The sequence below is a fragment of the Brachybacterium nesterenkovii genome, assembly GCF_900163655.1.
GTDB lineage: Bacteria > Actinomycetota > Actinomycetes > Actinomycetales > Dermabacteraceae > Brachybacterium > Brachybacterium nesterenkovii.
Window position 1 is genome coordinate 1 of the sequence record NZ_FWFG01000010.1, and the last position, 48549, is coordinate 48549.

Sequence of the window (48549 nt, forward strand, 5' to 3'; positions counted from 1 at the left end):
CAGCACCAACCCTGCCAGCCAGCCCCGGGCCGGCCACCACGAACACTTACAGGCGGATTCAGTCGAGGGGCCGGTAGGCGATCCCGAGGGCGTCGAGCCGATCCAGATGCGCCTCGAGGCGCTCTCGGAACTCGTCGAAGGACTGCTCGGGGCTGCCCCAGGCGCGCTCGGCGAGAGCGCACAGCCGCGGGAAGGCCATGTACTGCAGGTGGGCGGCGTCGGCGATGTGCTCGGTCCACAGCTGGGCCTGGAACCCGAGCACGAGGGCGCGCTGCTCCTCGGTGAGGGAGGCGGGCAGCAGGTCGGCGGTGTAGACGTCCTCGAGGCTGCTGACGTGGTCGGTGATCGCGAGGGGCTCGTCCGCGGACGACGACTGCGGGTGGTCGAAGTACAGGACGTCCGAGGTCGCCACGACGGTGCGGAAGCCGCGGGAGGTGGCCTCCGCGATGCCGGCGGGGCCGCGCCAGTTCATGACCACGGTGGTGTCGGGCAGGTGGGTCTCGAGGACCTCGTCCCAGGCCACGGGCGTCTTGCCCTTGTCGCTCAGCACTTCCGCGGCGTGCTCGATGAAGCGTCCCTGGATCTCGGAGACCCGCGTGAAGCCCCACTCGTTCATCCGCTCCCGGGCGGCGGGCGAGCGCTCCCACTCGGTGCGCGGGCACTCGTCGCCGCCGATGTGCAGGAACGGGGCGGGGAAGATGTCGGCGACCTGGGAGAGGACGTCCCGCAGGAACGTGAAGACCTCGTCGGAGACGCCGAGCACGTGGTCGGAGACGCCCCAGACCTCGCGGACGCCGATCTCGGCGCCGGCGACGTTGCCGAGCTCGGGGTAGGAGGCGATCGCGGCCTGCATGTGCCCGGGCAGGTCGATCTCGGGGACGATCATGACGCCGCGGCGGCTCGCGTAGTCCACGAGGCCGCGCAGCTGGTCCTGGGTGTAGAAGCCGCCGTGGCGCTCGCCGTCGTAGACGCGATCGGCCCCATCCTCGGTGTAGCGGCCCACGAGGGTGCGGTCGCGGAACGCCCCGACCTCGGTCAGACGCGGGTAGCCCTTGATCTCGACGCGCCAGCCCTGATCATCGGTCAGGTGCAGGTGCAGGATGTTCAGGCGGTGCAGCGCCATCGCGTCGATCATCGTCTCGAGGTCGGAGACGGGGAAGAAATGACGGGCGACGTCGATGTGCAGGCCGCGCCAGGCGTACTTCGGGGAGTCGGAGATCGTGACGCACGGGATCGGCCCGTCGGTCCCGGCGATGATCTGCGCGAACGTGTTGCGGCCGTCCGCGAGCGCCGCCTCGCTGCCCGCGGTGAGGGAGGCGCCCGCCGGGGAGATCGACAGCGCGTACTCGGTGCGCGACAGGTCCGAGCTGATGCCGACCGACAGCTCGCTCCACGGATCCGGGCTCTCCCAGGTCCCGCTGGACCAGACGACGGACCGGGGGAGGGGGACGAGGCTGATGGGGTCGGACATGATGCTCCTCGGTGTCGGTGCGGTGACCCGTCCGTGCACGTCCGGCCCGGAGGGTGCTCGGCGATCAGTGTTCCACACGGGTACGACGGACGGAGCGAGCACGGCGGCTCGGGCCGGGCATGACGGAGCCCGGTCGGCGGGCCGACCGGGCTCCGGGCGTCGCCCTGTCCCTTCCCTGTGACGGCGGTGACGTCGGACAGGCCGGCGCGTCCTGCGGGGCGCGTCCTGCGGGGCGCGACTCAGCGGTACGTCACGAAGACGTGCGGTGCGCTCCAGATCGTGCGGGAGGTGACGACGCCGCGGGATCCCGAGGCGTCGATGATGCGGTTGCCGCCGGCGTAGATGCCGATGTGCCCGTAGTCCTCGTCGGTGAATGCGACGAGGTCGCCGGGCCGGGCCTCGGACTGCGGGATGACCCGTCCGCCGAGCGCCTGGGCCTTCGCGGTGCGCGGCAGCGTGATGCCGAGCGAGCTGTACACGTACCGGGTGAGCCCGGAGCAGTCGAAGCCGGTGCTCGGGGAGCTCTTGCCCCAGGCGTACGGCGCTCCGACCTGCGCCGCAGCGGCCGCGACGGCGGAGTCCCCGTCGATCGAGCGCCCGGTGGCCGCAGAGCCGCGGGACGTGCCCGAGCCGCCCTGCGCAGCGGTCGTCTCCGAGGCGGTGGGGACCGCGCTGCCCTGCGAGCCGTTCAGGGCCCGCCAGGTGCGAGCGCCGACGACGCCGTCCGCACGGAGGCCGACGGAGCTCTGGAACGCACGGACCGCTCGGTCGGTGCGGTTGCCGAACACGCCGTCGGCCGTCATCGTCGCCCCGTGCTCGCGGAGCTTCTTCTGCAGGGTGCGGACGTCGTCGCCGCGTGCGCCGGAGCGCAGCACGGGGGTCCCGGTCGAGGAGCTGGGGGCCTCCCGGGCCGCGGGCGCGGTGACGAGCGCGCTCCACGTGCGCCGACCGGCCACGCCGTCGACGGCGAGACCGGAGGACGCCTGGAAGTCGCGGACGGCCTGGAGCGTGGCGGGGCCGTAGACGCCGTCGACGCGCAGGGACGCGCCGCGGTCGTTCAGAGCGCGCTGGAGGGTCCTGACGGAGTCGCCGCGCGCGCCGGAGCGCAGCGTGACGACGCTCGGCGCGGTGCGGAGGACGGGTGCTGTGCGGGTCGCCGGGGAGACGCTGCGGGTGGCGGGGGAGACCCCGACCACGGGCAGGGCGGCGGTGATCGTCGCGGGGCGGTGCGACGGAGCCGTGGGGGCCTGGGCGTGTGCGGCGCCGAGGCCCGAGATGGCCACGCCGGCGGTCACGGCGCCGATGGCGACGCCGGAGACCGAGCGTCCGACCGGGGCGACGAGGCCGCGGTAGTCGATGACGGCGGGACCGGGTGCCCGGTGCGTGCCGCGGGGAGGGGTGGGGACCATAGGGGTGACGCTCCTTCGCGCCGCCGCGTGCTCCGCTCGACGGCCGGGCCGTGTCGCGATGCCGCCCGTCGAGGAGAGAGGAAGCGCTCCGCGGGGACGGGGACGGCGGCCCGCGGATGCGATGCCCCGATCTGGCGGCACGGGCACACAGTACGGCCGTGCTCGCGGCCGCGACGAGGAGGCTTGAGGTGATCGTGGGGTCGTCTTTGTCGCGATTTTGCCGAAACCTCCACGGAAAGGCGTGTCGACATGCGTGAGCGGTGGCCGGGTGTGGTAATCACACCGCTGTCATGTGGCGGGCGGCGATTCCTCCACATCTCGTGGTTCTCCACAGGGCCGTCGCGAGGGCTGACGGCGACGGCGGGGACGGGAAGGCTGTCCCCAGGCCGCAGGAGCGGTGAGGGAGAGCGGCGCGGATGCCGACGCGGAGACGAGGCGATGACATGACGGACCACGGGTTCCACGGAGCCGACACGGCGGCGATGGCCGACCTGTCGGGACTGATCGACAACGGTGCCCAGGCGCTGGACGCGGTGCTCGATACCGTCGACGGCGTGCTGCGCCGCATCGAGGGCGGGTGCTGGATCGGACCCGACGCCGACGCGTTCACGGCCTCGGCGCAGCAGGCTGGGGCGGTGCTCGCGCACGTGCGGCACGAGGTCGCCGCGCGGGGCGAGGAGGTGGCCGAGCACGGCCGCGAGCAGGAGGAGGCGTCGGCGCCGGATGCGGATGGGGGCGGAGCCGGGGTCGTGAGGGCCTCGAGCGCTGCAGGCGCCTCATCGGGCGTACTGGCGGCCTCCAGCGCGGCGGGCTCCGCCGGTGTGCAGGGCGCGACAGGATCTCAGGGCGCGACGGGCTCACCAGGTGCGCCGAGCGCTGCAGACGCGCACGCTGGGGCCGGCTCGGCGGGGAGGTCGGGCTCTCCGGCCGACTCGGGGGCACCGCAGATGATGGTGATGGATGACGGGACGAGGCGTCGCCTCAACGATCTCCTGCGGGGCGCGGGTCTGCCGCAGATGCCGACGTCGCCGACGCCGTCGAGCCGCGAGGAGCGTCTCCGGGAGGCCGTGCGGCTCTGACGTGCTGACGCGCGCCTCGGAGACGACGTGAGGGCCGCTCGATGAGCGGCCCTCACGTGCAGTCCAGCATGGTCGGGGTGACAGGATTTGAACCTGCGACCTCTTCGTCCCGAACGAAGCGCGCTACCAAGCTGCGCCACACCCCGATGATGACTGCGGATCCGATGGCCGATCAGTGCGCGTGGCCGTCTGCTCTGCGCGGACAGCTCGGTGCGACTGCTGGTCACCGACAGGACACGATACCAAGCCCGCGCGGGTGCTCGCGACCGCTCAGACCGGGCGGGGGAGCAACGTGAGCAACGTCGCCTCGGGAGGGTTGGCCAGGCGCATGTCGGAGAACGGGCTCGCGCCCAGTCCGCCGCTCACGTGCAGGGGCACCCCGCGCCAGGCGGAGAGGCCCTTGGCCTGGGAGCGGGGGAGGTCGCAGTTGGTGACGAGGGCCCCGATGCCCGGGAGGCACAGCTGTCCGCCGTGCGTGTGACCGGCGAGGATCAGGTCGCAGCCGTCGTCCACGAGGGCGTCGAGGACGCGGCGATACGGCGCATGCGCCACCCCGATCCGCAGGGCGGGCCGCGCCTGCTGTGCCTGGGCCGTCGACTCCGCCGCGCCCTCGGCCCTCAGTTCCGCCGCGGCCCCGGCCCCCGACTCCTCTGCGGCCGCGCGAGTCCCGTCCGGGGCGGGCATGCGGTCCCGCTCCAGGTGCGGATCATCGACCCCCACCCACTCGATCACGAGGTCGCCCGCTCGGGAGGCGTCGCGGCGATTGGTCAGATCGCGCCAGCCGTGCTCCGCGAGCCGCGTCCGCAGCTCCTGAACGGGCATGTCCACGGGGCGGTCGGGGGCGGAGAATCCCGCGGTGCGGGCATCCGGCAGGAGGTAGCGCGCGGGATTCTTGCGGACGGGAGCGAACAGGTCGTTGCTGCCCATCACGAAGGCGCCGGGGATGCGGAGCAGCGGTCCGATCGCCTCGATGAGAGGCCCCACCGACTGCGGCGAGGAGATGTTGTCGCCGGTGTCGACTACGACGTCCGCCTCGAGCTCGGCCAGGCTCCGCAGGAAGGCGAGCTTGCGATCGTTCTCGGGCATCAGGTGGATGTCGGAGATGTGCAGCAGGCGCACCGGTGCACTGCCCGCCGGGAGCACGGGCACGGTCGCGCGGCGCAGGGTGTAGCGGTGGATCTCGATGTGGCGAGCCCAGATGTGCGCGCCCGCCGCGACCGCGAACGCCGCCGCCCCGAGGCAGCCGAGCGCCAGGGCGCGGCGACCGCGGGGCACGGAGATCACGAGCCGGCCGAGCGGACGATCGTGACCGGGCCGCCCGGCGCGAGCGTGGTGCCCGCCTCGGGCTCGGTGCCGATGACCTGGCCCTCGGGGACGTCGGTGGACGTGCCGTCGCGGACGCTGACGACGTAGCCGGCCTTCTCCAGCGTCTTCTGCGCCTCCTCGACGGACTTCCCCGCGACGTCGGGCACCTTGTCGCCGCCGTCGGCCACGGTCGAGCCGTTGCCCACGAGGGAGCCATGCGGCGGCTGGCCCGGGAAGGGGATGTTGGGCATGTCCTTCGAGACCTCGGTCATGTACTCCTGCCACGTGGGCAGGGAGACCGTGTTGCCGTAGACGTCGCCGGTCAGGCGCTGGCCGTCGACCACGGTGCCCTGCGGGCGCTTGTTGCCCTGGGGGCTCCCGTACCAGACGGCCGTCGACAGCTGCTTGGTGAAGCCGACGTACCAGGTGTGGAACATGCGGCTCGACGTGCCGGTCTTGCCGCCCGCGTCATGGCCGGGGATCACGCGTCCCTTGCCGGTCGCGGCCGGGTCCGAGAGGTCCTGCTGGAGCACCCAGGTGACGGCGTCGGCCACCTTCTGGTCGAGGACCTGGCTGCACTGGGAGCCGGAGGTGGGCAACGCGTTCCCGTCGCGGCCCGTGACCGACTCGATCGGGTTGGGCACGCAGTACACGCCGCCGGCGGGGAAGGTCGCGTAGGCCGCGGCCATGTCGAGCGCGGAGATGTTCTGCTCGCCGAGCACGAGGGCGGCGGGGGCCAGGGCCGAGCCGTAGATGTCCTCGATCGGTGTCGTGGCCGCATCGTCCGAGAGCTTGTTGTAGCTGGCAGGCACGGCGCCCATGGACCGTGCGCGGGAGCCGATGTCGCACAGGTCGATGCGCTGGGCGATATGCGCGTACGAGGTGTTGACCGAGAACTTGGTCGCATCGAGCACGGTCTGGTTCGCCGGGAGGGCGATGCCCACGGCGTTGTCGGGGTCCCAGCCCGACTTCTCGTACCAGCGCCCCCTGTTCAGGCAGCGGGCCGTGAAGGTGGTCATGACCCCACGGGCCGTGGGGACCGTGTCGTAGATCGAGTGCCCGGTCTCGAGGTACTGCGTGAGCACGAACGGCTTGTACGTCGAGCCGACCGGGAAGCCGTTGCCGCCGCCGTACTGCTTGGGCACGTTGTAGTTCAGCGCCGTCTCCCCGGGGCCCGCGTCCTCGAAGGGGTTGAAGGTGCGGTTCTGCGCCATCACCAGGATCTTGCCGGTGCCCGGCTCCACCGTGACGATCGAGTGCCCGAAGCCGCTCTTGGCGTCCGGCTTCACCTTGCGGTTGAGGATGTCCTCGGCGGCCTTCTGCTTGGCCGGGTCGAGGGTCGTGCGGATGGTGAGGCCGCCGCCGTACAGCAGCTGGCGCCGCTCCTTGGCGGTCGCGCCGAACTTGGGGTCGCTCACCAGCACGCGCGAGACGTAGTCGCAGAAGAACCCGCTGCCGCCGGCGTCGGCGCAGCCCGCGCGCACGTTCTGCACGTGGAGCATGTCGCCGACGGGCTGCTGGGAGTACTGGTCGAACTCGGCCTGGGTGATGTAGCCCTCGGCGAGCATGCGCGACAGCACCGTGTTGCGCCGGTCCTGGGCTCGCTCCGGGTGCTTGACCGGGTCGAACTGGTTGGGCCCGTTCGTGATCGCGGCCAGCATGGCGGCCTCACCCGGGTTCAGGTCCTTGGCGTCCTTGGAGAAGTAGTGCAGCGAGGCCGTCTGCACGCCGTACTGGGACGGCCCGAACTGGGCGAGGTTCAGATATCCGTTGAGGATCTGGTCCTTGCTCCAGGTCTTCTCGAGGGAGATCGCGAGCTTCGCCTCGCGCAGCTTGCGGCTGTACGTCTGCGCGGTGGCCGCCTTGATGTCCTCCTCGTCGCCGCGCTGGACGGCGTCCATGAGCAGGGCGTTCTTCACGTACTGCTGGGTGAGCGTCGAGCCGCCCTGCGTGGAGGAGCTCAGCGAGTTGGTGACGAGGGCGCGCAGGGTGCCCTGGATGTCGACCGCGCCGTGGTCGTAGAAGCGCTTGTCCTCGACGGCGATCACCGCGTGCTGCATGTACGGGGAGATCTGGTCGAGGGGCACCATGATCCGGTTCTCGGTGTAGAACGTCGCCAGCAGCGAGCCGTCGGCCGCCTCGATGCGGCTCTGCTCGTTCAGCGGCGCGACCTTCAGCTCGTCCGGGTAGGACTCGAAGAGCTCGACGCCGCTCTCCGCGGCCTTGGACGCGAACGCCACGGACGGCAGGAAGAACGCGGCCATCAGCACGCCGCCGAGCGCGCACACGGCGAGCAGCCCCGCCAGGAGCATGAGCGTCTGCGTGGCCGCGGCGGGCATGGAGCGGTGCGATCCGCCCCCGTCAGCGGCGGACAGGTCGCGCGAGTCGTCGGAAGGTGCCATGCCCATACAGTAGGCGGAGGGGCCGACGAACGAGGGGATCAGGAGCCTCGCGGCGGCGTGGGGATGCGCACCGGAGTGTGAAGATCCTGTGAGCGCACCCGGCCTCCCACCTGATCCCGACCCGCTCCCGACGCGCTCCCGACCCGCCTCCGGGAGACGCCAGGGCAAAGCCTGGCTTGGCACGACCAGGGATCCTCCCTACGATGGCTGAGTGCCATACGGGTCGACGTGGATTCGGGAGGACCGCAGGTGACGATGCTCGACAGGACCGCCGCGGCGGACGGGAGCTGGGCCGCGCAGGGGCGGTGCCGCGAACTCGACCCGGACGGGTTCTTCGTCCAGGGGGCCCATCAGCAGAAGGTCAAGACGCTGTGCGCCGCATGCTCGGTGCGTCTCGAGTGCCTGGCCGATGCCCTCGACAACCGGATCGAGTTCGGCGTCTGGGGAGGCATGACCGAGCGCGAGCGCCGTCGCCTGCTGCGCGAGCACCCCGGCGTCTCCGACTGGTACGAGGCCCTCGAGCGGGCGCGCACGCGCTCCGAATGCCGGACCGGCTGAGGAGCCGCGGACGCTAGGCTCGTCCCCATGAATGCGACCCGCTGGGAGTACCTGACCGTTCCGCTGCTGATCCACGCGACCAAGCAGATCCTCGACAACTACGGCTCCGAGGGCTGGGAGCTCGTGCAGGTGGTCCCGGGCCCCAACCCGGAGAACCTCGTGGCCTACCTCAAGCGCCCGCTGGACGCGTGACCGGCCGCTCATGACGGAGCAGCCGCTGCGAGCGGCGGGGGCGCCGGCCCCGGAGATCACCTGCCTCGTGGCCCCGAACCCGGGGCCGCTCACCCTCCAGGGCACGTGCACCTACATCGTCCGCGACGGCGACCAGGTGTGGATCGTCGATCCCGGCCCCCGCGATGCGGCCCACCTCGAGGCGATCCTCGACGCCGCTCTCATGGCCCGGGGCGCCCGCGCCGCGGGGATCCTCCTGACCCACCGGCACGACGACCACGCCGCCGGTGCCGGCACGCTGCGCCGACGCCTGTCGGGCACCGCCCGCCGGGACGTGCCGCTGTGGGCGGTCGACACCGCCGCCGTCCCCGGTGCGATCCGGCCGCCGGGGCGCCTGCTGGGCGATCGCGGGACGATGGGCCACGTCATCCATCTGCCGGGCCATACCGCGGACTCCGTGGCGCTGCTCGTCGAGGGCGGGCGGCTCCTCGTCGGCGACACCCTGCTGGGCGGCTCCTCGACCGTCATCGTCCCGCCCGACGGCGACCTGACCGCCTATCTGCAGTCCCTGCAGGTCCTCCGTGCGCTCTGCCTCGACGGTCGGATCTCCGCGATCCTCCCCGGCCACGGGGAGCCCTTCGAGGATCCGGCCGCGGCGCTCGCCGCCGTCGAGGACGCGATCTCCCACCGCCTGGCCCGGATCGACGCCGTGCGCGAGGCCCGCGCCCGCGGCGTGCTGACGATGCCGCGGCTGCTGCGAGAGATCTACGGCCCCGACCTCCCGGCGGAGCTCGAGGAGGGCGCGACGTGGAACATCCTCGCGGCCACCGAGCACATCCGCCGCACCGGCTGAGCCGCGGGGCACGACGGGCGGCCTCGGACAGCCTCGGCCCGTCGGCCGGTGCAGCAGCCCGCGCACGCGATGACGGTCCGGTCCCTGCGCAGGGACCGGGCCGTCGTGATGTGCGGGGCACCGCCGGCTCAGCGATGGCAGCTCGGCAATGCCGGCTCAGCGATGGATGCCAGATCGGCGATCGAGCGCCGAGCCGCCTCGGCCCGATGGCCGGGACCGAAGCGAGCGTCAGCGGGCGCGGCGGTTCAGGCGCTCGATGTCCTGCAGCAGCACGGCGCGCGCCTCGAGGCGGATCCAGCCGCGGGACGCGAAGTCGGCGAGGGCCTTGTTGACGGTCTCGCGGGAGGCGCCGACCAGCTGGGCCAGCTCCTCCTGGGTGAGGCCGTGGGCGACCATCACGCCGTCGTCGGTCTGGCGGCCGAAGCGCTGGGCGAGGTCCAGCAGGTTCTTGGCCACGCGGCCGGGGACGTCGGCGAAGACGAGGTCCGCGAGGGACTCGTTGGTCTTGCGCAGGCGACGGGCGAGGCTCGCCAGCAGGTGGCGGGCCACCTCCGGGCGCTGGGCCAGCACACGGTAGAGATCCTGCTGCGTCAGCGAGTACAGGACGGTCTCGGCGACCGCGGTGGCCGTCGCGTTGCGCGGCGCCGGATCGAACAGGGAGAGCTCGCCGAGGGTCTCGCCCGGGCCGAGGACGGCCAGCAGGTTCTCGCGGCCGTCGCCGGAGGCGTGGCCGACCTTCACCTTGCCGGTGGCGATGATGAACAGGCGATCGCCCTGATCGCCCTCGCGGAAGATCACCGCGCCGCGGTGGAAGTCCTCCTGCGTCATCGACGCGAGCACGGCCTGCTTGCCGTCGTCGTCGAGAGCGGCGAACAGCGGTGACGAACGTACGATGTTCTCGTCCACGGAACCTCCTGGATATGGGTGCCCCGCGAGATCGGGGCATGGCATTCGGCTCCATTGTGACGCACGTGCGAACCGGATGCGTGGGTGCCATCACAGTATCCCGCGTCTCTGGCCCGCGTCGGGCCCCGGCGCGGATCGTGCGGCCGCTGCGCGACGAGCGTCGTCCGCCCGCGGCGCACGGCGACGGGAGCCGATCCGAGAGAGCGGCGGTGAGCGGAGGATGAGCTGGCCCATGACCGGACGAACAGCCGGACGCGCAGCCGGACCCACGCCCGGAGCCACGCCCGGAGCCACAGTCGGACGCACAGCGCGCGGCGGCCCGGCCCCCGCCCCGTCGCCCCAGGGGGCGCCGGCCCCGCTGCGCGCCGTCGCCGAGCGCCTCGCCGTCGAGCACCCCGAGGCCCGCACGGTACTGGTCCACACCAGCGCGTTCGAGCTGCTCGTGGCCACCGCCCTCTCCGCGCAGACCACGGACGTGCGGGTCAACGCCGCCACCGCGGTGCTGTTCGAGCGCTGGCCCGATGCGGCCGCGCTCGCCGCCGCCGACCCCGCCGCGGTCGAGGACGTGATCCGCCCCGTCGGCATGGCGCCCACGAAGTCGCGGCGGATCATCGCGCTGGCCGCCGCGCTCCTCGAGCACCACGGCGGCGAGGTCCCCTCCGAGCAGTCCGCGCTCGAGGCGCTGCCCGGCGTCGGCCGCAAGACCGCCCTGGTGGTGCGCGGGGTCTGGTTCGGGCAGGACGCCCTGGCGGTCGACACCCACGTGGGCCGCCTCGCGCGACGCCTCGGCTGGAGCGCCGCGACCGACCCGGCGCGGATCGAGGCCGATGTCGTCGCCCTCGCCGAGACGGAGACGCCCGCCCGTCCTCCCGTCGACCTCACGGCCCTGTCGCTGCGTCTGATCCTCCACGGGCGCGCCACCTGCACCGCCCGGCGCCCCGCGTGCGGACGCTGCGCTCTCGCCGACCTCTGCCCCTCGGCGGGGGAGGCCGCATGAGCGCCGCCCATCCGGCATGGACGACGCCCGCCGCACTGCCGTCGTTCCTCAGACCCCTGGCGCGGCACGCGGCCGTCGGCGATGCCGTCCTCGGTCGCGCGCTGCAGGAGGCGCCTCGTGATTGGACCCCGCGTCGCAGCGCGGTGCTCGTACTCATCGCGGGGCAGGAAGTCGAGGACGCGCAGATCCTGCTCGAGGAGCGCTCGCACACGATGCGCTCCCAGCCCGCGCAGTTCGCGCTGCCGGGCGGCCGTGCCGAGCCCGAGGACGCCGACGACGCGGCGACCGCGTTGCGCGAGGCCCGCGAGGAGACCGGCCTGGACCCCGCCGACGTGCACGTCCTCGGGGCCTTCGCCCCGATCCTGATGCCCTTCCGCGACGCGACGGTGAGCCCCGTCCTCGCCTGGGCGCCGCGCCCGCCCGCCCTCGGGCCGACGGATCCGGCGGAGGTGGAGAGCCTGCTGTGGGCGCCGCTGGCCGGGGCCCGGTCCCTCACCGATCCGGCGATCCACCGCATCGGCGTGCTCGACGGGCGCGCAACGGGGGTGGCCTTCGACCTGCCCGGCGACGCCTTCGTGTGGGGCTTCACCGCGATGATCCTGGACGCCGTGCTGGGCGGCCTCGAGCTGCCCGGCATGCCGGTGGCCGCCGCGGACGCGCCGCGGGTGGAGGTCCCCGCGGTGCGTCGCCGCCCGGGTCCCGGGGCCCGCCGCTGAGCACGGTCGGAGCGGGCGGTCCCTGTACCATGGAGCGATGCGCCAGGGCGCTCGCCCGGCGCGTCCCACAGCATTCCTGCCCCGCGCATCCTCGCGACGCGCGTGCGGCAGACAACCAGGAGAAGAGCCGGCTCCCGTGTCCCGGGCGCCGCACAGCAGCAGCGCGCGCCGGTGGCGCGCAGAGACGGGGATCGACGTGCCACGTGGCAAGGTGAAGTTCTATGACGCCGACAAGGGCTTCGGTTTCATCACGGACGAGGACGGCGGGAGCGTGCACGTGCACGCCTCCGTCCTGCCCGAGGGGATGACGAGCCTGCGTCCCGGCACCCGCGTCGAGTTCGACGTGGCCGACGGCCGCCGCGGCCCCTCCGCGCTGTCGGTGCGCCTGGTGGACCCGGCGCCGTCCGTGCTGCGGGCGCGCCGCAAGAAGCCCGAGGACATGGCGGTGCTGGTCGAGGACCTCATCCGCCTGCTCGACTCCGTCTCCAACGGCCTGCGCCGCGGCCGGTACCCCGACCGCGGGCACTCCGAGAAGATCGCGACCGTGCTGCGCGCCGTCGCCGACGACTTCGAGGCCTGAGGCCATGGCCCGCACCGCGACCCCGCGCCTGGACGCCGTCTCCGCCAACGCGATCGAGCTGGCCCGCCAGTCCCTGCTGGAGGTCACCGAGCCCGGCCAGGTCGGCGAGCACCTGCGCGTCGAGGCCTCGGCCGAGCGCCTGGTCACGCACGTCTTCGACTGCACGATGCCCGGCTACCGCGGCTGGTCCTGGGTGGTCGTGCTGGCCCGCGCCCCGCGCGCGAAGGCCCCGACCGTCTCCGAGACCGCGCTGCTGCCCGGCTCCGACGCCCTGCTGGCGCCGGAGTGGGAGCCGTGGTCGGAGCGCCTGAAGCCCTCGGACGTGGGCGCCGACGACCTCCTGCCCTTCCGCGAGTACGATCCGCGGCTGGAGCAGGGCTACGAGCAGACCGATGATGCCGAGGCCGACCGCGTGGCCCAGTGGGAGCTTGGCCTGGGCCGTGCCCGCGTGCTCTCGCAGGAGGGGCGCGAGGAGGCCGCCGAGCGCTGGGTCTCCGGCGAGTTCGGCCCCCGGGAGACGAGCGGCCGCCGCCGCAAAGGGACCGTGGACGCGCACTGCGCCTCGTGCGGCTTCCTGTCCTTGCTGTCGGGGTCGCTGCGCCAGGAGTTCGGCATCTGCACCAATGAGTGGTCGCCCGCCGACGGCCGCGTGGTCTCCCTGCGCTACGGCTGCGGCTCGCACTCGGAGACCGGGCAGGACGACGCCCCGCGCGAGGACCCGAGCGAGCACATCGTGATCGACGAGTACCGGATCGATGCGGAGCCCGTGGCCGAGGCGAGCGAGCCCGACCAGCCCGCCGTCGCCGAGCCTGACCAGCCCGCCGTCGCCGAGTCCGATGAGCCTGCTGCCGAGCCCGAGCCCCTCGTCGAGGCCGACGCTCCCGACTCCCAGACGGCGCCCGAGGAGCCCGTCAGCGAGAGCTGACGGCCACCTGCGACAGCAGGGCCTCGAGCGCGAGCAGCGGCGGCACGTTCCCGGCGATGCGCGCACGCGCCGTGCCGACCGCGTCCAGCAGCCGGAGCGTGACGCGGGCATTGCCCTCCTGCGCCGCCTGCTCGAGGGCATCCAGCACGCCCGGGTTCACCAGCTCCGACCCGCTGCCCAGCTGCAGCGTGAGCACATCCCGCAGCACCGAGTGGGCATCCAGCAGGTAGCGGTCCAGGACGTCCCGCACCAGGCGGGTGCGGCGCCTCTTGGCGTCCTCCTCGAGCTGGCGCAGCTGACCGCGCAGGGCGGGCGGCACGGGGCCATCATCGATGCCCGCCGAGTGCAGGAAGCGCTCGCGCTCGGCCGCGGAGACCTCATCGGCGTGGGCGGCGGCCTCCGCGGTCGCCTGGTCCACGAGCGACTGCGCGGCGAGCACCGCGGCCCCCGTCGACCGCAGCGACAGCAGCGTGCGGGCGGCCGTCTCGCGGGAGGCGAGCGCCCCCTCCTGCGTCGCGTACCGCAGGGCCAGGCCGATGTGCCCCTGCGCCGCGCGCGCCGAGCGCTCGGCGGTGTCCGCGTCGACGCCGTCGCGCCGCACGAGCAGCTCGGCGACCACGTCGGGGCGCGGCACCGTCAGCGTCACCACGCGGCAGCGGGAGCGGATCGTGGGGGCGAGATCCTCGGCCGACGGCGCGCACAGCATCCACACCGTCAGCGGCGGCGGCTCCTCGATCGACTTCAGCAGCACGTTGAACGTGCCGGCGCTCATGCGGTCGGCGTCCTCGATGATCACCACGCGGTGGCGACCGGTGGCGGGGGAGCGCTGGGCCGTCAGGACCAGCGAGCGGACCTCGTCCTTGGAGATCGACAGCTTGTCGGTCGCGACGACGGTGACGTCCGGGTGGGTGCCCGCGAGCACCGTGCGGCAGGCGGTGCAGGTGCCGCAGCCCTCGCCGGTGGCGCACTGCAGGGTCGCGGCGAAGGCCCGGGCCGCCGTGGAGCGGCCGGAGCCGGGCGGGCCCGTGACCAGCCACGCCTGGGCGAGGGAGCCCTCGGGGGAGGCGGCGCGGCGGAACTGCGCGACCGCGGACTCCTGTCCCACGACGTCCGCCCACACGCCGGTGAGCGATGCGGGGTCGGTCGAGGCGGTCTCCGTCTGCGGCATCGGGGCGCTCATGCCCTCGCCCCCGCCGCGGCGGCCGGATCCGCCGGGGACTCATCGGTGCCCGCGAGCGCGTCGAGGTCCGCCTCCAGCGCAGCGAGGATCTGCGCATGGACCTGCTCGCGCGTGCCCGCGCCGTCGATCACGCGCCAGCGCTGCGGATCGGCGGCGGCCAGGGCGAGGAACTGCTCGCGCACCGCCTCGTGGAACGCCGAGCCCGCGCGCTCGAGACGGTCCAGCGACCCGGCGCTGCGGCGCCGCGCGATGACGGAGGGATCGATGTCCAGCAGCAGCGTCCGGTGGGGCAGCAGCCCGTCCGTCGCCCACAGGGACAGCGCCCCCACCTGCGCGGGATCGAGGGCGCGGCCGGCCCCCTGGTATGCGATCGACGAGTCGAGGTAGCGGTCCCCGAGCACCACGCCGCCCGCGGCCAGGTGCGGGCGCACGAGCGTCTCGATGTGGTGGGCGCGATCGGCCGCGTACAGCAGGGCCTCGGCGCGCGGAGCGACGTGATCGCCGTGCATCACCAGGCGCCGCAGCTCGACGCCCAGCTCGGTGCCGCCCGGCTCCCGGGTGGTCAGCACCGCCTCGGGGGACAGGCCTCGCCGCTGCAGCAGATGCTCGCGCAGCAGGCGGATCTGCGTGGACTTGCCCGCGCTGTCCCCGCCCTCGAACGTGATGAACAGGCCCGTCGGCGAGGGCCCGGGCGCCGGGGCCCGCAGCACCGTCTGCGGCAGGGCCTCCTGGCTCATCGGGCGCCCTCGCCGCCGCCGAGGCCCTCACCGGGGTAGACGACGCCCAGCTCGGCGCGGATCGCGTCCATCGTCCGCATCACCGACAGCGTGGCCGCCCACGGCATCGACGGCGCCTCCCGCAGACCGTCCGCGACGCAGCGCGCGACCTCCGCGGCCTCATAGGCCATCGCCAGCTCCGGATCCCCGGGATGCGTGAACGACGCCGTGGCCCCATCGAGGCGCCGCACCGTCAGCGTCGTGGGCCGGTAGAACGCGCCGTCCATCGTGATCGACCCCTCCGTGCCGCCGATCCAGGCCTGGGTGGGCGTGCGCGAGGACAACGTCGAGTGCAGCACCGCGCGGCCGCCGCGGGCGCCCGAGGCGATCACCGCGAGCTCCGCATCCACGCCGGTGGCCGTGAGCGAGCCCTGCACGGCGAGATCCGAGAGATCCCCGAGCACCGCCTGCGCGAAGGAGACCGGGTAGACGCCCAGGTCCAGGAGGGCGCCGCCGCCCAGCTCCGGCGCATACAGCCGGTGGAAGGGATCGAGGGGGAAGGCCTGGCCGTGATCGGCCGACAGCGCCACGACATCGCCGATGAGCCCTGCGTCGATGGTGCGGCGCAGCACGTCCATCTGCGGCAGGAAGCGCGTCCACATCGCCTCCGCGCACAGCACGCCCCGCTGCGCCGCCAGATCCAGCAGATCCTGCGCCTGCTCGGCATCGAGCGTGAACGCCTTCTCCACCAGCACCGGCACCTGGGCCTCGAGGACGGGCCGGGTGAGGGCGTGGTGCTGGGCGTGCGGCGAGGCGATGTACACCGCGTCCAGGCCTCCCGCCGCGAGCATCGCCCCGAGGTCCTCATACGCCGTGATCGGATGCTCCGCGTCGGCGTGCTCGGCGGCGAAGGCCTCCGCCCGATCGAACGAGCGCGAGCAGACCGCGACCACGCGCGAGGCCGTGCCGCCGTGCAGCGCGCGGGTGAAGGTGCGCGCGATGCCGCCCGGGGACACGACGCCCCAGCGCAGCGCCGGGGCGGTGCGGGGGTCGGGCACGGTCGACGCGGGCAGCGCGAGGGCGTCGGCGGTCGCGGGGGCAGAGGTGTCGCTCATGCCCCCAATCTATCGGCGCTGGCCGACGGACGAAGAGCCCGGGCATGGGCGAGCGCCCGCCCCCGACGGATCGGGGACGGGCGCTCATGAGTGGGAGAGTCGGCCTTCGCCGGTGGCTCGTTCCTCGCCGCCGGCTCCGACCTCCGAGTTCGTCGATCAGTGATGCTGTCTGGCTGATCTCCTCCCCGTCGGCCTTCGCCGGTGGCTCGTTCCTCGCCGCCGGCTCCGACCTCCGAGTTCGTCGATCAGTGATGCTGTCTGGCTGATCTCCTCCCCGTCGGCCTTCGCCGGTGGCTCGTTCCTCGCCGCCGGCTCCGACCTCCGAGTTCGTCGATCAGCCCTTGACAGCGCCCGAGGTCATGCCGCGCACCAGGAAGCGCTGGAGCCCGAAGAACACGAGCATCGGGATGATCATCGTGAGGAATGCGCCCGCGGTCAGGATCTCCTGGCCCTGGCCCTGCGTGCCGAGCATCTGCTGCTGGGCCACGATGACGGTGCGGTTGGCACCGCCGCCGAGGAACAGCTTGGCGATGAGCAGGTCGTTCCACACCCACAGGAACTGCAGGGTGGCGAACGCCGCGATCGCCGGCGAGGACATCGGCGCCACGAGCTTCCAGAACGTCTGGAAGTGGCTCGCGCCGTCGATCTTCGCGCTCTCCACGACCGACGCCGGGAGCGTGGCCATGTAGTTGCGCAGCGTGTAGATCGCCAGCGGCATGCCGAAGCCGGTGTGCAGCAGCCACACCGCGACGAACTGGCCGTTGATGCCCAGACCGCGCGGGCCCAGGAGGTCCAGCATCGGCGCGAACGCCACCTGGATCGGGACCACCATCACCGCGACGATCGCGATGAACAGGATGTCCTTGCCGCGGAACTCCATGAACGTGAACGCGTAGGCCGCGAAGGCCGCGAACATGATCGGGAGGATCGTCGCGGGGACCGCGACGATGATCGAGTTCAGCAGCGGCTTGCCCATCGTCCCGTCCGTCAGGAGGGTCGCGTAGTTGTCGAGCGTCCAGCCGCCCTTCCACAGCGCGGTCCACCAGCCGGAGGTGTCCGCGGCGATCTTCGTGCGGAAGCTCGTCACGAGCAGGCCGATCGTGGGGATGCACCACAGGATCACCAGCAGCGGCATCACGATCATCGCGAGCGGGCTGCGACGGCGCCCGTCCTTCATCGTTCCACTCATCGGTTCGCCTCCTGCTGGCGGAAGACCCGCACCTGGTAGATGAGGATCGGGACGACCAGGATCAGGAGCACGACGACGACCGCCGAGGCCTGGCCGGCCTGCTGGCTCACGAAGAGCTTGCGGAAGAACATGTTCGCGATGACGTCGGTCTTGTTCAGGCCGTTCGTGGTGACGTACACGAGATCGAAGATCTTCAGCACCATGATCAGCACCGTGATGAACACCGAGACCAGCGTGGGCCACACCTGCGGGAACACGATCTGCCAGAAGATACGGGTCTCGCTGGCGCCGTCCATGCGGCCGGCCTCGATCGTGTCCTCCGGGACCGCCTTGATCGCGGACGACAGCAGCACCATCGCGAAGCCCGCCTGCAGCCAGATGAGGATCACCATGAGCAGCAGCGAGTTCAGGCGCGCCGTCTCGATCTGGTACCAGGGCTGGGGATCCCCGCCGAGTGCCGTGATGATGGCGTTGAGCAGACCCGTCTGGGCGGAGCCCGGCGAATCGTACGCGTAGATCAGGCCCCACACCGTGGCCGCACCGACGAAGCTGATGGCCATCGGGAGGAAGATGCCGGACTTGGCGAGCTTCTCCCCGGTGGGACCGAGCTTGTCGGCGAGCACCGCGACGGCGAGGCCGATGGCCACCGTCACCGCGGGCACGATCGCGATCCACAGGAAGTTGTTCAGCAGCGCCTGCCAGAACGCCGGATCGCCGAAGATCGCTTGGTAGTTCTCGAACTTGACCCACTGCGTCGAGTCATCGTTGGCGAACGAGTACACGATCGTCTGGATGGTCGGGTACAGCAGGAAGATGCCGATCAGGCTGAACCCGGGCAGCAGGAACGCATAGGGGATCAGGCCCTCGGCCAGGCGCGAGGGGAAGCCCTCGATGCACAGGTTCAGGAACCAGAAGAACAGCATCGACCCGCCGATCCCGATCACGAGACCGAGAACGCCGATGAGGATGCTGGAGTTGAGGAACCGCCCCGGGTAGTAGGCGAGCGCCAGGAAGGCGTTGCACACGAACCAGGCGGTGATCACCATGCCTGCGGCGCCGAGCAGCATCCGCGCGGGACGCGCGGGAGAGCCGGCCTTCTCAGGCGTCGCAGGGCGCTGGCGATGCGGTCGCGGGTCCTTGCCGTCGTAGTCGCCTGTCGCATCGCCCGGCGGGATGAGCGAGGCCGTCGGCCCGCTCGATCCGGGATTCGGGATCGCTGTGCTCATCACTTGGGCCAGCTCGCTTCGATGTCATCGCAGACCTGCTGGGAGGTCTTGGAGCCCTGCAGCCACTCGACCATGCCGGTCCAGAAGGTGCCGCCGCCGACGGCGTTGGGCATCACGTCCGAGCCGTCGTAGCGGAACACCTTGGCCTCGGCCGCGATCTGGGCGATCCGGCGCGTGGTCTCATCGGCGTAGTGGCTCTGGTCGAAGGTCTTGTGCGGCGACAGCCAGCCGCCGGCCTTGGCCCACTCGGCGCCGAACTGGTCGGAGGTCAGGAACTCCATGACCTTGACGGTGTCGTCGTTCAGGGTGAACAGCGCCGCGAGGTCGCCGCCGCCGAGGATCGGCTGGCCCTCGTAGCCGTCGGCGAAGGTCGGCATCGGGTAGACGCCCACCTGGGTGTCGATGTTCTTGAGCACCTCGGGCGGGAAGAAGCCCGTCACGAAGTTGCCCTGGCGCACGAGCATCGCACGCGCCGGGTTCTCGAACAGCGGCAGCGGGGCCTCGGAGAACGCGGTGTTCAGGATGGTGCTCGTGCCGCCGAGGACGTTGCCCTCGGTCTTGAGCAGCTCGCCCACCTTGTCGAGCGCCGCGACGACCTGGGGGTCGTTGAACGGGATACGGTGGTAGATCCAATCGTCGTACACCTCGGGCCCGTACAGGCGGAGCATGAACTCCTCGAGCCAGTCGGTGCCGACCCAGCCGGTGGCCTGGTCGGACTCCCACGCGTCGGACCATGGGGTGATCCCCATCTGCTGCTTGATCTGATCGGCGATGCCGTACAGGTCCTCCATGGTCGCGGGCTCCTCGGAGTACCCGCCGGCCGTGTAGGCCTCCTTCGGGTACCAGATGAGGGACTTGCAGGCCATGCGCATCGGGGCGCCGAACACGCGGCCCTGCATGCGGGCGGAGTCCAGGAAGCCCGGGATCAGCGTCGAGTTCAGCTTGTCGTAGTCCAGGAACACGTCGATCGGGACGATCGCGTCCTTCTTGGCGAGGTCGAACAGGCCGCCCGGCTGGGGGAACAGGGCGATGTCCGGGGCGTCGCCGGAGCCGACGCGCTGCTGGATCGTGGTGGTGAAGTCCTGATCCGGCGTGTACTGGATGGTGATGCCGGAGGACTTCTGGAACTCCTCGAGGGAGGCCAGGAAGGCCGTCTGCTCCTGACCGCCGAAGGCGCCCAGGATGGAGACGGTCCCGTTACCCTTGGTGGTCCCGAGCTCATAGCGCTGAGCGCCGGAGGAGCCGGAGCTCCCGGAATCGGGGTTCTGCAGGCAACCGGTCAGGCCGATGGCGGCGGCTGTCGCCGCACCTCCGGCCATCACCGCGCGCCTCGTGGGGTGAGAGCTCATCGTCGCTCCTTCATCGTTGAGGGATGGCTGCCCCTACTGTAGGAGCCTGCAGGCCGCACAGGATCGACGATCGGTCCTCGGACACGGGCGCGTCCGGCCGATCGTGGTCGAAACGTTGCGAACAGCGTCCGAAAGCGACCGGATTCCCCCGATTCGAGGCAGGGACGAGCGCGGGAACGGACGGAGCTCCGGGGCGTCCGCGAGGATGCTCCCGAGGCTCCGAGCGACCGCGCGGTCCGTACGACCGCGCCGACGATTGCTGCTACTTCTTCGGCGCGGCCTTCGAGCTCGTCTTCTTCGCCGGCGCCCTGCGCGTGGTGGTCCTGCGCGCGGCCGGCTTCTTGGCCGGGCCCTTCGCGCGCTTCTCCGCGAGGCGCTCGACGGCCATCTCGTGGGTGAGCGTCTCCAGCGAATCGTCCTTGCGCAGGGTCACGTTGGTGGTGCCGTCGGTGATGTACGCGCCGAAGCGACCGTCCTTGACCACGATCGGCTTCTCGCTCGTGGGGTCTGTGCCCAGCTCCTTGAGCGGCGGCTTGGCGGCGGCGCGCCCGCGCTGCTTGGGCTGGGCGTAGATCGCCAGGGCCTCGTCGAGGGTGATGGTGAACATCTGCTCCTCGGTCTCCAGCGAGCGCGAGTCCGTGCCCTTCTTGAGGTAGGGGCCGTAGCGGCCGTTCTGCGCCGTGATCTCGGTGCCCTCGGCGTCCGTCCCGATCACCCGCGGCAGGCTCAGCAGCTTCAGCGCGTCCTCGAGGGTGACCGTCGCCAGATCCATCGTCTTCAGCAGCGAGGCCGTGCGGGGCTTCGGGCGCTTGGACTTGGGCGTCTTGTCCTCGGGATCCTCGGGGATCACCTCGGTGACGTAGGGGCCGTAGCGCCCGTCCTTGGCGATGATCTCGCGGCCCGTGTCCGGGTCCGTGCCCAGCACGCGCCCGTCGTCCTTCTGCCGCTCGAGCAGCTCGGTGGCCTTCTCCACGGTCAGCTCGTCGGGGGCGATCTCGTCGGGCACGGAGGCGCGCACCGGGTCCGCGCTCTCGAGCACCTCCCCGTCCTCACCGCGCGCCGGGCGCTCGACGAAGGCGCCGTAGCGGCCCACGCGCAGCGTGATCCCCTCGCCGATCGGGATCGAGTTGATCTCCCGGGCGTCGATGTCGCCCAGGGACTCGACGGTCGCGCGCAGGCCCAGGTGGCCCACCTCGCCCGTGCCGTCGCCGTCGTAGAAGCGGTGCAGGTAGTCCGGGCGGGACAGCTCGCCGCGGGCGATGCGGTCCAGATCCGCTTCCATCGCGGCCGTGAAGTCGTAGTCGACCAGCGAGCCGAAGTGCTCCTCCAGCAGGCGCACCACGGAGAACGCGATCCAGCTGGGGGCGAGCGCGCTGCCGCGGCGCACCACGTAGCCGCGGTCCTGGATGGTCGAGATCGTCGACGCGTACGTCGACGGACGCCCGATCCCGCGCTCCTCGAGCGCCCGCACCAGCGAGGCCTCCGTGTAGCGCGGGGGCGGCGTGGTCTGGTGGCCGTCGGGCACCAGCTCGCGGACGTCGGGGAGCTGGCCCTCGGTCATTTGCGGCAGGCGCTTGTCAGAGCCCGCTGCGCCCCCGGCATCATCGGCGTAGCGGGCGGCGTCGCGGCCCTCCTCGTAGGCGGCCATGAAGCCGCGGAAGGTGATCACGGTGCCCGAGGCGCCGAAGGTCGCGGTGCGGCCGCCGCCGGTGACGGTCAGCTGGGCCGACGTCGTCGAGCCGCGCGCATCGGCCATCTGCGAGGCCACGGTGCGCTTCCAGATCAGCTCGTACAGGCGGAACTGCTCGCCCGAGAGCTCCCCGGCCACCTGCGCGGGAGTCCGGAACGTCGATCCCGCGGGACGGATCGCCTCGTGGGCCTCCTGCGCGTTCGCCGCCTTGCCGGAGTACACGCGCGGCTTGTCGGGCACGTACTCGGCGCCGTACAGCTCGGTCGCCTGAGCGCGGGCGGCACGGATCGCCTCGCCCGACAGCGCGACCGAGTCCGTACGCATATAGGTGATGTAGCCGTTCTCGTACAGACCCTGGGCCACGCGCATCGTCTCGCGCGCGCCGAGGCGGAGCTTGCGCCCGGCCTCCTGCTGCAGCGACGAGGTGGTGAACGGCGCCGCCGGGCGGCGCGTATACGGCTTGGACTCGACCGAGGTGACGGTCGCGGGCGCACCCTGAAGCGCCGCGATCAGCGCGGCCGCGGACTCCTCGGTGAGGACGGTCGCGCCCTTCGTCTTCAGCGTGCCGTCGTCGCGGAAGTCGCGGCCCGAGGCCACGCGGGAGCCGTCGACGGTGCGGATGCCCGCGGTGAACGCGGGTGCGGCGTCATCGTCCTGCGCGGCGAAGGTTCCGGTCACGTCCCAGTAGCCGGCGGCGACGAACGCCATGCGCTCGCGCTCGCGCTCGACCACCAGGCGGGTGGCGACGGACTGCACGCGGCCCGCGCTCGTGCCCTGCTTGACCTTGCGCCACAGCACGGGGGAGACCTCGTAGCCGTAGAGCCGGTCGAGGATGCGGCGCGTCTCCTGCGCGTCCACGAGCGGCATGTCGATCTCGCGCGTGGACTCCAGCGCGTTCTCGATCGCCTCACGGGTGATCTCGTGGAACACCATGCGGTGGACCGGCATGGACTTCGCGGGCTTGAGGGCCTGCAGCAGGTGCCAGGCAATCGCCTCCCCCTCGCGGTCCTCATCGGTGGCGAGGTAGAGGGTGTCGGCGTCCTTCATCAGCCGCTTGAGCTCGGCGACCTTCTTCTTCTTGTCGGGGTCGACCACGTAGTACGGCTCGAAGTCGTTCTCGACGTCGACGGCGAAGCGGCCGAACGGCCCCTTCTTCATGTCGGCGGGCAGGTCCTTGGGCTGGGGGAGATCGCGGATGTGCCCCACGGAGGCCTCGACGGTGTAGTCGTCCCCGAGGTATCGGCCGATGGTCCTCGCCTTGGCGGGGGACTCGACGATCACGAGATGGCGACCAGTGGCCACAGGGCACTTCCTTCCGGTTCCTCAACCGCTGCGCAGGGACGCAGCGGGGCGACGGCGGTCTCGGGCCGAGCCGCGGTCACGGGGCCTCACCGTACACGCACAGGATCGGCGCTCGACGAGGGCAAGGCGGGCACGTGGACGAGCAGCGTGACGGCGAACAGCGCCGCCGTCGCGCCGCCGACGATGCCGATCGTCGCCGCGTACGCCCGGGCCTGCGCGGAGGCGGAGGCGAGATCCAGCGGCGTGGGCACCGTCGCCAGCAGCACGGCCCCGACGATGACGCCCAGCACGGACCCGACGCTCAGGAGGGCCGCGGCGACCCGGCCGTTGGAGTGGACGGGCAGCAGCGAGCGCGCACGTCGACGACGGTCCCGGCGGGGGCGGGCGGCCGCGCCCTCGTGCGCGGGGGCGCTGTGGCCCGCGACCCACATCTGCGCCTCCTCGTCCCAGACGGGGTCGGGATCGTCCCAGGTCGCGGGCCTGGGCGGCTCCGCCGTGCCGTCGCGCCCGAGGTCATCGTCGTGCCCGTCGTGCGGGTGGTCCTCGGCGTCGGGCTCGGGCGCTCGGGCGCGGATCATCGCGAGCACCGCGTCCACCGCCAGGACCAGGAACGTCCAGGCCCCGACCACCAGCAGGGCGCCCAGGACGTCGCTGGGCCGGTGCCAACCGCCCGCGATCGTGCCGATCCCCGCGACCGCTGTCCACGCGGCGCCGAGCAGGGCCACGAGGGAGCGGATGTGGCGCGGGCTCGCGAGCATGAGCGCGATCGCCACGGCCGCCGCGAGCGTCGTGTGCCCCGAGGGGAAGGAGTTGGGTGTCACATCCAGGCCCGGGGCCAGGGCGGTGCGGTCGATCACCAGGTGTTTGACCACTTGCGTGGTCGCCGCGGCGCCCGCGACGAGCACCACCAGGTGCACCACCATCGACGCACGGCGCTGGAGCAGGGCCAGGACGACGGCGACCAGGATGGCAGCGACGATCACAGGCACCGTGACCGTGTTCAGGACCGGGAAGACGATGCGGGTCATGGGCCCGGTGTCGTTCTGCGCCGCGGTCAGCACCAGCTGATCCAGGCGCTGGCCCCTCGCCGTGTGCACGGCGGCCTTGGCGAGCGCCCAGCAGGCGGCGATGCTCGCGGCGCTCGCGAGCAGGGCGCCCAGCAGGCGCAGCGCGATCGCCCCGCGGGTCATGCCGGGACTCCCTCTGCCGGGACGGGGCCAGGGGCAGGGTCGGAGCCAGGGCCGGGCCCGTCCGGGGCCGGGGCTGCGAGATCGAGCATCCCGCCCGCGATCAGGCGGCGCAGCTCGCCGACGAGGCCGGCGGCAGCGTCCTGCGGATCGGTGTCCGTGAGCGCGCAGACGGCGCCGATGATCTGCCCCAGGGTGAGCTCCCCGTCGCAGGCCCCGACCGTGGCCGCGAGCAGCTGATCGGCGCGGACGATGCGGCCCAGGCCCGCACCCTGGACCAGCTCGATGAGCATAGGATCCCACGCCCCGGGTGTCAGGTGGCGCCGCTCGATGACATCCGCGGCGCGGACGGCGCGGTGCTCGAGCAGGGCCTCGTCGTCGAGGGCGGCGAGCGCGCGACGGGCCGCGAAGGCGCGCGCCAGGTGCGCCCCGAGGGAGCCGGAGCCCGTGGTCGCGACCTCCTCGAGGTCCAGCAGCGGCGCGGTCCGGGGCGCCTCGGAGCCGGGGGTGACGGGCCGGTGCGCCAGCACGTAGCCGAAGCCGATCCCGGCCACGTCGCGCGAGGCGAAGTCGTCGAGCCAGGCGCTCAGCATCGCGGGCCAGGCCTCGTCGCGGTCGGTGACGCCGCCGTCGCGCGCCCACGTCTCGGCGTACTGCGCGGGAGCCTCGCGGGCGCGCTGGATCACCCAGACGTCGAGGCCCGTCTGCTCGAACCAGCACCGGGGGTGCGCGGTCCAGTCCTCGCCATCGGAGGCATCGGCGGCGGTGTCGTCGCCCTCAACTTGCGAGGCCGCGGCGATCTCCCAGTTCGCGAGCATGACGGCGCTGCCGCCCGGTGCCAGGTGCGCGGGCAGCCCCCGGGCGATGTCGGCGAGCAGCTCGTCGCCGCCGCGGCCGCCGTCCCGGTACGTCCACTCGGCGATGCCGGCGTCGCGCGGGGTGATGACGAACGGCGGGTTGGAGACGATGAGGTCGAACTCCTCGCCCGCGACCGGCTCGAACAGCGATCCCGTGCGCAGATCCAGGTCGATCCCGTTGAGCGCCGCGGTGAAGGTCGCGAAGGCGATCGCGCGCTCGGACAGGTCGGTGGCGACCACCCGATCGGCGTGGCGGGAGGCGTGCAGGGCCTGGATGCCGCAGCCGCAGCCCATATCGAGCGCCGTGCCCACGCGCTCGCGCGGCGTGATCGACGCGAGGGTGAGCGATGCCCCGCCGACCCCGAGCACGTGCTCGGGGTGCAGGGGCGCGCCGGTGGCGAGCTCGGAGAGGTCCGAGGCGATCCACCAGCGGATCGCGCCCAGATCGTCCTGCGCCGCGTAGGGGGCGAGGTCGATGAGCGCGCGGACGCGCGCGCCGTCGAGGGCGACGATGCCCAGCTCGCGCGCGCCGTCGGCACCGGTGGCCGGGAGCGCGGCGTCCAGCACACGGGCATCGAGCTGGTGCCCGAGGGTGAACAGCTCGAACAGGCGCGCGGCCGGGTCGTCGATGTCGGCGAGGGCGCGCAGCGCCGGCACCGCCTGCTCGCGGCGGAGCGCGGCGGCGGCCATCGGGCCCAGCAGATCCTCGACGCGCTCGCTCGTGTACTCGGCCCGCTCGAGGTCCTCGCGCAGGGCGGCGATGCGGGCGGGGACGACGCGAGGGGGAGCGCAGGGCGCGGCAGCTGGCATGACTACGATTGTGCAGCAGTCGCCCGGACGCGCCCCGTGAGGTGCGGGGGCGGCATCTGACAGAGCTCCGGAAGGCGGTCGCGTGCGCGCAGGCAGAGCCCAGGACCTCCTGGCGGACCTCACCGAGCCGCTCACGCGACGCACCTGCCTCACCCACGTCGAGACGCTCCCGCGGCGCGACGGCCGCACCGGCGACTGGCCGGCATGGGCCGACCCGCGCCTGCTCGAGCACCTGCGCGCTCGCGGCGTCGAGCGGCCGTGGATCCACCAGGAGCGGGCCGCGGAGCTCGCCCATGCCGGGCGCCATACGGTGCTCGCGACGGCGACCGCCTCGGGCAAGTCGCTCGCGTACCTGCTGCCGGCGCTCACGGCGATCGGCGCCCGCAGCCTCGATCCCGCCGAGCGGCGCGCGACGGTGCTCTACGTCTCGCCCACCAAGGCGCTGGCCGCCGACCAGCTCACCAACATCGACGCGATGGCCCGCGGCGCCGGGATCGCGGATGCCCGGGTGGCGGTGTTCGACGGCGACACCCCCGCCGAGCAGCGCCGCTGGATCCGCCGTCACGGCACCTTCGTCCTCACCAACCCCGACATGCTGCACTTCGGGATCCTCCCGGGTCACGAGCAGTGGGCGAGCTTCTTCCACGCGCTGCGCTACGTGGTGATCGACGAGTGCCACAGCTACCGCGGCGTGTTCGGCAGCCACGTGGCCCTCGTGCTGCGGCGCCTGCGCCGGATCGCCGCGCACTACCGGTCGGAGCCGACGTTCATCCTCGCCTCGGCGACGACCGCGAACCCCGAGGTCTCCGCGTCGCGCCTGGTCGGGGCCGAGGTCGAGGCGATCACCGAGGACGGTTCCCCGCGGACGGGCCTCACCTTCGCCCTGTGGGAGCCCGGCACGCGCGCCCGCATCGACGGGCGGCCCGGGAGCACAGGGCCCGGCGGCACGGGGGCCGACGGCACAGGGTTTGGCGGCGCAGGGTTTGGCGGCGCGGGGTCCGACGTTGCGGCCTCGGGTGCCGCGGGGGCGCAGGCCGGCGCGCCGCCGACAGACGCCGCCGACCGCCTCGACGCCCTCGCCGCCGCCGACGGGGGAACCGTCGAGGACGAGGGACGCGGCGGCGCGGCGGAGGAGCCGCAGCGCCGCTCGGCCACGAGCGAGGCCGCGGCGATCCTGGCCGACCTCGTCGAGCGCGACGTGCAGACCCTCGTCTTCGCCCGCTCGCGGCGCGGTGCCGAGCTGGTCGCCTCCGGTGCGCGGCGCCTGCTGACCGAGAAGGCCGAGCAGGCCGGTCACGGGGGAGGGGCGGGCGCTCTCATGGACGCCGCCCACCGCGTGGCCGCGTACCGGGGCGGGTACCTGGCCGAGGAGCGGCGGGCGCTCGAGGACGCCCTGCGCTCGGGCGAGCTGCGGGCCCTGGCCTCGACCAACGCCCTCGAGCTCGGCATCGACATCGCGGGTCTGGACGCCGTGGTGATCGCCGGCTGGCCCGGGACCCGCGCCTCGCTGTGGCAGCAGGCCGGTCGAGCCGGGCGGCGTCACGCAGGAGGCGGTCCGGCAGGAGGCGGCGGCTCCGGCGCGGGTGGCACCGGGGCCCTCGCGCTCTTCGTCGCCCGGGAGGATCCGCTCGACACCTTCGTGGTCCACCACCCGGAGTCGGTGTTCGGCGCGAGCGTCGAGGCGGCCGTGTTCGACCCTGCGAATCCGTACGTCATGACCCCGCACCTGTGCGCGGCCGCCGCCGAGCTGCCGATCCGGGACGGCGAGGAGCAGATCTTCGGGCCGACCGCGACGGAGCTGCTGGGCACCCTCACGGCGCGCGGGGCCCTGCGGCGCCGCCCCACCGGCTGGTACTGGACGCTGCCGCAGAGCGCGCACGACCTCACCGACCTGCGGGGCAGCGGCGGCGAGCCCGTGCGGATCGTCGAGCAGGGCTCGGGGGCGCTGCTGGGGACCGTGGACGCGGGCAGCGCCCACACCCAGGTGCACGACGGCGCCGTCTACCTCCACCAGGGCCGCAGCTATGTGGTCGACCACCTCGACGTCGAGCGGGCCGTGGCCCTCGTGCACCGCGAGGACCCCCTGCACTCGACGCACCCGCAGACCGCCTCGACCATCCGCGTGCGCCAGGTGGAGCGGACACGGCCGTGGCGCGACGGCGTGACCCTGTGCTTCGGCACCGTCGACGTGACCGACCAGGTGACCGGCTACCAGGTGCGGGACGTGTTCACCCAGGCCGTGCTGGGTCAGCACACCCTCGACCTGCCCCCGAGGACGCTGACGACCAAGGCCGTCTGGTGGGAGATCCCCGCCGCGCTCACCGAGCGCGCCGGCATCGACGACGAGGCGCTGCCCGGGGCCCTGCACGCCGCTGAGCATGCCGCGATCTCGATGCTCCCGCTGCTGGCCACGTGCGACCGCTGGGACATCGGCGGCGTGTCCACGGCCCTCCACGAGGACACCGGCATGCCGACGATCTTCGTGTACGACGGCGCCCCCGGCGGTGCGGGCTTCGCCGAGCGCGGGGCCGAGGGCGCGAGCGCCTGGCTGCGCTCGACCGCCGACATGATCGACGAGTGCCCCTGCACCGACGGCTGCCCGGCCTGCGTGGTCTCGCCCAAATGCGGCAACGGCAACGAGCCGCTGTCCAAGGCCGGCGCGGCGAGCCTCCTGGCCGTCCTGGCACCGGAGGGCTGAGGCGACGCGGCTCCCGGGGCGGGCCCTGGACCCGCCCGCGCCGACACCTGCACGCTGCCCAGCAGCGGGATCTCGATCCGGGCCGTGACCAGCACATCCTGTCCGTCGACGGTGCAGGCCGTGAGGGTCGCCCGGTTGAGCTCTGCGGTCTCGGAGGCGCGGGCGCAGGCATCCGCGCCGACGGCCAGGGCGTCGGCGCCCGCGAGCGCCGCGAGGTCCGCGGCGGTCGCCGCGCGCGCCTGGGCGGAGGCTCCCTGGGCGAGCAGACCGATCGCCCCGAGCATCACCACAGTGACCGCGATCCAGGCGAGCACGCCCGCGGGGGCGGAGCCGCGCTCGCGGCGCAGCTCGGTGCGCGCGCTCCTCACGGCGATGCCCCCGCTGCGGCCACGAGCTGCGGCTCGAGCCGGGCGACCGCGCGCCCGGTGACCTCGACCTCGAGCCCCGCGAGCATCCCCTGCGCGGCGGGGCGCAGGGTGCGCGTGACCTCGACGTGCACCCACGGGCCGTCGCGCGAGACGGAGACGTCCACGGCTGAGCCCGCGGCCTGTCGCGCGGCCTCCACCGCGGCCGCCTCGTCCTCGCCGCGGGCCAGTTCCCGCGCGGCGGCACGGGCCGAGGCGTCGACCCGCACCTGCTGAGCCCCGGCCAGGCCCACGAACGCGAGGACCACGGCGAGCACGACGATCACCGGGAGCACGACGGCGGTCTCCGCGGTGACCGAGCCCCGGTCGCCCCGCAGGCGGGGCGACCGGGTCGGCACCGGGGTCATGACCCCAGCGAGAGCGCGGCGGTGATGATCCCCATGAGGAGATCGCGCACCTCCCCGGACTTCAGCAGGACCACCAGGACGGCCGCGAATCCGCAGGCCGCGAGCGTGGTGATGGCGTACTCCGCGGTCGTGGCCCCGGTGTCATCGGACAGGCGCTCGACCGCGCCGGGGAGGGCGCCCGCATCCGGGACGGGGGCGGGAGCGTCCCCTTCCGCGGCAGGGGCGGTGATCCCCGGTCCGGGGAGCGTGCAGGGTGTGTGGGACATGGTGTTCTCCTTCCGTGCCGCGGCTGCGGCACGTCTGCGGCGCCGACGCGGAGGCGCGACGCCCACCGGGACGGCCCCGGCGGTCTGGGGAGGGACCGGGCCGCGCAGCGGAGCGCTCCGGTCCGGGCGCGCGGGGCGGCTCATCCGAGCACCCCGGCGAAGGAGCCGTCGAGCAGGGACGCGACGGTCGGGATGATGCCCAGCAGGACGAAGGCGGGCAGCAGGGCGATCCCGGTGGGCAGGACGAGGCGGACCGCCAGGCGCGCGGCGGCGGCCTCGGCGGCGCGGGCCCGGCCGCGCCGGGCGTCCCGTGCGCCGGAGCGCAGCAGGCCCACGAGGTCGGCCCCGGTGGCGTGGGAGACGAGCGCGGCATCCCGCAGCGGCGCGAGCGACGCAGGGAGGGGAGACAGGGCCGTGCGGACCCCGACGCCCGCGGCCAGGGCGCGGGCCGTGCGCTCGAGCGGCGCGGCCAGGGGGTCGCTCGCGAGGGCGGGGCCGCTCGCAAGTGCCTGGCCGACGGTCGCGAGCGCGTGGGCCAGGGGAGATCCTGCCGCCAGCGGACCGGCGACGAGATCCAGGACGAGCGAGGGGTCCACGCCGGGCGACTCGTCGCGGGCGGCGCGCAGCAGGCGGTGCATCCACCACCAGCCGCCGAGCGTGCACGCCGTGCCGGAGGCGAGCAGCCACAGCCCGTCGCCGTGCAGGAGCAGCCCGAGGGGGTCGGCGCCGAGCAGGAGCCCCAGACCGATGCCGACGAGCGGCAGGGCCAGGAGGATCCGCGCCGTCGCGAGCGGTCCCGCGAAGGCGCTGCGCCGCGCGAGGGCCGCATCGGCCACATCCCGCAGCCCGTCGGCGAGGGTGAGGAGCACCGGGCCGAGCGGCGCGCCGGTGCGCTCGCACACCTCGAGCGCGGCGCTCAGGGCCGCGATCTCGGGCGACCCCGTGAGGGTTCCGGCGGCACGGGAGGGATCGGCACCGGCGCCGACGGCCCGGGCGAGGTCCTGCAGGGGGCCGGGCGCGGTGGCATCCGCGGCGGCGCTCCACGCGGTCCGCGGGGCCGTCCCGGAGGCGATGATCGTCGCGAGGCGCTCGACGAGGCGGGCGATGTCGAGCGGGGTGGGCCGGGGGTGCCGCGCCGTCCCCGGCAGCGCGCGCGGAGACGCGGTCGCGGGCGTGCGCGGTGCCCGCGGCGCCCCGGCGATCACGGCGAGCAGCGCGACCGCGCAGGCCAGCAGGGCGGGCGCGGGAGCCGGGATCTGCGCGATGCCGTCCGCCGGGGTCACGGCGCGCCGCCGATCTCGCCGCCCGCGTCGAGGTCGGCGCGCATGCCGATCTCCGCGGGTGCCAGCCCGAGTCGAGCGCACAGTCGCTCCGCTGCCGGTCCCGGGACGGGGGACGGGCCGGTGAGGTCGAGGGCGAGGGACACCTGCAGTGCGCCAGCCCGATCCCGCCCCAGGACGCCCACCTGGGTGAGGGAGCGCCGCGGGCCGCGCCGGCTGAGATGCAGGACGATGTCGAGCGCACTCGCCGCCTGCGAGGCGAGGGCCTCGGGGCCCAGGCCGCCGAGCGCGCCGAGCGCTTCGAGGCGGGCGGGGACGTCCAGCGCGGTGTTCGCGTGCAGGGTCCCGCAGCCGCCCTCATGGCCCGTGTTCAGGGCCTGCAGCAGCTCGCGGACCTCGGCGCCGCGGCACTCGCCGACCACCACCCGGTCGGGCCGCATGCGCAGGCACTGCCGCACCAGGTGCGCGAGGTCCACGCCGCCGGCGCCGTCCGCGTTGGCGTGACGGGCCTGCAGGTGCACGGTGTGCGGATGATCGGGCTCGAGCTCGCGGGCGTCCTCGACGATCACGATCCGCTCGGAGGGATCGGCGGCCGACAGCATCGCCCCCAGCAGGGTCGTCTTGCCGGTCCCGGTGCCGCCCGAGATCACGAACGCCGAGCGCGAGGCGATCACGGCCTGGGCCACGCGGCGCCCGAGGGGGCTCAGCGTGCCGGCGCGCTCGAGCTCGGCCAGGCCGAAGCGCTTGGCCGACGGGCGACGCAGCGAGATGAGGGTGCCGCCGCCGGTCAGGGCCGGCAGCACGGCGTGCAGGCGGGTGCCGTCGGGCAGGTGGGCATCGGCGCACGGCGAGGCGTCGTCCAGGCGGCGTCCCCCGGCGGTCGCCAGGCGCACCGCGAGCTCCCGGGCCTCGACGGGCGCGAGGTGCTGACGCGTCCGGCGCAGCCCGTGGGCGTCGTCCACCCAGACGGAGCCGTCGGCATTGACCAGGATGTCCGTGACCCCGGGCCGTGCGAGATCCTGCAGCGGCCCGAGCCCGGTGACCTCGTCGCGCAGGCGGGCGGTCATCCGCAGCAGCTCGGCCGCCCCGACCATCCGCCCTTGCGCACGCAGCACCCGGGCCACGCGCGGGACGTCCACCGGCCCCGGCGAGGCGACGAGATCCTCGCGCAGCGCCGCCAGGGTCGCGCGGGCGGGATCGGCCTCCCGGATCGGGGCGGCGGTCATGACGGGGCTCCCTCGGCCAGCAGCTCGGCCGCGAGGCGCGAGCACAGGCGGTCGGCTCCGCCGCGGCGCCGATCCAGCAGGGGCACCGCCGTGCGGGGATGATCGCGGAAGGACCCCAGGAGCTCGCCCCCGAGATCCTCGGCCGCGTCCCGGGCCGACCAGGCCCCGCCGCCCCGCACGATGATCCCGACGCCTCCGTGCGGACGGGGCCAGGCATCGAGCCGACGCGCTGCGGACCGCACCCCATGGTCGGTGGGGCGGATGATGAGGAGGAGACGGTCGGCCGCTTCCAGCACCGCTGCGGCCAGCTCGGTGCCGATATCGACGATCACCCGGGCGTCGGTCCCCGCGAGCGCGGTCAGGGCAGATCGTGCGAGGTCGGGCGTCGGGGTGGGACCGTCCTGCGCGGCGAGCAGGCGCACCCCGTCGATCTCGGGCAGGCCCTCGCGCAGGGCGGGGCCGTCCTCGGGCCCCAGCAGGCCGATGTCGGACCATCGGATCCCGCCCGGGGCGGCGGCCTCGACCAGCTCGTCGAGGCCGCCGCCGAGGGGATCGGCATCGACCAGGACCGTGCCGTCCTCGCCCCGAGAGCGCCGCGCGAGAGCACCGGCGAGGCGGGCGGCGGTGCTCGACGCCCCCGCGCCTCCGCTCCCACCGGCGACGGCGACGATGAGCCCGCGCGTGCTCGGGCGTTTGAGCGCCGTGAGGGCGCCCAGCAGGTCCTCGGAGTCGCGGGGGAGACGCAGCAGGTGCCGGGCCCCGGCCGCGAGGCATCGTCGCCAGGCATCCTCGGTGACCTCCCCGTCCTCGGCGACGATCAGCAGAGGCGCCCTCCCGGCCTCCCCGAGCCCGTGCGCATGCTCATGGCGGCCGGGACCCGCGAGCGCCGCCGGATCGCACACCTCGGCACGGACGGGGACCCCGGGCAGGGGAGCATCCGCATCGGCCAGGACGGCCCCGACGGCATCCGCGTGATCGGCCACCTGCGCGCGCAGGGCGGGGGAGAGGCCGCTCCACAGCACCTGCGCGGCAGCGCCGTGTGCCTCGATCGACCGCGGACGCGGGGCGTCGAGCACGGGGAAGACGGAAGGACCGCGCCGACGGGCGGGAGGATCGGCGATGGCTGACGGGTCGGCGACGTTCGGCGGGTCCGCGGCCGGGGGCGGCGGGGCGAGGGCGAGTGCGTTCATGCCCCGCATCGTCCGGCGCGGAGGCGCCCGTGCGGCAGGGCCGGCCCGCGAATGGGGATGACCACGACCTGGGGAGGAACCGCGGACAGGGCATCCGCGGCGAGGCGACGGAACCGGATCCGCCCGCGGCTCTTGCGGTGCGCCGCGGCACAGGAGTATGGTCTAGATCACAACGACGAACAAGGGATTCGGAACCCACGTGCGAGTGGTCTCCGCAAAGGACCGGCTTCCCGGGTGCCGACAGCACCTCGGCAGCCATCGCAAGGCACGCCTGATCCCGTCTCCTGGATCGTCGCAGACGGCGTCGCGGTCACCCGCGGCGCCGTCGCTCTGCGCCCGAGCCCTCAGAGCTCCAGATCCACGATCACCGGTGCGTGATCCGAGGCGCCCTTACCCTTGCGCTCGTCGCGGTCGATCCGCGCATCGACCACGGCGCGCTGCACCGCCGGGGAGCCGAGCGCGAAGTCGATGCGCATGCCCTCCTTCTTGGGGAAGCGCAGCGCCTGGTAGTCCCAGTACGTGTAGACGCCGGGCCCGGGCGCATACGGGCGCACCAGGTCCGCATAGCCCGCGTCGACGATCGCCCGGAACGCCGCCCGTTCGGGCTCGGTCACGTGGGTCGCGCCCTCGAAGGCCGCCATGTCCCACACGTCCTCGTCCAGCGGCGCCACGTTGAAGTCGCCCGCGAAGACGGTCCGCGTCTCGGGGTCTGCGGCCAGGGCCCGCTCGCCCTCGGCGCGCACGGCGTCCAGCCAGCGCAGCTTGTAGGCGTAATGCGGGTGGTCGATCTCCCGGCCGTTGGGCACGTACAGCGACCACAGGCGCAGCCCGTCCCCGACGATGCCCGAGATCATGCGCGCCTCGAGCACGCCGGTCTCGTCCTCGGGATAGGTCGGGAGCGCCTCGACCTCGGTGCGCACGTCCTCCAGGCCGACGCGGGAGAGGATCCCCACCCCGTTCCACTGGTTCAGCCCGTGCATCGCGCACGCGTACCCGGCCGCCTCGAAGGCGGACAGGTCCAGCTGCTCGGGACGGGCCTTGAGCTCCTGCAGCGCCAGCACGTCGACGTCACGCCGCTCGAGGAAGGCGACGACCCGCTCGGTGCGGGCGCGCAGGGAGTTGATGTTCCAGGTGGCGATGCGCATGGAAGCGATACTAGGCGGCGCCCCTCCGAGCCGCCCCTCCGAGCCGCCCCTCCGAGGCGCTGCTCCGCCGGAGGACCTAGGATTCGGCCATGGCGCGCGCACTGGTCACCGGGTCCACCAGCGGACTGGGCCTCGAGTTCGCCTGGCAGCTCGCCGGCACGGGCCACGACCTGGTGCTCGTGGCCCGCGACGCCGACCGCCTGCCCGTGATCGCCCGGCAGATCGCCCACGTGCACGACGTGCGCATCGAGACCCTCGTGGCGGACGTCGCGGACCGCCGCCAGCTCGAGAAGGTCGCCACCCGCCTGACCGATCCCGTCGATCCCGTGGACCTGCTGGTCAACTCCACCGGCTGCACACTGCGCGGCGCCTTCCTGGAGTTCCCGATCGAGGAGCACGAGCGCCAGGCCGAGATCCTCGTGCGCGCCGTCCTCGTGCTCTCCCACGCCGCCGCCCGGACGATGGCCCAGCGCCGCCGCGGCGCGATCATCAACGTCTCCTCGCTCGCCGGGTTCACTGCCGGGGGCGCGCTCGCCGCCTCCAAGAGTTGGGTCACCGTGTTCACCGAGTCCCTCGCGGCCGAGCTCGAGGGCACGGGCGTGACCGCGACGGCCCTGCTGCCGGGTCTGGTCCAGTCCGCCGGCGCCGGCGGGGCGGCCGTGACCTGCGAGGGCGTCCCGCGGGTGACCTGGCAGAAGGCGCCGTACATCGTCGAGCAGGGCCTTCGGGACGCGGCCCGCGGCCTCGCGCTGTCGATCCCCTCGGTGCGGGTGGGCGAGGACGGGGCGAGCGCCGGCACCGTCCGCGGCGCCCGCTGGGCACTCCTCGCGATCACCCCGCGCCGCGTCGGCCTGCGGATCATCGAGCGCCGCCTGGCCACGGCCCGGCGCCGCGCCTCGCGTCGCCGCCTGCACGCCCCCTGGGCCCGCGACGACGACTCCTCCGCCCGCTCCTGACGCCCCCGAGCACGATCCCCGCGCCCGCGCCCGCGCCCGCGTCCACGTCCTCGCCCGCGCTCGCGGCGCCGCCCGACATGCCGCCCGGTACCCTGGCGCCATGACCACCCCGAGCACCCCGCGCACCGACGCCGACCGCGCCGCGGACCGCGCCCGCCTCCTGCAGCTGATCGACTCCCTCGCCGTCGTGCAGGGCCGCGTCGTCCTCTCCTCCGGCACGGAGGCCGACTACTACGTGGACCTGCGCCGCGTGACCCTCCACCACGAGGCCGCGCCGCTCGTGGGCCGCGTCCTGCTCGACGTGCTCGAGGCCGAGGGCGTGCTTGACGGCGTCGACGCCGTCGGCGGGCTCACGCTCGGGGCCGATCCGGTCGCGACCGCGCTGCTGCACGCCGCGGCCGCGGACGCCGGTGCGCCCGACCTCGACGCCTTCGTGGTGCGCAAGGCCGCCAAGGCCCACGGCATGCAGCGCCGCATCGAGGGGCCGTCGATCCAGGGCCGCACGGTCATCGCCGTCGAGGACACGTCCACCACCGGCGGCAGCGTCCTCGAGGCCTGCGAGGCCATCGCCGATGACGGCGCGGACATCCGCGCGGTCGCCGTGATCATGGACCGCGGCACCGGCGCCCGCGAGGCCATCGAGGCCGCCGGTCACCGGTACGTGCACATCTTCTCCGTCGACGAGCTCGACGTCTGAGCCCACCCCGGCGACGCGAGAGGGCGGCACCCCACCGGGGTGCCGCCCTCTCGCGCGATGGGACCGTGCTCGTCCGGATCCCGGCGGATCAGACCTGCGCGGTCTCGAAGGTGTTGCAGGACTTCGGGTCGCCCGAGCCGTAGCCCTGGGTGAACCAGGCGCGGCGCGCCTCCGAGGAGCCGTGGGTCCAGGTCTCGGGGTTGACCTGGCCGCCGGCGACCTCGCCCTGGATGTGGTCGTCACCCACCGCGGTCGCGGCCGAGAGCGCCGAGTTGATGTCGTCGGAGGTCAGCGGCTGCAGGAAGGGCTGGTCCTGGGAGTCCGTCGAGCTCGTGGCGTGGTTGGCCCACACGCCCGCGTAGCAGTCGGCCTGCAGCTCCAGGCGCACCGAGTCGGAGCCGGGGCCCGTCTGCGAGTGGTCGATCCGGTCCATCCGGCCCTCGAGGTTCTGGATGTGGTGGCCGTACTCGTGGGCGATCACGTACTCCTTGGCCAGGTTGCCGCCGTCGGCGCCGAAGCGGGTGGTGAGCTCCTGGTAGAAGGAGGTGTCGATGTAGATGCCGTGGTCGGCCGGGCAGTAGAACGGGCCCACGGCCGCCGAGGCCATGCCACAGCCGGTGTTGACCTGGCCGGAGAAGATCACGGCCTGGGGCTCGGCGAAGGGGATCCCGGCCTCCGGCGCGAGGGCGCCCCACACGGAGTCCGCGGACTCGACGGTGGCCTGGACGAGGCAGTCGTCGTTCGCGTTGGCGTCGGCGCCGGTCGCGCACTGCTGGTCCATGGGCTGGACCTGGGACTGATCCTGCGTGGTGCCCATCTGGCCGCCGAGGATCGCCATGGGGTCCCCGCCCATGAGAGCCACGATGAGGGCGACGACGACGAGGAGGCACCCGCCGCCACCGCCGACCGCGATGCCGCCGCGGCCCATGCCGCCTCCACCGCCGCCGGCACGGGACACGTTGCCGGACGAGATGTCGGCGTTGGGATTGAACGTCATGGACACACAGTAGGCGCCCGCCTCCCGCACAGGAAGCGTTCATAGCCTGGGCACGCCCCGACATCACCTGCCGAGGAACCGAGGAGAACCGCCCCGTGAACATCGTCGAATGGGCCGTCGCCCTGATCGACCGCTTCGGAGGGCCCGGCGTGGCCTTCCTCATCGCTCTGGAGAGCGTCTTCCCGCCCATCCCGTCCGAGGTCATCCTGCCGCTGGCGGGCGTCTCGGCCGCGGGGGAGGGGCATGCGCTCGCGGGCATGTACCTGTGGACTCTGCTGGGCTCGGTGACCGGGGCGCTGATCCTGTACGGGCTGGGTCGGGCGCTGGGCCGGGAGCGGCTGCGCCGGGCGATCATCCTCATGCCGCTGCTCAGCGTCGAGGACTTCGACCGCTCGGTCACATGGATGGATCGTCACGGCACGAAGGGGATCTTCTGGGGCCGCATGGTGCCGGGCGTCCGCTCGCTGGTGTCGATCCCGGCGGGCATCTACCGCATGGGACTGGGCCGCTTCGTGCTGCTGACGGCCGCGGGCAGCGCCCTGTGGAACGCCCTGTTCGTCGGCCTCGGGTACCGCTTGGGCGAGAACTGGCACGTCATCGAGCCCTACACCGATGCGGCCTCGACCGTCATCTACGCGATCGTCGCCGCGCTGGTGCTGTGGTCACTGTGGCGCCTCATCCGGCGGGAGCGCCGTCGCCGCGAGCTGGGACTGCCCGACCCGGACGAGGCCGCGATGGCCGAGCTGGATGCCGAGTCCGAGCGCGCGGATGCCCAGTGATGGACGACGGGACCGCTGACGAGAGGGTGATCGGCGTCGGCCCCCATGCGCGCCCGTGGCCCGAGGACGATCGGTACGACCCCGAGCTGCTCGAGCACGGGGACCGCCGCAACGTCGCCGACCGTTTCCGCTACTGGCGGCGCGAGGCGATCGTCGCGGAGCTCGACCGCAGTCGCCACGCCTTCCACGTCGCGATCGAGAACGTCGAGGATGACCGCAACATCGGCTCGATCGTGCGGACCGCCAACGCGATGGGCGCGGGCGCCTTCCACATCATGGGGCGCCGCCGCTGGAACCGCCGCGGGGCGATGGTCACCGACCGCTACCAGCACGAGCACCACCATGCGGACATGGCCGCGCTCGCGGCGTGGGCCCGGGAGCACGGGTACGCGCTGTTCGCGATCGACAACGTGACGGGCGCCGAGCCGCTCGAGGCCGCGCGGCTGCCCGAGCGCTGCGTCCTCGTGCTCGGCCAGGAGGGGCCGGGGCTCTCCGCAGACGCACTGGCCGTCTGCGAGCGCGTGCTCGCGATCACCCAGTACGGGTCGACGCGCTCGATGAACGTGGCCGCGGCCGGGGCGATCGCGATGCACGCATGGGTGCTCGAGCACGCCTGGGGACGCGGCCCGATACGCCAGGGCGCCGTGTCCGGATCGCCCGAACGTCCTGGGGCGGATCGCCCCGTTCCGTGAGAGGATCGAGGCACCGGGTGCCCTCGCGCCCGAGAACGACGAGCAACCCGTGGAGGAGCTGCCATGCCCATCGCAACGCCGCAGAAGTACGCCGAGATGATCGACCGCGCCAAGAAGGGGAAGTTCGCCTACCCCGCGGTCAACGTGTCGAGCTCGCAGACCGCCATCGCTGCCCTGCAGGGCTTCACGGAGGCCAAGTCCGACGGCATCATCCAGGTGTCCGTCGGCGGTGCCGAGTACCTCTCGGGCTCGACCGTCAAGGACCGCGTCGCCGGCTCCATCGCCCTGGCCCAGTTCATCCACGCGGTGGCCGACAACTACCCGGTCACGGTCGCGCTGCACACCGACCACTGCGCCAAGGAGAACCTCGAGTCGTGGGTCGAGCCCCTCATCGAGTGGGACCTCGAGAACCGCGTGAAGAAGGGCCTGGACCCGCTGTTCCAGTCGCACATGTGGGACGGCTCGGCCGTTCCGGTCGATGAGAACCTCGAGATCGCCGAGCGCCTGCTCGCCAAGACCTCCGAGGCCAACAAGATCCTCGAGATCGAGGTCGGCGTCGTCGGCGGCGAGGAGGACGGCTACTCGGCGGACGTCGACGAGGACAAGTTGTTCTCCACCCCCGAGGACGGCCTCAAGACCGTCGAGAAGCTGGGCCTGGGCGAGAAGGGCCGCTACATCACGGCGCTGACCTTCGGCAACGTGCACGGCGTCTACAAGCCGGGCAACGTGAAGCTGACCCCCGGCATCCTCTTGGACATCCAGAAGGCCGTCGGCGAGAAGGTCGGCAAGGACATGCCGCTGGACCTCGTCATGCACGGCGGCTCCGGCTCGACCCTCGAGGAGATCCGCGAGGCCGTCGACAACGGCGTCATCAAGATGAACATCGACACCGACACCCAGTACGCCTTCACGCGTCCCGTCGCCTCGCACATGTTCAAGAACTACGACGGCGTGCTGAAGGTCGACGGCGAGGTCGGCAACAAGAAGGACTACGACCCCCGCACCTGGGGCAAGAAGGCGGAGGCCGGCATGGCCGCCCGCGTCGTCGAGGCCTGCGAGAGCCTGCGCTCCGCCGGCACCTCGATGACCGCCTGATCAGCACCGCCTGAGCAGTGCGAGAGGGCTGAGGCCCGATCGCCGAGGAGGCCCGTCCCGCTTCTGCGGGACGGGCCTCCTCATGTCTCGGGGGGGGGCGGATTAGCGGGGACGGCGCCGACGCGGCCGGGAGCGGCCGAGTGCCCGCGTCGTCGCGGTGCTCACCGCCGCCGGGGACCGCGGCCGCGGCCGTAGCTCCCCTGGGCATTGCCCATTACGGCGCGCAGCGCGGGCAGGACGTCGGCCAGGAACACGCCCGCCATGACGATCCCGATGATCGCGAAGAAGACGCCCAGTATCCCCAGCAGGGACAGCAGGCCGATCACGACGGCGCCGAAGGTCATGGCCGCCCAGAACGGCTTGGTGCGCTTGCCGGCGGCCGTGTAGGCGTCGGGGCGGAAGCGCAGGGCGCTCACGAGGGCCCACACCTCGATGCCGAGCAGGGCGACGGACAGGCCCAGCATGATCCAGCGCTCGATGAGGAAGATGGTCGACATGAGGGCGATGCTACCGGCGGGCCCTGCGGCGTCCTGGCATCCCCTCCGGCGCGGCTGTTGACTGCGACGTCACGTCACATGCTCGACTGTGCCCATGAGGATCTCGGAATGCGCGGAGCTCACCGGCACCACGGTGCGCACCATCCGCTACTACCACCAGATCGGCCTGCTGCCCATTCCCGGGCATCGTGGCGGGCGGCGGGACTACGGGCTCGACCATGTCGCCCGGATCCTGCGCATCCGCTGGCTCGCCGACGCGGGCGTGCCCCTCGACGCGGTCGCGCAGATCCTGGCGTCGGACGAGGCGACGGAGACGGATGGGGGCGGCGAGCGCACCCTGCGCGAGCTGCGCGCGACCGCACGCACCCTCGACGAGCGCCTGGCCGAGCTCACGGAGCAGCGTGAGCGCATCGACGCCCTCATGACGATGGCCGAGGAGGGGCGGGAGTTCTCGCCGCTGCCCCCGTCGTTCTCGGCGTTCTACGACCGGGTCACGGCCCGCCTCACCGACCCCGACGCCATCGCGGCCCTCGACAAGGAGCGGCGCATCGGGGAGATGTTCGCCCAGCGCGGCATGCTCGCCTCTCCGGCGCAGCTGGCTCCGGTGATGGAGCGCCTGACCGAGCACGACGTGGACCGCGTCGTCGAGTTCTACACGGCCTATGCACGGATCCCGCGCGAGGATCCCGAGACGGCCGACGGGCTCGTCACAGAGCTGCGGGAGCTGATCCGTCGCTGGTCCCGCGAGAACCCGGCGCTGACCGCCGACACCGTCGCGCTGCTGCCCGCCTGGGCGCTGCGCTCGCGCACCGGGGCGCGCATCCTGCAGGGCTTCATGACGCTCGTCGCTGGGGACGCCCGCCAGGCCCGCCTGCTGCGGGGCGTGCTCGACGACCTCCTCGGCCCCGCGTCCTCGTCCGCGAACCCCGCCACCGACACCGCCACCGACACCGATTCCGGGAGCCTGTCATGACCGACCTGCCGATCATCCGCGCCGAGCGCCTCGTCAAGCGCTTCGGCCGCGCCATCGCCCTCGACGGCGCCGATCTCACCGTCGAACGCGGCCAGGTCCACGGCTTCCTCGGCCCCAACGGGGCGGGCAAGTCCACCACGATCCGCGCGATCCTGGGCCAGATCTCCCTCACCTCCGGCGAGCTCGAGGTGCTGGGCATGGACCCGCGGCGCGACGCGGTCGCCATCCACCACCGCCTCGCCTACGTGCCCGGCGACGTCTCGCTGTGGCCCTCGCTCACGGGCGGCCAGTGCCTGGACCTCCTCGCGGGCTTCCATGGCCGCGAGGACCGCGCCCGGCGCGACCGCCTCGTCGAGGCCTTCGACCTGGACCTGTCCAAGAGGGCCCGCACCTACTCCAAGGGCAACCGCCAGAAGGTCGCCCTCGTCGCGGCCCTGGCGCTGGATGTGGACCTGTACGTCTTCGACGAGCCCACCTCGGGCCTGGACCCGCTCATGGAGGTCACGTTCCAGCAGGCCGTGCGGGAGCTCGCCGACCGCGGCGCCACGGTGCTGCTGTCCAGCCACATCCTCGATGAGGTCGAGTCGCTGTGCTCGCACGTGACGATCCTGCGGTCCGGCCGCACCATCTCCGCGGGCTCCCTCGAGGACCTGCGCCGCGCCACCACCACGACGATCAGCGCGACGTTCGCCGACGAGGAGGCGGTCCGGGCGCTGGTCGAGCGGATCGACGGGGCCGAGGCCGTCGCCGATGCCAGCGGCATCCACCTGACCGCGAAGGTCGAGCGCGAGCGGGTGGCCGCCGCCGTCGGCGCGGTCGCCGCCGCCGACCCGCTGTCCCTCGTGGTGCGCCCGCCCTCGCTGGATGAGCTGTTCCTCGAGCACTACGCGGGAGCCGCGGCGGACGACGGGGCTGCGCGATGACGGGCACCCTGCGCTGCGCCCTGGCGCTCGCCCGCAGCGGGCGGATGCGCCTGCTGGCCTGGCCGCTGGCGATGGCGGCGCTCGCGGTGATGACGGCCGTCTCGATCGACGAGTTCTACGCGGAGCCCGCCTCCCGCGCCGCCTACGCCGCGGCGCTGGAGATGGCCGATGTGATGACCGCGCTCGGCGGCGCCTCCGGCGGGCTCGCCCAGCTCGGCGGGATGATCGCCAACGAGCTCGCGATCATGGTGCTGCCGGCCGTGGCGATCGCCGGGGTGATGCTCGCGGTCGCCTCGACGCGCGCCGAGGAGGACGCCGGGCGCACGGAGCTGGTGACGGCCCGCCCCGTCGCCCACCGCGCCCCGCTGCTCGGCGCGTTCGCCCCGGTCACCGCCTCGCTCCTGCTGCTCGCAGCCCTCGTCGTCGGCGCGATGACCCTCGTCGGCGTGCCGCTCATCGGCGCGGAGGACGGCATCGCGGGCCCCGCCGACGGCGGTGCGCTCGGCTACGGGCTCGCGCTCGCCGCCTACGGACTGCTGTTTTCGGGCGTCGGCTTCGTCGTCGCGGAGCTCGCGCGGGACGCCCGCTCGGCCCGCATGACCGGCCTGGCCGTCGTCGCGCTCGCCTACCTGGTGCGGGTGGGCGTCAACGGCGCCGGCCGCGGCGTGACCGCGGGCGATGACGCCGTGGGGCTCAGCTGGATCACCCCCGTCGGCTGGTTCGATGCCGTCGCCCCGTTCGCGCACATGCGCTGGGCCCCGCTGCTGGTGCTCGCCGCCGCGGCCCTGGGCCTGCACCTGCTCGCGGTCGTCCTCCGCGGGCGCCGGGATCTGGGCGCCGGGCTCATCGCCGCGCGCCCCGGCCCCGTCTCCGCTCCCCGCCGCCTCGGGACCCCGCTCGGCCTGGCCTGGCGCCTGGCTCGCGGGTCGCTGCTGGGCTGGCTGCTCGGCGTCGTCGCCCTGGCCGCGCTGATGGGCTCGCAGCTGCCGGCGTGGATCGGCGCCCTCCAGCAGTCCGAGGCGATGCTGGAGCTCATGGGGATGGAGGCCGACGCGTCGGCCGTCACGAACATGACGATGGCCTTCAGCGCCCTCCTGGCGGCCTCGGCCGGCATCGGCCGCATCGGGGCGCTCGCCGAGGAGGAGGACTCCGAGCGCCTGGCCCTCACGCTCTCCCGGCCCGTCGGACGGGTGAGGCTGTGGTCGGCCTCGGTGGGCGTGGCCCTCGCCGGTGCCGCAGGGATCCTGATCGCCGCGGGACTCGTGTACGCGGCGACCGGCTGGGGCGCCCTGCAGGGGGATGCGGGCAAGCTCGACGCCTTCTCGGTCCCGGACACGATCCTGGCCACGGCCGTGCTGCTGGCCCCGACGCTGCTGCTGGTCGCGCTCGCGGCCGCGTGGACGGGCGCGACGGGGGGCTCGCCGTGGCCGGCGTGGGCCCTGCTCGGCGCCTCCGCCGCGATCCTGTTCCTGGGCCCGGGCCTGGACCTTCCCGATGTCCTCATCGACACGGCGCCGCTGAGCGCGGTCGGGACGGTCCCGGTGGACGACCCGGTCTGGGGTGCGGTCGCGCTCGAGGCGGTGCTGGCCGCGGCGGCCGTCGTGCTCGGCGCCCTCCGCTTCGCCCGGCGCGACGTGCCCTGAGCTGAGAGGCCCGTACCGCCCGCACCGCCTGCACGGCCCGCCGGGCCGACCCTGGGGACGTGGTCAGCCCCGGCGGTCGGGGTCGGTGCGGTCGACGATGAGCATCTCGAGGGCCTCGGTGGTCGCGGGCGGCTCGAGCGCCTGCATCTCCCGCGTCACGGGGCGGGGGCCGATTACGTCGCCGTCACCCGCCACCAGCAGGCTCGGCAGGAATCGCTGGGCCTCGTCGTACTCCAGCCCGGTGGCCTGCAGCAGGTCGATCGCGAGCGAGCGCAGCTGGATCACGAGGGTGACCCCCTGGAAGTGGGCGCTGCGGCCGGGCGCGGTCCCATCGGCGGTCACCAGCAGCGTCTCGGGAGTGAGGTAGCCGCAGAAGCGGCGCAGCAGGCGCCGTGCCGCGGTGAAGTCGACGTCGTCGTCCATCGCTGCGGCGTGCAGGGCGGCCACGGCCTCCTGCCCGGCGATGAGGGCATCGGCGAGGGAGGGGTAGGTGACGCCGGGGGAGGCGCCGAGGAAGTGGATCAGGTTGCGCGCCAGCACGCGGGCGTTGCGCATGGCGCGGTCGGAGCCCACGAGCAGGCGCTCGAGGCGCCCGACGGAGTCGGCGTGCCGGAGCCCGCGCGGCGAGTAGGTGGCGACCTCGTCGGCGGCGTCGTTGGCCAGCGCCCACTGGTCGGTGAGGCGCTGGGAGGAGTGGCGCAGGTCCTTCAGCGCCGCGCGCGCGACCTCGCGGTCCCCGGAGCGGGCGGCCAGGGCGAGCGCTCCGAGGGCGTCCTCGAGCTCGGTGAAGAAGCGGTCGGCGGCGCGTCGCTGCGGCTTGCGCGGGTCGCCGGACAGCAGGAGGTAGACGCCGATGCCGACGGCCACGCCCGTGACCGCGTCGACGAAGCGGGTGCCCGGGGACATCATCGGGGAGGCGGGCATGACCATGACCAGCATCGACTGGATGCCGCACTGCATGGCGAACATGACGCCGGAGTCGATGAAGCGGGCGATCATCGCGGCGGTGAAGATGACCACGGCCACCTGCCAGACGCCGCTGCCGATGGTGATGCGCGCGAGCTCGCCGAGGAGGACGCCGATGAGCACTCCCGCCGACATCTCGAACATCTTGCGCATCTTCTTCTCGACGGTGAAGCCGACGACCACGTAGGCGGCGATCGCCGAGAAGAAGGGGAACTGGTGGCCCCACGCGTAGTGGGAGATGCCGTAGGCCAGGGCGGCGGAGGCGGCGACGCGCGCGATCGCGATGGTCCCGGACCGAGAGCGCGCGTACCCGGTGCGGATGCGGTCGCGGGCCAGCGCCCGGGCGCGCTGGACGCGGTGGGAGTCGTGGGCGGCGAGGCTCATGGCGCCACCGGGTCCGCGAGCCGCATCTCCAGCAGCTCGCGCAGGTCGAAGGTCTCGCCGTCACGGGCCCCGCGGCCCACCACGAGCGGGGCCTCGGAGGGCTCCGGGTCGGCGCCCCGCAGGCGCGCGCCGAGGCCTCCGGGCACGCGCATGACGTAGAAGCGGGCGTCGGTGTCGATCGCGATGGTGCGGTCCTTCTTCAGGTACCAGCCCGTCAGCGAGGTGCGGACGGTGCCGCGTCCGGTGTCGGGGCGGGCGCGCAGCGGCACGGGCTCGATGCCCGCGGCATAGAAGCCGTCGACCGCCTCGCGCAGGATCGCGGTCGCCTTCTCGTGCTCGGCCCGGCGGGCGGCCTCGAGGGCCTCCTGCTGGGCCCGCACCACCTCGGCGCGCTGGACGCGCCAGGCCTGCTCGGATCCGCTGTCGCTCATGGGTCCATCATCCCCCAGGCGGATGAGGGTGGGGGGGAGTCGCCTACAGTCGCGCCGTCGGCGGCCGCTGGCCGTGGTCGCGCGCCACGACGATCGGCTCCTGCGCGGCGATGACCTCGACGGTCGCCGCCTCTGCGGTCTCCGTCTCGGCCTGGTCGTCCCCGCCGCCGAGCGGCACGGCGACGGCCAGCTCGGCATCCAGCGGCACGGCCCGCTTGACCATCGCCAGCGCGATCGGTCCCAGGTCCGCGTGCACCGCGCCGGTGGTCACGACGCCCACGTCCTTGGCCCCCAGGAGCACCCGCGCGCCCGCCGTCGCGGCGACGTCCTGCGAGCCGTCGAGGTGCAGCATCACCATGCGCCGCGGCGGCTGGCCCAGGTTCAGCACCTTGGCCACGGTCTCCTGGCCGCGGTAGCAGCCCTTGGCGGTGTGCACCGCGGTGCGCAGCAGGTCCACCTCGTGGGGGATGGTGCGCTCGTCGATCTCGAGCACCTGGCGCACGCGGTGCGAGGCCACGCGCAGCGCCTCCGCGGCGAGCATGCCCGCGAGGTGCTCGGGCCGCCACGCGAGCGCCTCGAGCGCGGGCGCCTCGCAGACGGCGAGGGTCCAGGGGGTGGGATCCTCGGGGTCGGGCCCATAGGCGACGCCACCGGGCATGACCGTGGGGTGGTGCTCGGTCCAGACGGCCACGGGGGCGGGCAGCAGCAGCCCGGCGTCGGCCAGCACTCCTGCGGCCGGGGCCACGGCACCGAGAACCCGCAGGTCGTCACGATCGACCAGCTCCACCCGGGCGGCGAAACGCATGCGCTCGAGGTACCCGCGCAGTCCCGCGCGCGTCCCGGGGTCGCAGATCAGCAGCAGCGAGCCGTCGGCGGGCACGGCCACGGCGGCCAGATGCTCCACCCGGCCCTGCGGGGACAGCACCGCGAGCGCGCTCGAGTCCCCGGGCGCCAGGGCGTCGAGCACCTGCGAGGTCACCGTGGTCATCCACGAGCGGTGGTCGGCGCCGGAGACCTGCAGGATCTCCAGCTGGCCCATATCGACGACGGAGCGTCCGGCCATAAGGCGCCGCTGCTCGCGCAGCAGCGCCCCGTAGTGCGCGGGCACGGCGGCGTCGGGGCCGGGCAGGTGGACGGCGTCGGTGCGCAGCAGCGGGCTCACAGCACGGGCGGCATCGCTCTCAGGCGCGCTGTTCTCAGGCACGGTCGAGCTCCGCGGACATCCATGTCGTCAGCGGCTCACCCTCGGCGGCGCGGTCGATGAGCCACATGAGGCGACCGCCGACGAGACCGAACATGCGCGTGGTGCGCTCGTGGCCCGGATGGGGACCGGTCCGGCCCACATGGTCCGCGGCGAGCTGGATGCGCGGTCCGCGCACCTCACCGGCGAAGACCTCGACGGTGCCCCGGTCGTCCTCGATGCGCGCCTCGAGCTGATAGGAGACGATCGCGGCGGGGGAGCCGGGCTTCGCGGCCGCGGCCGCCTCGAGGTCCTGGCCGGGCACGGGGCCCAGCACGCGCCACGTGCCCTTCTCGGAGATCAGCAGGCGGCGCTCGAGCGCGGCGTCATCGGCGCTCCGATCCGCGGCGTCCTCCGCCTCCGGATCGGCCGGGCCGTTCGCGAACACGGAGGTGGGCGGCAGCGGCGGGGGAGCGTCCAGCACCCAGGTGCGCATGGACCATGCGAGCGTGCCGTCCCCGGCGTCGCGGGCGCTCAGCTCCTGCTCGATGCGGCGGCCCTGCCCCTCGCCGTCCTCGGCGGACAGCTGCACGGCGCCGGTGCCGCGCCAGGAGCCCACGAGCCAGGCGAGCGGGTACAGGGAGGGGTGGAGGTCCGCGTCCAGCGTGATCGGCATGGATCAGCCCCGGGTGAACAGGCGGGAGATGACCAGGACGGCGAAGGCGGCGGTGCCCAGGCCCACGAGGGCGACGAGGACGAGGAAGAAGATCGACATGGCGCTCATGGCCCCGATCCTAACCGGCGCGGCCTCAGCCCAACAGGTGCGCGACCACCCGCAGCGCCAGCAGGACGATCACCCCGGCGGTCGCGACGGGGGCCGCTCCCACCGCGAGGGAGGGCACGCTGCGGCGGGCCGCGAGCGCAGACCCCAGCAGCGCGTGGGAGCTCGCGGCGCCGACGCCGATCGCGGCCCCGACGAGCAGGGCCGGCACCGGGCCGAGCGGGCCGGCGCCGGGGACGACGGCGGGCATCGCCGCGGAGACCGCGGCGCAGGTGGCCGCGGAGGCGAGGATCGCGAGCGGAACCGTGACGGCTCCGCGCAGCGGCAGCGCGAGCAGCAGGAGCGCGACGGCCAGCCCCAGGGCGCCGGCCGTCACGAGCGACGGGCCCTCGCCGAGCCTCGTCGCGTCCATCTGCGCCCGCACCCAGCAGCCCGCGAGCGCCGTCAGCACGGAGCCGGCCACGGTGGCGGTGAGGGAGGCGGTGAGGCCGGTGCGGTCGCGGCGCAGCATCTGATGGGCGAAGGAGCCGACGATCCCGAGCGCGCAGGCCGCGGCGATCGACTCCGTCGAGGACAGCGCCCCGGGGGTGAGCAGTCCGAGCACCGCGCTTGCGGTGCCCGCGAGGATCATGACGATCCGGGTCCCCAGCGGGGAGTCGAGCTCGAGCAGAGAGGGCCAGCCGATCGCGGTGAGCACCACGACCGCGAGGGTCGCGACGAGCATCGCCGACGGGGCGAGGGGGCCCACGAGCGACACGAGCGCGAGCACGAGCGCGAGGACGGCACCGAGGGGCGCCCGCACGGTGGGGGTCATCGGTCCTCCCTCGGTGCGGCGCGCGGACTCTCCGGGCTCCGGGGCCTCCGTGCGTCGGGTGCGCGGACGGCCACTAGAGTTGAAGTCTACGAGGCGAGGACGCCCCACCCCACCTGGACCAGTCGCTTATACCCATCTCCGAGCCCACGAGACGCGTAGTAATCTCGTATG

Annotated in this window: 44 protein-coding genes, 1 tRNA gene and 1 pseudogene; 17 read left to right on the forward strand and 29 right to left on the reverse strand. The window is 73.6% G+C overall.

What is annotated here, in order from left to right:
- Window positions 1-58: 58 nt before the first annotated feature.
- Entirely contained in the window at window positions 59-1471 is a 1413-nt protein-coding gene (locus FM110_RS00685) for a beta-N-acetylhexosaminidase (RefSeq protein WP_087101705.1), read from the reverse strand.
- A 239-nt stretch (window positions 1472-1710) separates the two neighbouring features.
- Window positions 1711-2880 carry a C40 family peptidase gene (locus FM110_RS00690; RefSeq protein WP_087101707.1) on the reverse strand — a complete coding sequence of 390 codons (1170 nt, stop codon included), beginning with the start codon at window positions 2878-2880 and terminating at the stop codon, window positions 1711-1713.
- A 443-nt stretch (window positions 2881-3323) separates the two neighbouring features.
- Between FM110_RS00690 and FM110_RS00695 the strand changes: the two genes are divergently transcribed.
- Window positions 3324-3959, forward strand: coding sequence for a hypothetical protein (locus FM110_RS00695; RefSeq protein ID WP_087101709.1), 636 nt, complete (start codon window positions 3324-3326; stop codon window positions 3957-3959).
- A gap of 69 nt (window positions 3960-4028) precedes the next feature.
- Here FM110_RS00695 and FM110_RS00700 read toward each other — a convergent pair.
- From FM110_RS00700 to FM110_RS00710, 3 genes are all read right to left on the reverse strand, one after another.
- Window positions 4029-4105, reverse strand: a tRNA-Pro gene (locus FM110_RS00700).
- A 124-nt stretch (window positions 4106-4229) separates the two neighbouring features.
- Window positions 4230-5243, reverse strand: a complete 1014-nt coding sequence (locus FM110_RS00705) for a metallophosphoesterase (protein WP_327230207.1) — start codon at window positions 5241-5243, stop codon at window positions 4230-4232.
- Window positions 5240-7666: a penicillin-binding protein gene (locus FM110_RS00710; RefSeq protein ID WP_159457938.1), complete on the reverse strand. Its 2427-nt coding sequence runs from the start codon at window positions 7664-7666 to the stop codon at window positions 5240-5242. The genes FM110_RS00705 and FM110_RS00710 overlap by 4 nt, the downstream gene beginning before the upstream one ends.
- A gap of 255 nt (window positions 7667-7921) precedes the next feature.
- Here FM110_RS00710 and FM110_RS00715 point away from each other — a divergent pair, with 255 nt between their 5' ends.
- From FM110_RS00715 to FM110_RS00725, 3 genes are read left to right on the forward strand one after another with little or no spacing between them, the layout of a single operon-like run.
- Window positions 7922-8224 (forward strand): WhiB family transcriptional regulator, encoded by a 303-nt coding sequence (locus tag FM110_RS00715; protein ID WP_087101788.1) that lies wholly within the window; start codon window positions 7922-7924, stop codon window positions 8222-8224.
- A 27-nt stretch (window positions 8225-8251) separates the two neighbouring features.
- The gene (locus tag FM110_RS00720; protein ID WP_087101713.1) at window positions 8252-8416 is read left to right on the forward strand and encodes a DUF4177 domain-containing protein; all 165 of its coding nucleotides are present in this window, start codon (window positions 8252-8254) and stop codon (window positions 8414-8416) included.
- 10 nt (window positions 8417-8426) lie between these two features.
- Window positions 8427-9248 carry an MBL fold metallo-hydrolase gene (locus FM110_RS00725; RefSeq protein ID WP_087101715.1) on the forward strand — a complete coding sequence of 274 codons (822 nt, stop codon included), beginning with the start codon at window positions 8427-8429 and terminating at the stop codon, window positions 9246-9248.
- A gap of 228 nt (window positions 9249-9476) precedes the next feature.
- Here FM110_RS00725 and FM110_RS00730 read toward each other — a convergent pair whose 3' ends face one another.
- Entirely contained in the window at window positions 9477-10154 is a 678-nt protein-coding gene (locus FM110_RS00730) for a Crp/Fnr family transcriptional regulator (RefSeq protein ID WP_087101717.1), read from the reverse strand.
- A gap of 232 nt (window positions 10155-10386) precedes the next feature.
- On the opposite strand from FM110_RS00730, the gene FM110_RS00735 reads away from it, so the two are divergent.
- The 4 genes from FM110_RS00735 to FM110_RS00750 all read left to right on the forward strand — a co-directional run bounded on the left by FM110_RS00735 (window position 10387) and on the right by FM110_RS00750 (window position 13372).
- Complete coding sequence (locus tag FM110_RS00735) at window positions 10387-11151, forward strand: endonuclease III domain-containing protein (RefSeq protein WP_087101719.1); 765 nt, start codon at window positions 10387-10389, stop codon at window positions 11149-11151.
- Window positions 11148-11867: an NUDIX hydrolase gene (locus tag FM110_RS00740; RefSeq protein ID WP_087101721.1), complete on the forward strand. Its 720-nt coding sequence runs from the start codon at window positions 11148-11150 to the stop codon at window positions 11865-11867. Before FM110_RS00735 ends, FM110_RS00740 begins: the two co-directional genes overlap by 4 nt.
- Window positions 11868-12063: 196 nt before the next feature.
- Window positions 12064-12447: a cold-shock protein gene (locus FM110_RS00745; RefSeq protein ID WP_087101789.1), complete on the forward strand. Its 384-nt coding sequence runs from the start codon at window positions 12064-12066 to the stop codon at window positions 12445-12447.
- 4 nt (window positions 12448-12451) lie between these two features.
- The gene (locus FM110_RS00750) at window positions 12452-13372 is read left to right on the forward strand and encodes a DUF3027 domain-containing protein (protein WP_087101723.1); all 921 of its coding nucleotides are present in this window, start codon (window positions 12452-12454) and stop codon (window positions 13370-13372) included.
- Here the strand turns inward: FM110_RS00750 and FM110_RS00755 are convergent.
- The 9 genes from FM110_RS00755 to FM110_RS00795 form a co-directional block, all read right to left on the reverse strand.
- A complete protein-coding gene (locus tag FM110_RS00755) occupies window positions 13359-14552 on the reverse strand; it encodes a DNA polymerase III subunit delta' (protein ID WP_234991813.1) in 1194 nt (397 codons plus the stop codon). The genes FM110_RS00750 and FM110_RS00755 overlap by 14 nt on opposite strands.
- Window positions 14549-15289, reverse strand: a complete 741-nt coding sequence (tmk, locus tag FM110_RS00760; RefSeq protein ID WP_087101726.1) for a dTMP kinase — start codon at window positions 15287-15289, stop codon at window positions 14549-14551. The genes FM110_RS00755 and tmk overlap by 4 nt, the downstream gene beginning before the upstream one ends.
- Complete coding sequence (locus tag FM110_RS00765) at window positions 15286-16383, reverse strand: Gfo/Idh/MocA family protein (protein ID WP_087101728.1); 1098 nt, start codon at window positions 16381-16383, stop codon at window positions 15286-15288. The genes tmk and FM110_RS00765 overlap by 4 nt, the downstream gene beginning before the upstream one ends.
- Window positions 16384-16717: 334 nt before the next feature.
- Window positions 16718-17572 (reverse strand): carbohydrate ABC transporter permease, encoded by an 855-nt coding sequence (locus tag FM110_RS00770; protein ID WP_087101730.1) that lies wholly within the window; start codon window positions 17570-17572, stop codon window positions 16718-16720.
- On the reverse strand, window positions 17569-18798 hold the full coding sequence (locus FM110_RS00775; RefSeq protein WP_087101732.1) for a carbohydrate ABC transporter permease: 1230 nt from the start codon (window positions 18796-18798) through the stop codon (window positions 17569-17571). Before FM110_RS00775 ends, FM110_RS00770 begins: the two co-directional genes overlap by 4 nt.
- Window positions 18798-20147, reverse strand: coding sequence for an ABC transporter substrate-binding protein (locus tag FM110_RS00780; protein ID WP_087101734.1), 1350 nt, complete (start codon window positions 20145-20147; stop codon window positions 18798-18800). The genes FM110_RS00775 and FM110_RS00780 overlap by 1 nt, the downstream gene beginning before the upstream one ends.
- A 262-nt stretch (window positions 20148-20409) precedes the next feature.
- Window positions 20410-23139: a type I DNA topoisomerase gene (gene topA, locus FM110_RS00785; RefSeq protein WP_087101736.1), complete on the reverse strand. Its 2730-nt coding sequence runs from the start codon at window positions 23137-23139 to the stop codon at window positions 20410-20412.
- A gap of 86 nt (window positions 23140-23225) precedes the next feature.
- Window positions 23226-24329, reverse strand: a complete 1104-nt coding sequence (locus FM110_RS00790; protein ID WP_087101738.1) for a phosphatase PAP2 family protein — start codon at window positions 24327-24329, stop codon at window positions 23226-23228.
- A complete protein-coding gene (locus FM110_RS00795) occupies window positions 24326-25993 on the reverse strand; it encodes a DUF7059 domain-containing protein (protein WP_087101740.1) in 1668 nt (555 codons plus the stop codon). Before FM110_RS00795 ends, FM110_RS00790 begins: the two co-directional genes overlap by 4 nt.
- Window positions 25994-26075: 82 nt before the next feature.
- On the opposite strand from FM110_RS00795, the gene FM110_RS00800 reads away from it, so the two are divergent.
- A complete protein-coding gene (locus FM110_RS00800) occupies window positions 26076-28691 on the forward strand; it encodes a DEAD/DEAH box helicase (RefSeq protein ID WP_087101742.1) in 2616 nt (871 codons plus the stop codon).
- Window positions 28692-28729: 38 nt separating this feature from the next.
- Here FM110_RS00800 and FM110_RS14695 read toward each other — a convergent pair.
- The 7 genes and pseudogenes from FM110_RS14695 to FM110_RS00835 form a co-directional block, all read right to left on the reverse strand.
- Window positions 28730-29059 (reverse strand): annotated as a pseudogene (locus FM110_RS14695) (Rv3654c family TadE-like protein); the annotation flags it as partial.
- Entirely contained in the window at window positions 29056-29463 is a 408-nt protein-coding gene (locus FM110_RS00810; RefSeq protein WP_087101745.1) for a TadE family type IV pilus minor pilin, read from the reverse strand. The pseudogene FM110_RS14695 and the gene FM110_RS00810, both read right to left, overlap by 4 nt.
- Window positions 29460-29729, reverse strand: coding sequence for a DUF4244 domain-containing protein (locus FM110_RS00815; RefSeq protein WP_087101746.1), 270 nt, complete (start codon window positions 29727-29729; stop codon window positions 29460-29462). The genes FM110_RS00810 and FM110_RS00815 overlap by 4 nt, the downstream gene beginning before the upstream one ends.
- Window positions 29730-29869: 140 nt before the next feature.
- Window positions 29870-31012 (reverse strand): type II secretion system F family protein, encoded by a 1143-nt coding sequence (locus tag FM110_RS00820; RefSeq protein WP_234991814.1) that lies wholly within the window; start codon window positions 31010-31012, stop codon window positions 29870-29872.
- Window positions 31009-32235 carry a TadA family conjugal transfer-associated ATPase gene (locus tag FM110_RS00825; RefSeq protein WP_234991815.1) on the reverse strand — a complete coding sequence of 409 codons (1227 nt, stop codon included), beginning with the start codon at window positions 32233-32235 and terminating at the stop codon, window positions 31009-31011. The genes FM110_RS00820 and FM110_RS00825 overlap by 4 nt, the downstream gene beginning before the upstream one ends.
- Window positions 32232-33425 carry a hypothetical protein gene (locus tag FM110_RS14370; RefSeq protein WP_234991816.1) on the reverse strand — a complete coding sequence of 398 codons (1194 nt, stop codon included), beginning with the start codon at window positions 33423-33425 and terminating at the stop codon, window positions 32232-32234. Before FM110_RS14370 ends, FM110_RS00825 begins: the two co-directional genes overlap by 4 nt.
- 344 nt (window positions 33426-33769) lie before the next feature.
- The gene (locus FM110_RS00835) at window positions 33770-34570 is read right to left on the reverse strand and encodes an exodeoxyribonuclease III (RefSeq protein ID WP_087101752.1); all 801 of its coding nucleotides are present in this window, start codon (window positions 34568-34570) and stop codon (window positions 33770-33772) included.
- An 89-nt stretch (window positions 34571-34659) separates the two neighbouring features.
- Here FM110_RS00835 and FM110_RS00840 point away from each other — a divergent pair, with 89 nt between their 5' ends.
- Together FM110_RS00840 and pyrE are read left to right on the forward strand one after the other, a co-directional pair.
- A complete protein-coding gene (locus FM110_RS00840; RefSeq protein ID WP_087101754.1) occupies window positions 34660-35526 on the forward strand; it encodes an SDR family NAD(P)-dependent oxidoreductase in 867 nt (288 codons plus the stop codon).
- A gap of 100 nt (window positions 35527-35626) precedes the next feature.
- Window positions 35627-36223 carry an orotate phosphoribosyltransferase gene (gene pyrE, locus FM110_RS00845; protein ID WP_087101756.1) on the forward strand — a complete coding sequence of 199 codons (597 nt, stop codon included), beginning with the start codon at window positions 35627-35629 and terminating at the stop codon, window positions 36221-36223.
- An 88-nt stretch (window positions 36224-36311) separates the two neighbouring features.
- Here pyrE and ypfJ read toward each other — a convergent pair whose 3' ends face one another.
- A complete protein-coding gene (ypfJ, locus tag FM110_RS00850; RefSeq protein ID WP_087101758.1) occupies window positions 36312-37220 on the reverse strand; it encodes a KPN_02809 family neutral zinc metallopeptidase in 909 nt (302 codons plus the stop codon).
- 95 nt (window positions 37221-37315) lie between these two features.
- On the opposite strand from ypfJ, the gene FM110_RS00855 reads away from it, so the two are divergent.
- From FM110_RS00855 to fbaA, 3 genes are all read left to right on the forward strand, one after another.
- Window positions 37316-37999 (forward strand): DedA family protein, encoded by a 684-nt coding sequence (locus FM110_RS00855; protein WP_087101760.1) that lies wholly within the window; start codon window positions 37316-37318, stop codon window positions 37997-37999.
- Window positions 37999-38691, forward strand: a complete 693-nt coding sequence (locus tag FM110_RS00860; protein WP_087101763.1) for a TrmH family RNA methyltransferase — start codon at window positions 37999-38001, stop codon at window positions 38689-38691. Before FM110_RS00855 ends, FM110_RS00860 begins: the two co-directional genes overlap by 1 nt.
- Before the next feature lie 63 nt (window positions 38692-38754).
- Entirely contained in the window at window positions 38755-39786 is a 1032-nt protein-coding gene (gene fbaA, locus FM110_RS00865; protein WP_087101765.1) for a class II fructose-bisphosphate aldolase, read from the forward strand.
- A 161-nt stretch (window positions 39787-39947) separates the two neighbouring features.
- Here the strand turns inward: fbaA and FM110_RS00870 are convergent, their stop codons facing one another.
- Window positions 39948-40283, reverse strand: coding sequence for a DUF2516 family protein (locus tag FM110_RS00870; RefSeq protein WP_087101767.1), 336 nt, complete (start codon window positions 40281-40283; stop codon window positions 39948-39950).
- Window positions 40284-40377: 94 nt separating this feature from the next.
- Between FM110_RS00870 and FM110_RS00875 the strand changes: the two genes are divergently transcribed.
- From FM110_RS00875 to FM110_RS00885, 3 genes are read left to right on the forward strand one after another with little or no spacing between them, the layout of a single operon-like run.
- The gene (locus FM110_RS00875) at window positions 40378-41256 is read left to right on the forward strand and encodes a MerR family transcriptional regulator (protein WP_087101769.1); all 879 of its coding nucleotides are present in this window, start codon (window positions 40378-40380) and stop codon (window positions 41254-41256) included.
- Window positions 41253-42179 carry an ABC transporter ATP-binding protein gene (locus FM110_RS00880; RefSeq protein WP_087101771.1) on the forward strand — a complete coding sequence of 309 codons (927 nt, stop codon included), beginning with the start codon at window positions 41253-41255 and terminating at the stop codon, window positions 42177-42179. The genes FM110_RS00875 and FM110_RS00880 overlap by 4 nt, the downstream gene beginning before the upstream one ends.
- Complete coding sequence (locus FM110_RS00885; RefSeq protein WP_087101773.1) at window positions 42176-43822, forward strand: hypothetical protein; 1647 nt, start codon at window positions 42176-42178, stop codon at window positions 43820-43822. Before FM110_RS00880 ends, FM110_RS00885 begins: the two co-directional genes overlap by 4 nt.
- A gap of 63 nt (window positions 43823-43885) precedes the next feature.
- On the opposite strand, the gene FM110_RS00890 is transcribed toward FM110_RS00885, so the two are convergent.
- The 5 genes from FM110_RS00890 to FM110_RS00915 all read right to left on the reverse strand — a co-directional run bounded on the left by FM110_RS00890 (window position 43886) and on the right by FM110_RS00915 (window position 48378).
- Window positions 43886-45172 (reverse strand): FUSC family protein, encoded by a 1287-nt coding sequence (locus FM110_RS00890; protein ID WP_087101775.1) that lies wholly within the window; start codon window positions 45170-45172, stop codon window positions 43886-43888.
- Window positions 45169-45603 (reverse strand): hypothetical protein, encoded by a 435-nt coding sequence (locus FM110_RS00895; RefSeq protein ID WP_087101777.1) that lies wholly within the window; start codon window positions 45601-45603, stop codon window positions 45169-45171. The genes FM110_RS00890 and FM110_RS00895 overlap by 4 nt, the downstream gene beginning before the upstream one ends.
- 43 nt (window positions 45604-45646) lie before the next feature.
- Window positions 45647-46807, reverse strand: coding sequence for a CAF17-like 4Fe-4S cluster assembly/insertion protein YgfZ (gene ygfZ / locus FM110_RS00900; protein WP_087101779.1), 1161 nt, complete (start codon window positions 46805-46807; stop codon window positions 45647-45649).
- Window positions 46800-47459, reverse strand: a complete 660-nt coding sequence (locus FM110_RS00905; RefSeq protein WP_087101782.1) for an FABP family protein — start codon at window positions 47457-47459, stop codon at window positions 46800-46802. The genes ygfZ and FM110_RS00905 overlap by 8 nt, the downstream gene beginning before the upstream one ends.
- 133 nt (window positions 47460-47592) lie before the next feature.
- Window positions 47593-48378 (reverse strand): hypothetical protein, encoded by a 786-nt coding sequence (locus FM110_RS00915; protein ID WP_087101785.1) that lies wholly within the window; start codon window positions 48376-48378, stop codon window positions 47593-47595.
- Window positions 48379-48549: the final 171 nt, after the last annotated feature.

Bases quoted from the DNA above. Each gene is read 5' to 3' on its own strand.
- FM110_RS00775 (WP_087101732.1), bottom strand. From the start codon at position 18,798: ATGAGCACAGCGATCCCGAATCCCGGATCGAGCGGGCCGACGGCCTCG.
- FM110_RS00770 (WP_087101730.1), bottom strand. From the start codon at position 17,572: ATGAGTGGAACGATGAAGGACGGGCGCCGTCGCAGCCCGCTCGCGATG.
- FM110_RS00695 (WP_087101709.1), top strand. From the start codon at position 3,324: ATGACGGACCACGGGTTCCACGGAGCCGACACGGCGGCGATGGCCGAC.
- FM110_RS00685 (WP_087101705.1), bottom strand. From the start codon at position 1,471: ATGTCCGACCCCATCAGCCTCGTCCCCCTCCCCCGGTCCGTCGTCTGG.
- FM110_RS00880 (WP_087101771.1), top strand. From the start codon at position 41,253: ATGACCGACCTGCCGATCATCCGCGCCGAGCGCCTCGTCAAGCGCTTC.
- FM110_RS00915 (WP_087101785.1), bottom strand. From the start codon at position 48,378: ATGACCCCCACCGTGCGGGCGCCCCTCGGTGCCGTCCTCGCGCTCGTG.
- FM110_RS00715 (WP_087101788.1), top strand. From the start codon at position 7,922: ATGCTCGACAGGACCGCCGCGGCGGACGGGAGCTGGGCCGCGCAGGGG.
- FM110_RS00690 (WP_087101707.1), bottom strand. From the start codon at position 2,880: ATGGTCCCCACCCCTCCCCGCGGCACGCACCGGGCACCCGGTCCCGCC.
- FM110_RS00795 (WP_087101740.1), bottom strand. From the start codon at position 25,993: ATGCCAGCTGCCGCGCCCTGCGCTCCCCCTCGCGTCGTCCCCGCCCGC.
- FM110_RS00860 (WP_087101763.1), top strand. From the start codon at position 37,999: ATGGACGACGGGACCGCTGACGAGAGGGTGATCGGCGTCGGCCCCCAT.
- FM110_RS00735 (WP_087101719.1), top strand. From the start codon at position 10,387: ATGACCGGACGAACAGCCGGACGCGCAGCCGGACCCACGCCCGGAGCC.
- FM110_RS00790 (WP_087101738.1), bottom strand. From the start codon at position 24,329: ATGACCCGCGGGGCGATCGCGCTGCGCCTGCTGGGCGCCCTGCTCGCG.
- ypfJ (WP_087101758.1), bottom strand. From the start codon at position 37,220: ATGACGTTCAATCCCAACGCCGACATCTCGTCCGGCAACGTGTCCCGT.
- FM110_RS00740 (WP_087101721.1), top strand. From the start codon at position 11,148: ATGAGCGCCGCCCATCCGGCATGGACGACGCCCGCCGCACTGCCGTCG.
- FM110_RS00840 (WP_087101754.1), top strand. From the start codon at position 34,660: ATGGCGCGCGCACTGGTCACCGGGTCCACCAGCGGACTGGGCCTCGAG.
- FM110_RS00765 (WP_087101728.1), bottom strand. From the start codon at position 16,383: ATGAGCGACACCTCTGCCCCCGCGACCGCCGACGCCCTCGCGCTGCCC.
- tmk (WP_087101726.1), bottom strand. From the start codon at position 15,289: ATGAGCCAGGAGGCCCTGCCGCAGACGGTGCTGCGGGCCCCGGCGCCC.
- pyrE (WP_087101756.1), top strand. From the start codon at position 35,627: ATGACCACCCCGAGCACCCCGCGCACCGACGCCGACCGCGCCGCGGAC.
- FM110_RS00810 (WP_087101745.1), bottom strand. From the start codon at position 29,463: ATGACCCCGGTGCCGACCCGGTCGCCCCGCCTGCGGGGCGACCGGGGC.
- FM110_RS00875 (WP_087101769.1), top strand. From the start codon at position 40,378: ATGAGGATCTCGGAATGCGCGGAGCTCACCGGCACCACGGTGCGCACC.
- FM110_RS00755 (WP_234991813.1), bottom strand. From the start codon at position 14,552: ATGAGCGCCCCGATGCCGCAGACGGAGACCGCCTCGACCGACCCCGCA.
- FM110_RS00885 (WP_087101773.1), top strand. From the start codon at position 42,176: ATGACGGGCACCCTGCGCTGCGCCCTGGCGCTCGCCCGCAGCGGGCGG.
- FM110_RS00870 (WP_087101767.1), bottom strand. From the start codon at position 40,283: ATGTCGACCATCTTCCTCATCGAGCGCTGGATCATGCTGGGCCTGTCC.
- FM110_RS00750 (WP_087101723.1), top strand. From the start codon at position 12,452: ATGGCCCGCACCGCGACCCCGCGCCTGGACGCCGTCTCCGCCAACGCG.
- FM110_RS00905 (WP_087101782.1), bottom strand. From the start codon at position 47,459: ATGCCGATCACGCTGGACGCGGACCTCCACCCCTCCCTGTACCCGCTC.
- FM110_RS00720 (WP_087101713.1), top strand. From the start codon at position 8,252: ATGAATGCGACCCGCTGGGAGTACCTGACCGTTCCGCTGCTGATCCAC.
- fbaA (WP_087101765.1), top strand. From the start codon at position 38,755: ATGCCCATCGCAACGCCGCAGAAGTACGCCGAGATGATCGACCGCGCC.
- FM110_RS00895 (WP_087101777.1), bottom strand. From the start codon at position 45,603: ATGAGCGACAGCGGATCCGAGCAGGCCTGGCGCGTCCAGCGCGCCGAG.
- FM110_RS00780 (WP_087101734.1), bottom strand. From the start codon at position 20,147: ATGAGCTCTCACCCCACGAGGCGCGCGGTGATGGCCGGAGGTGCGGCG.
- FM110_RS00725 (WP_087101715.1), top strand. From the start codon at position 8,427: ATGACGGAGCAGCCGCTGCGAGCGGCGGGGGCGCCGGCCCCGGAGATC.
- FM110_RS00710 (WP_159457938.1), bottom strand. From the start codon at position 7,666: ATGGCACCTTCCGACGACTCGCGCGACCTGTCCGCCGCTGACGGGGGC.
- FM110_RS00815 (WP_087101746.1), bottom strand. From the start codon at position 29,729: ATGTCCCACACACCCTGCACGCTCCCCGGACCGGGGATCACCGCCCCT.
- FM110_RS14370 (WP_234991816.1), bottom strand. From the start codon at position 33,425: ATGAACGCACTCGCCCTCGCCCCGCCGCCCCCGGCCGCGGACCCGCCG.
- FM110_RS00890 (WP_087101775.1), bottom strand. From the start codon at position 45,172: ATGAGCCTCGCCGCCCACGACTCCCACCGCGTCCAGCGCGCCCGGGCG.
- FM110_RS00825 (WP_234991815.1), bottom strand. From the start codon at position 32,235: ATGACCGCCGCCCCGATCCGGGAGGCCGATCCCGCCCGCGCGACCCTG.
- FM110_RS00835 (WP_087101752.1), bottom strand. From the start codon at position 34,570: ATGCGCATCGCCACCTGGAACATCAACTCCCTGCGCGCCCGCACCGAG.